The 57,671-nt window shown below is 50.1% G+C and carries 52 protein-coding genes, 1 tRNA gene and 1 other RNA gene (2 of these 54 cut by a window edge); 34 read left to right on the top strand and 20 right to left on the bottom strand.

What is annotated here, in order from left to right; translation table 11 throughout:
- A protein-coding gene (gene dsdX / locus IX31_RS17455; RefSeq protein ID WP_034460648.1) for a D-serine transporter DsdX crosses the window boundary here: on the bottom strand, positions 1–553 show its 5' portion. 785 nt of this gene lie to the left of the window's left edge; 553 of the gene's 1,338 nt are visible here — the first part of the coding sequence; the start codon lies at positions 551–553; the stop codon falls past the left edge of the window.
- 225 nt (positions 554–778) lie between these two features.
- Here dsdX and dsdC point away from each other — a divergent pair, with 225 nt between their 5' ends.
- Positions 779–1,702, top strand: coding sequence for a DNA-binding transcriptional regulator DsdC (dsdC, locus tag IX31_RS17450; protein ID WP_034460646.1), 924 nt, complete (start codon positions 779–781; stop codon positions 1,700–1,702).
- Positions 1,703–1,747: 45 nt separating this feature from the next.
- Here dsdC and emrD read toward each other — a convergent pair whose 3' ends face one another.
- From emrD to IX31_RS17440, 3 genes are all read right to left on the bottom strand, one after another.
- Complete coding sequence (gene emrD / locus IX31_RS17445; protein ID WP_034460644.1) at positions 1,748–2,932, bottom strand: multidrug efflux MFS transporter EmrD; 1,185 nt, start codon at positions 2,930–2,932, stop codon at positions 1,748–1,750.
- A gap of 248 nt (positions 2,933–3,180) precedes the next feature.
- Entirely contained in the window at positions 3,181–3,270 is a 90-nt protein-coding gene (locus IX31_RS23280) for a type I toxin-antitoxin system toxin TisB (protein WP_122974051.1), read from the bottom strand.
- Positions 3,261–3,455, bottom strand: a complete 195-nt coding sequence (locus IX31_RS17440; protein ID WP_034460642.1) for a hypothetical protein — start codon at positions 3,453–3,455, stop codon at positions 3,261–3,263. The genes IX31_RS23280 and IX31_RS17440 overlap by 10 nt, the downstream gene beginning before the upstream one ends.
- A 256-nt stretch (positions 3,456–3,711) precedes the next feature.
- On the opposite strand from IX31_RS17440, the gene IX31_RS17435 reads away from it, so the two are divergent.
- Positions 3,712–4,557 (top strand): aminoglycoside phosphotransferase family protein, encoded by an 846-nt coding sequence (locus IX31_RS17435; protein WP_051880748.1) that lies wholly within the window; start codon positions 3,712–3,714, stop codon positions 4,555–4,557.
- Positions 4,558–4,578: 21 nt separating this feature from the next.
- Here IX31_RS17435 and IX31_RS17430 read toward each other — a convergent pair whose 3' ends face one another.
- Complete coding sequence (locus IX31_RS17430) at positions 4,579–4,881, bottom strand: hypothetical protein (RefSeq protein ID WP_034460641.1); 303 nt, start codon at positions 4,879–4,881, stop codon at positions 4,579–4,581.
- Between the two features lie 198 nt (positions 4,882–5,079).
- On the opposite strand from IX31_RS17430, the gene IX31_RS17425 reads away from it, so the two are divergent.
- Complete coding sequence (locus IX31_RS17425; RefSeq protein ID WP_034460639.1) at positions 5,080–5,697, top strand: DUF5666 domain-containing protein; 618 nt, start codon at positions 5,080–5,082, stop codon at positions 5,695–5,697.
- A 68-nt stretch (positions 5,698–5,765) separates the two neighbouring features.
- Here the strand turns inward: IX31_RS17425 and IX31_RS17420 are convergent, their stop codons facing one another.
- Positions 5,766–6,428 carry an OmpA family lipoprotein gene (locus IX31_RS17420; RefSeq protein ID WP_034460637.1) on the bottom strand — a complete coding sequence of 221 codons (663 nt, stop codon included), beginning with the start codon at positions 6,426–6,428 and terminating at the stop codon, positions 5,766–5,768.
- A gap of 166 nt (positions 6,429–6,594) precedes the next feature.
- Between IX31_RS17420 and IX31_RS17415 the strand changes: the two genes are divergently transcribed.
- Complete coding sequence (locus tag IX31_RS17415; RefSeq protein ID WP_034460635.1) at positions 6,595–8,925, top strand: molybdopterin guanine dinucleotide-containing S/N-oxide reductase; 2,331 nt, start codon at positions 6,595–6,597, stop codon at positions 8,923–8,925.
- Here the strand turns inward: IX31_RS17415 and IX31_RS17410 are convergent.
- Together IX31_RS17410 and tag are read right to left on the bottom strand one after the other, a co-directional pair.
- Positions 8,894–9,334, bottom strand: coding sequence for an N-acetyltransferase (locus tag IX31_RS17410; RefSeq protein ID WP_034460633.1), 441 nt, complete (start codon positions 9,332–9,334; stop codon positions 8,894–8,896). The two genes, IX31_RS17415 and IX31_RS17410, sit on opposite strands and share 32 nt — an antisense overlap.
- Complete coding sequence (tag, locus tag IX31_RS17405) at positions 9,331–9,894, bottom strand: DNA-3-methyladenine glycosylase I (protein WP_034460631.1); 564 nt, start codon at positions 9,892–9,894, stop codon at positions 9,331–9,333. Before tag ends, IX31_RS17410 begins: the two co-directional genes overlap by 4 nt.
- A 271-nt stretch (positions 9,895–10,165) precedes the next feature.
- Here tag and IX31_RS17400 point away from each other — a divergent pair, with 271 nt between their 5' ends.
- Positions 10,166–10,879 (top strand): autotransporter domain-containing protein, encoded by a 714-nt coding sequence (locus tag IX31_RS17400; RefSeq protein WP_074388679.1) that lies wholly within the window; start codon positions 10,166–10,168, stop codon positions 10,877–10,879.
- A gap of 238 nt (positions 10,880–11,117) precedes the next feature.
- Positions 11,118–12,320, top strand: coding sequence for an L-lactate MFS transporter (locus IX31_RS17395; RefSeq protein ID WP_034460627.1), 1,203 nt, complete (start codon positions 11,118–11,120; stop codon positions 12,318–12,320).
- Here IX31_RS17395 and IX31_RS17390 read toward each other — a convergent pair.
- Complete coding sequence (locus IX31_RS17390; protein WP_034460625.1) at positions 12,311–12,895, bottom strand: HD domain-containing protein; 585 nt, start codon at positions 12,893–12,895, stop codon at positions 12,311–12,313. The genes IX31_RS17395 and IX31_RS17390 overlap by 10 nt on opposite strands.
- Positions 12,896–13,164: 269 nt before the next feature.
- On the opposite strand from IX31_RS17390, the gene eptB reads away from it, so the two are divergent.
- The 8 genes from eptB to dppF all read left to right on the top strand — a co-directional run bounded on the left by eptB (position 13,165) and on the right by dppF (position 21,579).
- Positions 13,165–14,850 (top strand): kdo(2)-lipid A phosphoethanolamine 7''-transferase, encoded by a 1,686-nt coding sequence (eptB, locus tag IX31_RS17385; protein WP_034460624.1) that lies wholly within the window; start codon positions 13,165–13,167, stop codon positions 14,848–14,850.
- Positions 14,851–14,950: 100 nt separating this feature from the next.
- Positions 14,951–15,027: transfer RNA gene (locus tag IX31_RS17380), tRNA-Pro, on the top strand.
- Between the two features lie 35 nt (positions 15,028–15,062).
- A non-coding RNA gene (locus tag IX31_RS22510) (RtT sRNA) lies at positions 15,063–15,176 on the top strand.
- Positions 15,177–15,930: 754 nt separating this feature from the next.
- Complete coding sequence (gene dppA, locus IX31_RS17375; protein ID WP_034460622.1) at positions 15,931–17,538, top strand: dipeptide ABC transporter periplasmic-binding protein DppA; 1,608 nt, start codon at positions 15,931–15,933, stop codon at positions 17,536–17,538.
- A 113-nt stretch (positions 17,539–17,651) separates the two neighbouring features.
- Positions 17,652–18,671: a dipeptide ABC transporter permease DppB gene (gene dppB, locus IX31_RS17370; RefSeq protein ID WP_034460620.1), complete on the top strand. Its 1,020-nt coding sequence runs from the start codon at positions 17,652–17,654 to the stop codon at positions 18,669–18,671.
- A gap of 9 nt (positions 18,672–18,680) precedes the next feature.
- Positions 18,681–19,583 (top strand): dipeptide ABC transporter permease DppC, encoded by a 903-nt coding sequence (gene dppC / locus IX31_RS17365; RefSeq protein ID WP_034460618.1) that lies wholly within the window; start codon positions 18,681–18,683, stop codon positions 19,581–19,583.
- Positions 19,584–19,594: 11 nt separating this feature from the next.
- A complete protein-coding gene (gene dppD / locus IX31_RS17360) occupies positions 19,595–20,578 on the top strand; it encodes a dipeptide ABC transporter ATP-binding protein (protein ID WP_034460617.1) in 984 nt (327 codons plus the stop codon).
- Positions 20,575–21,579 carry a dipeptide ABC transporter ATP-binding subunit DppF gene (gene dppF, locus IX31_RS17355; protein WP_034460616.1) on the top strand — a complete coding sequence of 335 codons (1,005 nt, stop codon included), beginning with the start codon at positions 20,575–20,577 and terminating at the stop codon, positions 21,577–21,579. Before dppD ends, dppF begins: the two co-directional genes overlap by 4 nt.
- A gap of 151 nt (positions 21,580–21,730) precedes the next feature.
- On the opposite strand, the gene IX31_RS17350 is transcribed toward dppF, so the two are convergent.
- The gene (locus IX31_RS17350; protein ID WP_034460615.1) at positions 21,731–22,594 is read right to left on the bottom strand and encodes a DUF2971 domain-containing protein; all 864 of its coding nucleotides are present in this window, start codon (positions 22,592–22,594) and stop codon (positions 21,731–21,733) included.
- A gap of 63 nt (positions 22,595–22,657) precedes the next feature.
- Positions 22,658–22,849: a toxin-antitoxin system HicB family antitoxin gene (locus tag IX31_RS17345; protein ID WP_034460613.1), complete on the bottom strand. Its 192-nt coding sequence runs from the start codon at positions 22,847–22,849 to the stop codon at positions 22,658–22,660.
- A gap of 136 nt (positions 22,850–22,985) precedes the next feature.
- Here IX31_RS17345 and IX31_RS17340 point away from each other — a divergent pair, with 136 nt between their 5' ends.
- A complete protein-coding gene (locus IX31_RS17340) occupies positions 22,986–23,495 on the top strand; it encodes a hypothetical protein (RefSeq protein WP_034460611.1) in 510 nt (169 codons plus the stop codon).
- Positions 23,496–23,631: 136 nt separating this feature from the next.
- On the opposite strand, the gene IX31_RS17335 is transcribed toward IX31_RS17340, so the two are convergent.
- The gene (locus IX31_RS17335; RefSeq protein WP_157837383.1) at positions 23,632–23,787 is read right to left on the bottom strand and encodes an AbrB/MazE/SpoVT family DNA-binding domain-containing protein; all 156 of its coding nucleotides are present in this window, start codon (positions 23,785–23,787) and stop codon (positions 23,632–23,634) included.
- 185 nt (positions 23,788–23,972) lie between these two features.
- Between IX31_RS17335 and IX31_RS17330 the strand changes: the two genes are divergently transcribed.
- Positions 23,973–24,716, top strand: coding sequence for a Fic family protein (locus tag IX31_RS17330; RefSeq protein ID WP_241767203.1), 744 nt, complete (start codon positions 23,973–23,975; stop codon positions 24,714–24,716).
- A gap of 20 nt (positions 24,717–24,736) precedes the next feature.
- On the opposite strand, the gene IX31_RS17325 is transcribed toward IX31_RS17330, so the two are convergent.
- On the bottom strand, positions 24,737–26,452 hold the full coding sequence (locus tag IX31_RS17325) for a thiamine pyrophosphate-dependent enzyme (RefSeq protein WP_051880747.1): 1,716 nt from the start codon (positions 26,450–26,452) through the stop codon (positions 24,737–24,739).
- Positions 26,453–26,983: 531 nt separating this feature from the next.
- Here IX31_RS17325 and bcsO point away from each other — a divergent pair.
- From bcsO to IX31_RS17275, 10 genes are all read left to right on the top strand, one after another.
- Complete coding sequence (gene bcsO, locus IX31_RS22080; RefSeq protein WP_051880746.1) at positions 26,984–27,574, top strand: cellulose biosynthesis protein BcsO; 591 nt, start codon at positions 26,984–26,986, stop codon at positions 27,572–27,574.
- Positions 27,565–28,368: a cellulose biosynthesis protein BcsQ gene (gene bcsQ / locus IX31_RS17315; protein ID WP_034460607.1), complete on the top strand. Its 804-nt coding sequence runs from the start codon at positions 27,565–27,567 to the stop codon at positions 28,366–28,368. Before bcsO ends, bcsQ begins: the two co-directional genes overlap by 10 nt.
- Before the next feature lie 19 nt (positions 28,369–28,387).
- A complete protein-coding gene (bcsA, locus tag IX31_RS17310; protein ID WP_051880745.1) occupies positions 28,388–30,508 on the top strand; it encodes a UDP-forming cellulose synthase catalytic subunit in 2,121 nt (706 codons plus the stop codon).
- Positions 30,505–32,901 (top strand): cellulose biosynthesis cyclic di-GMP-binding regulatory protein BcsB, encoded by a 2,397-nt coding sequence (gene bcsB, locus IX31_RS17305; protein ID WP_034460606.1) that lies wholly within the window; start codon positions 30,505–30,507, stop codon positions 32,899–32,901. The genes bcsA and bcsB overlap by 4 nt, the downstream gene beginning before the upstream one ends.
- Positions 32,902–32,912: 11 nt before the next feature.
- Positions 32,913–36,758 (top strand): cellulose biosynthesis protein BcsC, encoded by a 3,846-nt coding sequence (locus IX31_RS17300; RefSeq protein WP_034460605.1) that lies wholly within the window; start codon positions 32,913–32,915, stop codon positions 36,756–36,758.
- A 2-nt stretch (positions 36,759–36,760) separates the two neighbouring features.
- A complete protein-coding gene (bcsD, locus tag IX31_RS17295; protein ID WP_034460604.1) occupies positions 36,761–37,228 on the top strand; it encodes a cellulose biosynthesis protein BcsD in 468 nt (155 codons plus the stop codon).
- Between the two features lie 9 nt (positions 37,229–37,237).
- Entirely contained in the window at positions 37,238–38,233 is a 996-nt protein-coding gene (locus IX31_RS17290) for a family 8 glycosyl hydrolase (protein ID WP_034460603.1), read from the top strand.
- 168 nt (positions 38,234–38,401) lie between these two features.
- A complete protein-coding gene (gene hmsP / locus IX31_RS17285) occupies positions 38,402–40,393 on the top strand; it encodes a biofilm formation regulator HmsP (RefSeq protein WP_034460602.1) in 1,992 nt (663 codons plus the stop codon).
- A gap of 167 nt (positions 40,394–40,560) precedes the next feature.
- Positions 40,561–41,847: a dicarboxylate/amino acid:cation symporter gene (locus IX31_RS17280; RefSeq protein ID WP_034460600.1), complete on the top strand. Its 1,287-nt coding sequence runs from the start codon at positions 40,561–40,563 to the stop codon at positions 41,845–41,847.
- 216 nt (positions 41,848–42,063) lie between these two features.
- Complete coding sequence (locus IX31_RS17275; RefSeq protein ID WP_034460599.1) at positions 42,064–43,551, top strand: M16 family metallopeptidase; 1,488 nt, start codon at positions 42,064–42,066, stop codon at positions 43,549–43,551.
- An 87-nt stretch (positions 43,552–43,638) separates the two neighbouring features.
- Here the strand turns inward: IX31_RS17275 and kdgK are convergent, their stop codons facing one another.
- Positions 43,639–44,571 carry a 2-dehydro-3-deoxygluconokinase gene (gene kdgK, locus IX31_RS17270; RefSeq protein WP_034460598.1) on the bottom strand — a complete coding sequence of 311 codons (933 nt, stop codon included), beginning with the start codon at positions 44,569–44,571 and terminating at the stop codon, positions 43,639–43,641.
- Between the two features lie 232 nt (positions 44,572–44,803).
- On the opposite strand from kdgK, the gene pdeH reads away from it, so the two are divergent.
- From pdeH to IX31_RS17250, 4 genes are all read left to right on the top strand, one after another.
- Positions 44,804–45,577, top strand: coding sequence for a cyclic-guanylate-specific phosphodiesterase (pdeH, locus tag IX31_RS17265; RefSeq protein WP_034460597.1), 774 nt, complete (start codon positions 44,804–44,806; stop codon positions 45,575–45,577).
- Between the two features lie 65 nt (positions 45,578–45,642).
- Complete coding sequence (locus IX31_RS17260) at positions 45,643–47,709, top strand: AsmA family protein (RefSeq protein ID WP_034460596.1); 2,067 nt, start codon at positions 45,643–45,645, stop codon at positions 47,707–47,709.
- Between the two features lie 91 nt (positions 47,710–47,800).
- Entirely contained in the window at positions 47,801–48,028 is a 228-nt protein-coding gene (locus tag IX31_RS17255) for a type II toxin-antitoxin system CcdA family antitoxin (protein WP_241767202.1), read from the top strand.
- Between the two features lie 2 nt (positions 48,029–48,030).
- Entirely contained in the window at positions 48,031–48,339 is a 309-nt protein-coding gene (locus IX31_RS17250) for a CcdB family protein (protein WP_034460595.1), read from the top strand.
- A gap of 33 nt (positions 48,340–48,372) precedes the next feature.
- Here the strand turns inward: IX31_RS17250 and IX31_RS17245 are convergent, their stop codons facing one another.
- The 3 genes from IX31_RS17245 to IX31_RS17235 form a co-directional block, all read right to left on the bottom strand.
- The gene (locus IX31_RS17245) at positions 48,373–49,698 is read right to left on the bottom strand and encodes an MFS transporter (protein ID WP_034460593.1); all 1,326 of its coding nucleotides are present in this window, start codon (positions 49,696–49,698) and stop codon (positions 48,373–48,375) included.
- Between the two features lie 329 nt (positions 49,699–50,027).
- On the bottom strand, positions 50,028–51,038 hold the full coding sequence (gene yhjD, locus IX31_RS17240) for an inner membrane protein YhjD (RefSeq protein ID WP_034460592.1): 1,011 nt from the start codon (positions 51,036–51,038) through the stop codon (positions 50,028–50,030).
- A gap of 54 nt (positions 51,039–51,092) precedes the next feature.
- The gene (locus IX31_RS17235) at positions 51,093–51,992 is read right to left on the bottom strand and encodes a LysR family transcriptional regulator (RefSeq protein WP_034460591.1); all 900 of its coding nucleotides are present in this window, start codon (positions 51,990–51,992) and stop codon (positions 51,093–51,095) included.
- A 119-nt stretch (positions 51,993–52,111) separates the two neighbouring features.
- On the opposite strand from IX31_RS17235, the gene IX31_RS17230 reads away from it, so the two are divergent.
- Both IX31_RS17230 and IX31_RS17225 read left to right on the top strand, forming a co-directional pair.
- Positions 52,112–52,870, top strand: coding sequence for an SDR family NAD(P)-dependent oxidoreductase (locus IX31_RS17230; RefSeq protein WP_034460590.1), 759 nt, complete (start codon positions 52,112–52,114; stop codon positions 52,868–52,870).
- Between the two features lie 175 nt (positions 52,871–53,045).
- Positions 53,046–53,291 carry a YdgH/BhsA/McbA family protein gene (locus IX31_RS17225; protein ID WP_034460589.1) on the top strand — a complete coding sequence of 82 codons (246 nt, stop codon included), beginning with the start codon at positions 53,046–53,048 and terminating at the stop codon, positions 53,289–53,291.
- A 40-nt stretch (positions 53,292–53,331) separates the two neighbouring features.
- Here the strand turns inward: IX31_RS17225 and IX31_RS17220 are convergent, their stop codons facing one another.
- The 3 genes from IX31_RS17220 to IX31_RS22505 all read right to left on the bottom strand — a co-directional run bounded on the left by IX31_RS17220 (position 53,332) and on the right by IX31_RS22505 (position 54,455).
- On the bottom strand, positions 53,332–53,859 hold the full coding sequence (locus IX31_RS17220) for a GNAT family N-acetyltransferase (protein WP_034460588.1): 528 nt from the start codon (positions 53,857–53,859) through the stop codon (positions 53,332–53,334).
- Positions 53,860–53,864: 5 nt separating this feature from the next.
- Complete coding sequence (locus tag IX31_RS17215) at positions 53,865–54,194, bottom strand: DHCW motif cupin fold protein (RefSeq protein WP_034460587.1); 330 nt, start codon at positions 54,192–54,194, stop codon at positions 53,865–53,867.
- An 87-nt stretch (positions 54,195–54,281) separates the two neighbouring features.
- The gene (locus tag IX31_RS22505) at positions 54,282–54,455 is read right to left on the bottom strand and encodes a DUF1127 domain-containing protein (RefSeq protein ID WP_072009474.1); all 174 of its coding nucleotides are present in this window, start codon (positions 54,453–54,455) and stop codon (positions 54,282–54,284) included.
- A gap of 177 nt (positions 54,456–54,632) precedes the next feature.
- Between IX31_RS22505 and IX31_RS17210 the strand changes: the two genes are divergently transcribed.
- A complete protein-coding gene (locus IX31_RS17210) occupies positions 54,633–56,051 on the top strand; it encodes an aminotransferase-like domain-containing protein (RefSeq protein WP_034460586.1) in 1,419 nt (472 codons plus the stop codon).
- Positions 56,052–56,163: 112 nt separating this feature from the next.
- A protein-coding gene (locus tag IX31_RS17205) for an STY4199 family HEPN domain-containing protein (protein WP_034460585.1) crosses the window boundary here: on the top strand, positions 56,164–57,671 show its 5' portion. 130 nt of this gene lie beyond the right edge of the window; only the first 1,508 of its 1,638 coding nucleotides appear in the window; the start codon lies at positions 56,164–56,166; its stop codon lies off the right edge, out of view.

The raw sequence follows: 57,671 nt of genomic DNA, 5'->3' as shown, positions 1-57,671 counted from the left end.
CCAGTAAACCATACACAATCACCGTACCGACATCCGCGCCCAGTTTGTTGGTCACAAACATCGCTGCTGGGTGCGGCGGAACGACGCAATGCACAGCCATCAACGCAGTACACAATGGAATAGCCAGTTTCAGCAAAGAGGTGTTGGTCTTTTTGGCAATAGAAAATGCCAGTGGGATCAGTAGCACAACGCCTACTTCGACGAACAGCGTGATGCCGCAAATTAAGCCGACTAACACCATAATCACGTCTGCTGATAACCACCGGCAACGCTGCAACGCCAGGCCAATTCGTTCCGCGCCGCCTGAAACTTCCATCATCTTGCCCAGAATTGTGCCAAGGCCGATGACTGCCGCGAGAAAGCCCAATGTGCTTCCGATGCCGTTTTCTATGGCGTTCACCATATCCAGCGGGCTCATACTCATCATGGTGCCGACAAAAAAACTGGCCAGCAACAAAGCGAGGAAAGGGTGAAACTTAAATTTTACGATGGTAAAGACGATTAAAATTATGCTGCTTAGCAGCGTTCCCACAACCCAAATCTGAGATTCCATACCCACCTCACTCTGCGATTTATCTGCCGCTATTGGATAAAAATTGCTCCTGGCTGACAAACGATATAAATGGCATCTAAGATGAGCCAGATTGATGCAAAAGAGTGATTCAGGTCGAAATCAGGGGTGTTAATTTGATTTTGGTTCGATTTTTCACATCTTAAAACGACGTTTTCGAGGGCGTATTTTACAATACCACCATGATTTATCTCTCAGGAACGCGCTATGGACCCGATTCGCGAAGTCAGAAACCGCCTGCTTAACGGTTGGCAGCTATCAAAACTCTACACATTTGAAGTTGCGGCACGTCATCAATCCTTCGCGCTGGCGGCGGCAGAGCTTTCGCTAAGTTCGAGTGCGGTTAGCCACCGGATTAATCAACTTGAGCAAGAGTTGGGGATTCAGCTGTTTGTGCGTTCACACCGTAAAGTTGAGTTAACGCATGAGGGAAAACGGGTTTTTTGGGCGCTGAAATCATCGCTGGATACGTTAAATCAGGAGATCCTGGATATCAAAAACCAGGAGCTGTCTGGCCTGCTGACTATTTATTCGCGCCCTTCCATTGCGCAATGCTGGCTGGTGCCGATTTTAGGCGATTTTACGCGGCGCTACCCTTCCATTTCACTGACCATTCTCACTGGCAACGACAATGTGAACTTGCAACGCGCTGGAGTAGACCTGGCGCTTTATTTTGATGATGCGCCTTCATCGCAGCTAACTCATCATTTTCTGATGGATGAAGACATCTTGCCGGTTTGCAGCCCGGAATACGCGCAACGATTCGAATTGCATAATAAACCCGAGTTCCTACGAAACTGCACGCTGCTGCATGACCGTCAGGCGTGGAGTAACGATTCGGGTACGGACGAATGGCATAGCTGGGCGCAACATTTTTCCATCGATTTGCCTTCATCTTCAGGCATTGGATTTGATCGTTCAGACCTGGCTGTTATTGCCGCCGTAAACCAGATAGGTGTGGCAATGGGGCGCAAAAGGCTGGTGCAAAAGCGCCTGGATCGTGGCGAATTAGTTGCCCCATTTGGTGATATGACGTTGAAATGCCACCAACATTATTACGCAACAACGCTCCCTGGGCGGCAGTGGCCAAAAATTGAAGCGTTTATACACTGGCTGCAATCACAAGTTTGATATCAAACGAGCTAACACGCTGGGTGACGTAAAGGTGAGCGGAAATTACACAGCCTCACCATGTCGCTGAAACTTATGCGACAAAGGAAGCCAGCAGAACAAAATCATCACACCCATTGCCGTCATCAGCATTCCAAGGCTGAATTGCCCGGTTTGTGGCAGCAACGCAGAAAACCACGCCATCGCTCCTGAACCAATATTTTGCAGCCCACCAACCAGCGCGCCCGCGGTGCCTGCGAGAAATGGGAATGGCTCCATTGCGCCGCTGGTCGCCAATGGGAATAACATCCCTGCACCGAAGAAGAACAGCGCGGCTGGTACCAGTAATGTCCAGATATTCATTATTCCAAGCCAGCCTGGAATCCACATCAAAATGCCGGCAAACAGGCAGCTCAATACGGCTTGCCACATTAATGAAGAGAAGCGCGCATTCTCCCGGCCAGCATACCAGGAGCCAAAGAAGGCTGCCGGGATAGGGAGAATAAACAGAATACTCACCACTACACCATTGAGCCCAAGAACGCCGCCCATCAATACACCGGAACAGGCTTCAAATACGGCTACACCTGCCAACCCACCGACCAGCATCAGCAGATAACAATTAAATGAACCACTACCCAGCAAGGCTTTATAGCTTGCAACCAGTCGTTGAGGTTTAGCCTGAACAGGGCGAGTTTCAGGTAACCAGCGCAACATGCAGAAGGCGACAATGGTGCAAAGCACTAGCAAGAAGCCATAGCAAGCACGCCAGCCCCATACGGAATCAAGCATCCCGCCGATGACCGGAGCCAATAGCGGGCTGACCAGAATCCCCATATTCAGCAGACTGTTGGCAGAACGAAGTGACGCACCTTCGTAAAGGTCACGCGGCATGGTTCGTGCCATCACACCTGCAACGCCTGTCCCCATTCCCTGCAACGCACTGGCAATCACCAGAGCCGTTAAATTAGTTGTGAACAGAGCCCAAATTGTGGCGAGGATGAAAATACTCATACCGGTGAGAATGACCGGGCGGCGGCCGATGCGGTCTGAGATCGGCCCGTAGACAAGTTGTGACACGCCATAGGTCAGCAAATAGGCCGCCATTACTTGCTGAATTGCACCGCTGCGCACGCCGAAGTCGTGAGCCATATCGGGAATTGAGGGGATATAAATGGTTTGCGTCATTTGCCCGACAGCAACCAGCAGAATCAACATCATCAGCAGGTGAATATTGGCTAACTTTTTCATTTTCTCAGGTGTAATTTGGGGTTCAGATGCCAATCATCAGTTTATAAAACTGATTACGCCAAAAAATCGAGAGGAATCTACCACACATAGACGATGAAACCCTATGGCCTGACACCTTTTGAATGAGAGATAAATTGTCAGCATGTAAAGCCTTAACGGCAATTTATGTTGCCAGCGAAACGGCAACAGAGGTTTATAAAAAGGAGGCGGTTTCCCGCCTCCTTTTGGTGCGACTTGAAGACGATGAATTACTTGAAGTATTTCATGGCGACTTCAAGTAGTTGCAGCAACGCAACCATGAGTTTCAGAAACAAAATAGCCAGTTCCATCAAGCCCATACGCTTTCTCCTGTCGCCAGGAGCACTGTCAGCCGACGAGCCTTTCCGCTGCCTGTAGTCTGCTGAATTTGTTGACGTTGTACGATGTGCCCCTCTGAGGTTAAGGCACTGACGGCACCACCCGTTTCAGCCAGGACTTCATTTGCGCGGCGGTTTGCGGCCTCAGAGCACAACGCTTTCAACACACACAGTATATCCATTTTACTGTATAAATAAACAGTAAAAAAATGAAAATGCGAACAGTATCGCAAGTCACTGATTTATGCGTTGCTCACAATATCAGCAAGTATTTGCGCCACTGCGGCTTTCGTCGTATATTTGGGGAGTTGATGTTGTGCGATGTGCAAAGCAGTAAAAGCACTAAGCAGCAAAAACAAAAAACCTCGCCTCACCAGCGGGGTTTTTTGTTTTTGACTTCACTAGCGTCTACTCTGGTTGTTCATGCATAAATCCACTCTGGAACTTCAAATCGAAACGCTAAAGCCCTGGATTAAAAAATGGAATTTGTCTTCTGAAGGTGAGCAAATCATCACGCATACCAGCCATTTGCAGCCTGTGCGCGATTGCCACGGCAAAGCATTAATGCTGAAAGTTGCACTCAGTGAAGATGAACGGCGAGGCGCTAAGCTAATGAACTGCTGGAATGGTCAAGGGGCAGCTCCAGTGCTGGCTTGCGAATCTAACGCGTTGTTAATGCAGAGAGCTTGCGGAAATCGCTCTTTGCTTGAGATGGCAAAAAACAACGAAGATGAACAGGCGAGCCAGATAATCTGCCAGGTTGTAGAAACACTTCATTCATCCTCAGTGGTATTGCCTGGCGAGTTAGTGCCATTGAGCCGCTGGTTTGCTTCTCTTCTTAATTCGACGCAGAGCAATCCTATTTACGGCCTCTGCCGCGAAGTCGCAATCGATCTGTTGTCATCTGCGCATAGCGAAGTCGCGCTGCACGGCGATATTCATCACAACAACATTCTGGATTTTGGTGAGCAAGGCTGGTTGGCAATCGATCCGAAAGGGCTCGTCGGTGAGCGAGGCTACGATTATGCGAACCTGTTTTGTAACCCTGATCTACCCGCAGCGGGCCGTCGAGCACGTTTTCAACGACAGCTTAAAGTTGTTACGCAGGCTACGGGTATGGGCAAAACGCGGTTGCTACAGTGGATAATGGCCTATGCGGGTTTGTCCGCATCATGGTTTATTGAAGATGGCGACACAACGAGTGCCGAAAAAGTCATCGCTTTTGCCTGGTTTGCAGCGAAGGAGTTGGATATGGCAGTGCGTGATTAACTCGCGCTGCCCTCAACCTTCTTAGTTAAAGAAGCCGCCGGGAACCGACTGTCCGAAACCATCGCCACTATCAGTGCTGTTATCCTGCCGTCCTCGTGCTTCCAGCCGGTCTGCACGCATTTTCTCGCTTATTTCTCTGCGCTGTTCAGTGGTTAAATTTTCACGTCCATAATATTGATCCGGATATTGCGAACGCATTATTAATGCCTCGTTAGTCTCTGCCGGGCTAATAGTTTTATGCCCGTCATAGCCTGAAGTGTCAGTCGATGAACAGCCAATAACCGCGAGTGGGATGAGCACTATCAGAGCAAATTTGTAAGCCATATTTCTTCCTGAACCAGCACGATGGATAGCGTATTCACGCAGCGTATCATGGATAGTTTAGCTGCGACTGCCTGCCGCCACACGATTTAGAGAAATGTTTAAACACACTCTTTCAAACGACTTTCCTCACCGGTTTTCATTTGCGAATTACCCTTAATAAGCGTGCTAATGATTCATAAACTGAATACTGGAGAGAAAATGACTAAGCACTGTTTTTCCGCTTTTCTGCTCAGCGCATTGTTGCTGAGTGCTGGTTCTATGGCGACGGAAGGTGAAAATGTTATCAGACCGGTGCGTGGCATTATCGATGCTGTGAATGGTAATACGCTCAAAATCACCACGCGGCAGGGGGAGAAGCTCGATGTCGCACTCACCGATCAAACCAAAGTGAATAGCATAAGCCAGGCAAAAGTGAGTGATATCAAACCTGATAGTTTTATTGGCACAGCGGCGGTGCAGCAGGCTGATGGCACTCTGAAAGCGTTAGAAGTACATGTATTCGCACCGAGCTTACGAGGATCGGGTGAAGGGTTTAACCCTTTTGAATCTGCTGACGGAAATGTAAATACCATGACCAACGGTACGGTCGGAAAACTGGTTAATAGTCATGGTCGCACGATGACGGTGAAGGTTAAGGATCAGGAAAAAACAGTCATTGTTCCGGATGACGTTCCGGTCGTGCTGATTACCCCTGGGGATAAATCACTATTGAAACCCGGTACTAAAGTCGTTTTACACGGCACGAAAGATGATAAAGGTCAGTTGGTTGCCCGCGGGATTTCCGCCGGTAAAGATGGGCTGACGCCGCCGATGTAAATGCAGCGCTTTTTATCAAACTTCGCCCTGGCAAATTACCCAGGGCGAGATATAGCTAAATCCAATGATTAAGACAGCGGGCTCAGCGTAATTTCTACGCGGCGGTTCTGCGCCTTACCTTCAGCAGTGCTGTTGCTGGCGATTGGATTCGCCGGACCTGCACCTGTGGTACGCACACGGTTTGCTGCCACGCCTTGCGTGATCAGCGCGCTACCTACGCCATCTGCACGCTGCTGGGAAAGCTTCATATTCAGTTCCTGGCTGCCGGTGCTGTCAGTGTAACCCACGATGTTAACCGCAGTTTTTGGATATTCTTTCAATACCATTGCCACGCCGGTCAGGGTATTTGCACCAGCCGGTTTCAGTGTTGCGCTGCTGCTGTCGAAGGTGACATTGTTTGGCATGTTAAGCACGATGTTATCGCCACTACGCGTCACACTCACGCCCGTTCCCTGCATTTTCTCGCGCAGTTTCGCTTCCTGCACATCCATGTAATAACCGACACCACCGCCTAATGCGGCACCCGCAGCGGCACCAATCAGAGCACCTTTGCCGCGATCTTTTTTCGATGAGGAGAGTGCACCCACGCCTGCGCCTACCAGCGAGCCAATACCGGCTCCAATGCCTGATTTCCCTGCTTCACGTTCGCCGGTATAAGGGTTGGTCGTACAACCAGAAACTGCTAACGTGCCGCAAACAATGGCGGCAATCATCATGACGCGTTTTTTCATCTCATTTCCTTTGTGAATTTAATAACTCAACCGCGACTTCAGCGGCGGTTGATTATGCCGTGTGAATGTGTAGAAATTTCTATAGAGTCGTCTGAATTTGTAAACAAAATATTGAGTGGCCATCAGGCCGCCACCTGCACAACACCTGCAAAAAGGGGAGCCCGAATTGGCTAATGCATTCTCACCAAACAAGAAAATTCTAACTGCCGCACATTGGGGCCCGATGATCGTTGAAACTGACGGAGAGCGAGTCCTCGCTTCCAGAGGGGCATTGGATACCGGGCATGAGAATTCATTGCAAAGCGCAGTTCCGGACCAGGTACACAGTAAAGCCCGTGTGCAGTATCCCATGGCCAGGAAAGGTTTTCTTGCCTCACCCGAGGCACCACAAGGTGTGCGAGGTGCAGATGAGTATGTGCGAATCAGCTGGGATGAAGCGTTCTTGTTGATTCACCAGCAGCACCAACGCATTCGCACGACTTATGGTGCAGCGTCTATTTTCGCGGGTTCCTATGGCTGGCGTTCCAATGGCGTACTCCATAAAGCGTCTACGTTATTGCAACGTTATATGAATCTGGCGGGCGGCTATACCGGGCACTTGGGGGATTATTCCACCGGCGCGGCACAAGTCATTATGCCGTATGTGGTTGGCTCAAATGAGGTTTATCAGCAGCAAACCAGCTGGCCACTGGTGCTGGAGCACAGCGATGTGGTGGTGCTGTGGAGCGCCAACCCATTGAACACGCTAAAGATTGCCTGGAACGCCAGCGACGAACAGGGTGTGAAGTTTTTTGAGCAACTGAAAAACAGCGGTAAAACCGTGATCGCCATTGATCCGATGCGATCGGAAACGGTGGATTTCTTTGGTGAAAATGCCCAGTGGATTGCTCCAGATATGGGAACTGATGTCGCGCTGATGTTGGGTATCGCGCATACGCTGGTTAAACACGGCTGGCACGACACAGAATTCCTGGCGCGCTGTACTCATGGGTACGAAAAGTTTGCCGCTTATTTGACGGGTGAGACCGACGGCCAGCCGAAAAATGCCGAATGGGCGGCGAAAATTTGTGGTGTGCCGGTGCAAACCATTGAGTATCTGGCACAGGTGTTTAGCCGCAATCGCACCATGCTGATGTCAGGCTGGGGGATGCAGCGCCAGCAGTATGGCGAGCAAAAGCACTGGATGTTGATTACGCTTGCAGCGATGTTGGGGCAAATTGGTACGCCGGGCGGTGGTTTTGGTTTGTCTTATCACTTTGCGAACGGTGGCAACCCGACGCGGCGCGCAGCGGTGCTCGGTTCAATGCAGGGAACGGTGGCAAACGGTACTGATGCTGTCGAAAAAATCCCAGTGGCGCGCATTGTTGAGGCGCTGGAAAACCCAGGCGGTGAGTATCAGCACAATGGGCAGCAAAAAATATTCCCGGATATTCGCATGCTCTGGTGGGCAGGCGGCGGTAATTTTACCCACCATCAAGATACCAATCGTCTGATCAAAGCCTGGCAGAAACCGGAACTGGTGGTTATTTCCGAGTGCTTCTGGACGGCGGCCGCAAAACACGCAGATATTGTGTTGCCGATCACCACATCGTTTGAGCGCAATGATTTAACGATGACCGGTGATTACAGCAACCAGCATTTAGTGCCGATGAAGCAGGTTGTCTCCCCACAGGGTGAGGCGCGCAATGATTTCGACGTTTTTGCACAACTCAGTGCCTTGTGGGAAGAGGGCGGCGAAGCCCGTTTCACGGAAGGGAAAACCGAGCTGCAATGGCTGGAGGCGTTCTATGAAATCGCCCGTAAGCGCGGGGAAGCACAGCAAATAGAATTGCCTGATTTTCATCAGTTCTGGGAAGCTAACCAGCTGATTGAAATGCCAGAAAGTGAGAAGAGCGCCGCTTTTATTCGTTTTGCTGATTTCCGCCATGACCCGCAGGCTAACCCATTAAAAACTCCAAGCGGAAAAATCGAAATATATTCCGAACGTATTGCCAGTTTTGGTTATGCTGATTGTCCCCCACATCCGACCTGGATTGCGCCAGACGAATGGCAAGGCAATGCGCAGTCCGGCCAGCTTCAACTGCTCTCATCTCATCCGGCACACCGCCTGCATAGTCAACTCAACTACGCGGCATTGCGTGACAAATACGCCATTGCCGGACGTGAGCCGTTAACTCTGCATCCAAAAGATGCGGCTGAACGCGGCATTGCGGATGGTGATTTAGTGCGTGTCTGGAATGCCCGTGGGCAGGTGCTGGTGGGGGCACTGGTAACAGAAGGCATTAAGCCCGGGGTGGTCTGTATTCACCAGGGGGCATGGCCGGATTTAGACGATGAAAAGCTGTGTAAAAACGGTGCGGTGAATGTGCTAACGCTCGATATTCCGACTTCGCGACTGGCAAATGGCTGTGCTGCAAACTCGTCGCTGGTGTGGGCCGAAAAGTATCTCGGCCCGGTACCGGAAGTTACAGCATTTGCTCCGCCTGCCAGCTCATAATCCAGGTCGGGTGGTGCGTTTCGTTTTGCCAGGCACTTTCTTCAATGCGAAAGCCCTGGTGATGGTAGAAATGTACTGCCCGATGATTCTTCTGGTAAACCTCAAGGCTCAGTGAGGGATAAAGCGCTTTGACGTGCTCCATCAACGCTTGCCCAATTCCTTTGCCAATAAAAGGTTCGCTAACAAACAGTGCACCAATAAATAGCGAATCCAGCACGCTAATAAATCCCACCATTTTGTCCTGGTGCAGATAAACCCAGGTCGCAGATTGCGGAATATAAACATTCCGTACGATGGACTCACTTTCGTGCCAGTAATTTTCGCTAATAAATGGATGAGCGTGAATAGTGCTGGCAAGCCAGATTTCAATCAACTCATCCATTTCAGCAGGCTGTAGGCGGCGAATCATTTGAGGTTATCTGGATGGCAGAAGCAAGTGGTGACGTGGTCATTGACCAGCCCACAGGCCTGCATAAATGAGTAGCAAATGGTTGACCCCACAAACTTAAAGCCGCGTTTTTTCAGCGCTTTTGATAGCGCGTCAGAAGCGGGGGTCGTTGTGGGAATTTCTGCAAGCGTTGCCGCCTGTGTAATCTGCGCCTGATTATTGACAAACGACCAGACAAACTCAGGGAATTTCTCGCCGTTGGCTTCCATCGCCAGATACGCTTTCGCGTTATTAATAATGGCTTCTATCTTCCCGCGGTGGCGGATTATACCGGCATCCTGCACCAGTTCGTCGACATCTTCCGGTTGCAGTAAAGCCACGGCCTGAGGATCGAAGTTTTTAAAGCAGCGACGATAGTTTTCGCGTTTTTTCAGCACGGTTATCCACGACAAACCAGCCTGTTGTCCTTCAAGGCAGATCATCTCGAAAAGGTGCTGTCCATCAGTTACCGGCACGCCCCATTCTTTATCGTGATACTCCATGTAAAGCGGATCCTGGGATACCCATCCACAACGCAGCATACGTTTCTCCTTTGATGAAATTTCTCATGCCAACTTGACGTGCCAGATAAAGAGACAATAGTTAATTCAGGGCTATCCCCCATCATATTTCAAGTGGTCTCTTTGCTGGCTGCGTTTACTCACCCGAAGCGCTTACTTTTGTAAGCCCATCGGGACTCGCTCTCTTGCCGCCTCGACGCACCTTGAATTATTTAGGGGGTATCCGCAACGCAGGCCCGCCAAAAAGACAAAAAAATATCGCCGGATTTGGCTCTTTTCTGGAGTCGTTTTGATGATTATAAATATACGCAGTGGTCACCGTGTCACTCTCACCACGGTGCTGGCTTTGTGTTGTCTGCCCTATGCTACGAATGTATTTGCCTGGCAAGAAGAATATGTCGCCGAAGAAACTTCGGGCGAAGCGCAGGATCGTTACACTTGGGACAGTAATCGCCAACCAAGCTACAACGATATTCTCGCAGAAAGGATCAAATCTTCTTTTACCTCCCAAAACCAGGAGGGGCTGATGCTCGTTTCTGGTAACGATAATATTAGCGCTGATACCTCACGTTTGGGCATCGGCTGGAATATCTCTTTGCCCGGCAATATCACAACCGGCCCGACAGCAAAGTACAGTTGGGATGGCACTACACCCGGAATTTATAACGAGTATGGCGACACGGCTGTTGCAGCACGGTTTACCGATCAGCTCTGGCATGCCAGCGTCTCTACTGTGGGCTGGCGTCTGGATTCGTCGGTCGGTTATCTGCGCCCGTGGGCACAGGTTAGCTACAACCATCAATATGGTGAGAATCTCTGGAAAGCGCAGTCAGGATTGCGAACAAATGCCGTGACGGGTCAGGATTCGAGCTGGATGGATGTAACAGTAGGTGCTGATATGCCAATTGGTAAAAATATGGCCGCGTTTGCTTCAATGTCGCAAGCTGAAGGATTAACGACGGGCGAGGCATATATTTATAATGTTGGTGTTAGCGCGCGTTTTTGATCATTAAAGTAACTTTGAATTTATATATTTAACATTTAATTATCAGTGTTTACGCGCCTTATATTGATAGTAATTACTAACTTTATTAATTTTCGAATCAACGTCCAGGTCATTCATTCCCTCTCAGGTGCATTTCATTACGGCCTGAATGCACTTCATGCCTTTTTCTCCTGGAATAAAATGCACTTCGTTACTCTTGGCAGCAGAAGATTTCTCTTAAATTTTGCGGACATCTGCCATGAATAATTCTACCTACAACCGTACTCGCTGGTTAACTCTGATCGGCACCATCATTACCCAGTTTGCACTGGGTTCTGTTTATACCTGGAGTTTGTTCAATAGCGCGTTGTCGCAAAAACTGGATGAGCCAATCAGCCAGGTAGCATTCTCCTTCGGTTTACTCAGCCTTGGCCTTGCGATTTCTTCCTCTGTTGCGGGTAAATTGCAGGAACGTTTTGGTGTACGCAAAGTAACGATGGCGGCAGGTGTACTGCTGGGTGTTGGTTTCTTCCTTACCGCTCACTCCAACAATCTGCTGATGCTATGGTTGAGCGCAGGCGTGCTGGTGGGGCTGGCCGATGGTGCAGGTTACCTGTTAACGCTCTCCAACTGCGTGAAATGGTTCCCGGAGCGTAAAGGTCTGATTTCCGCATTTGCCATTGGCTCTTACGGCCTTGGCAGCCTGGGTTTCAAATATATCGATACCCATTTACTGGCAACTTATGGCCTTGAAAGTACCTTTATGATTTGGGGTGCTCTGGCGATGGCAATGATTCTGTTCGGTTCAATGCTGATGAAAGATGCGCCATTGCAGGAAGTTAAAACAGTAAATGGTGTGGCTGAAAAAGATTACACCCTTGCTGAATCCATGCGTAAGCCACAGTACTGGATGCTGGCTGTTATGTTCCTTACTGCCTGCATGAGTGGTTTGTATGTTATCGGCGTAGCAAAAGATATCGCACAGGGCATGGTGCATTTAACTGCTGAGACTGCGGCAAATGCAGTAACCGTTATTGCAATTGCTAACCTGAGTGGCCGCCTGGTGCTGGGTATTCTGTCCGATAAGATTGCACGTATCCGCGTTATCACTATCGGCCAGGTTATTTCTTTAGTTGGCATGGCTGCCCTGCTGTTCGCTCCACTTAATGAAGTGACTTTCTTTGCAGCGATTGCCTGTGTAGCGTTTAACTTCGGCGGCACCATCACTGTTTACCCATCACTGGTGAGCGAGTTCTTTGGTCTGAATAACCTGACTAAAAACTACGGTGTGATTTACCTGGGCTTCGGTATTGGCAGCATTTGTGGTTCGATTATCGCTTCCATCTTCGGCGGCTTCTACGTGACCTTCTGCGTCATCTTTGCTCTGCTGATTTTATCTCTGGCGATTTCCACCACCATCCGCACTCCAGCGCGCGAAGTTTATCAAGAGTCTCACGCCTGATAGCGAGCCATTAATGCCGCAAACCATGCCGCCGGGACGTTATACGGCGGCATCATTAATTGTGAAATCCCCTGTTCTATAATGCCTTCCGCTTGCGCTTTTAAGATCTCATTTCCTCGTTGTAACCCCGCCAACTGAATGCGTTTTTCTATCAGATAGACCCGAGCAAAGTGTGGGTCATAGCGCAAAATTTCACGCGTGTTATCGATGATGTCTGCCAGTTTGATGGTTTGCGCCTCATGGCTTGCGTTAGAGGTATGCAGGAAATGAGCACGTTTACGATGAATGCGGTTGGTGCCGGGGAGTTGTTCAGGGTTAGTGACCATTGCCACCAACGTCGCCACATCCGGGCCAAAGTGCTCCTGAATGTCGATAAGCGTGGTATCGGTGTCCTCAACAGTGTCGTGCAACCAGGCCGCCGCGAGCACTTCCTCAATGGGGGACACGCTCCTGACTATCTCCACCACGGCTGCTGGATGGACAATATATGGCTCAAGCGTATATTTGCGCCGCTGATCGCAAGCCGCATGAGCCTTCGTTGCATATCGGCGCGCACGTTCTTCTAAAGACAGCATAACTACCTCTCTGCATCACCAATATTGCCTGATATGTTTTATCACCGACCTGCACTGAGCCAGCATGAGATATGTAAACAACCGTGTGGATCACCAATTTTGCCGATACTTTTTACTCTCCCTATGTTCTACTAATCCGCGCCAAAAATTGGCTAAGAATCATCCTGATTCGGACTCTATTTTTTATTGCTCAGAATTTTCCTCGCTACGGGAAGTCTGAGTGATGTTTATAACATCTCTTTTTTGCATTATTTTTTCGGACAACCTGCATGAATTACATTAAATCGATGACCCAGCAGAAACTCTGTTTTCTGTTAGCGGTATACATCGGCATATTTTTGAACCTCTCGGTTTTTTATAATCGTTTCATGGGTTTTGCTCAGGACTTTAGCCGCCTGAAAGCTTTCTCCATGGTTGCTGAGGTTGTGGCTTGCGTACTGGTCACTTTCTTTTTATTCCGCGTGCTATCCCTTTTTGGTCGTACCGTCTGGCGAATCCTCGCGACATTAATCGTGTTGTGTTCCGTCGGTGCCAGCTATTACATGACGTTGCTTAACGTCGTGATTGGCTACGGTATTATCGCCTCGGTGATGACCACCGATATCGACCTCTCGAAAGAAATTGTCGGCTATCAATTTGTATTATGGATGGTTTTGGTCAGTGCTATTCCGTTAGTACTTATCTGGGGAAGCAAAACACGCGATACCTTGCTCAATCAATTAAAAACCCCAGGTCAGCGCATCAAAAATGTGGCCATTGTGCTGCTGGCTGGACTCATGGTCTGGGCACCGCTGCGTTTACTCGATAAGCAACAAAATCGTACAGAGAAGCGCTCAACGGTAGATATGCCAAGCTACGGCGGCGTGGTGGCTAACTCTTATCTGCCATCAAACTGGGTCTCTGCTTTGGGTCTTTTTGCCTGGGCTCAGGCTGATGAGTCTAACGACAATAGTTCGTTGCTCAACCCAGCGAAGAAATTTACTTATGTCGCGCCAAAAGAGCTCGATGATACTTATGTTGTGTTTGTGATTGGCGAAACCACTCGCTGGGATCACATGGGTATTCTGGGTTATGACCGCGACACCACGCCAAAACTTGCCCAGGAGAAAAACCTGGTCGCGTTCAGAGGTGAATCTTGCGATACCGCAACTAAGCTTTCGCTGCGTTGTATGTTCGTGCGTGAAGGCGGTGCGGAAGAGAATCCGCAGCGTACTTTGAAAGAGCAGAACGTTTTTGCGGTACTTAAACAGCTTGGTTTCAGCTCAAACCTTTTTGCGATGCAAAGTGAAGTCTGGTTCTACGGCAACACCATGGCAGATAACTTCTCTTACCGTGAGCAGATCGCAGCTGAGCCGCGTAACCGCGGTAAGCAAGTCGATGATATGTTGCTGGTCGAAGAGATGAAACGTTCTGTGGATGAGCATCCTAACGGCAAGCATTTGATTGTGTTGCACACCAAAGGCTCGCACTTCTCTTACGTGCAACGCTACCCACGCAGCTACGCGAAATGGACTCCAGAGTGCGTCAGCATTGATAAAGAGTGCAGCAAAGAGCAGCTGATTAACGCTTTTGATAACTCCGTGCTGTATACCGACAGTGTGCTTGAACAAGTGATTTCTGAACTACGTGATAAGCGTGCGATTATTTTCTATGCCTCTGACCACGGTGAGTCGATTGACGAACACAAACACCTGCACGGCACGCCACGTAAAATGGCTCCACCTGAGCAGTTCCGTGTACCGTTGCTGGTTTGGGCATCAGATAAATATCTGGAAAACCCCGATCGCGCACGTGAGTTTGCACATATGCAGGAACAGGCAAAAATGAAGGTGCCACATCGCCATGTTGAGCTGTATGACACCATCATGGGTTGCCTGGGTTACACGTCTCCAGACGGTGGTATCAACCAGAACAACAACTGGTGCCATGTGCCGGAAAAGAAAGCCGCACAGTAACTTTTTAGCCACATGTGCTGGAATTTAAAGCAAACAGATAGGATTTTCAGTTTCAGGGATTGACGGGTAAAACGGTGCGCAGTAAGATGCGCTCCGCATTCGGCGAGTAGCGCAGCTTGGTAGCGCAACTGGTTTGGGACCAGTGGGTCGGAGGTTCGAATCCTCTCTCGCCGACCAAATTTAGAAAAGACCAACCTTCGGGTTGGTCTTTTTGCATCTGTAGTTTACAGAGGATGAGAACCTCCGAAGGAGGTTTGAGCCGAGCGCAGCGAGACAACGTTGCTTTAGCAACGGCCCGCAGGGGAATAATCCTCTCTCGCCGACCAAATTCAAGAAAACCCAACCGCAAGGTTGGGTTTTTTTACGTCTGTACTTTGAATACGTAGGTCGGATAAGCGCAGCGCCATCCGACAAACAGGCGAAAGAATGGATGACGCTATCGCTTTTCGACCTTACAACTCTCGTAATCTTGCAAAAACATCTGCTTCATCGTCCAACAACTGCCTTTATATGATTTTGTGACATATTCCATCGTATTTTGTTATGGAAAATCGTGGATTAATGCCCCGTTGCTTATGTTTCATACCAGCATGATTCACTCCAGGAGATATAGATCACAAAACTTATCGTTCAGATAATCAGCATCTGGCAAGAAATTTTACAGAATTAGTACAACTGATTACGACTCCCGCTCGTCTTTTAATCAGTGGAATATTCTAGGTACATGGCAGTAGCATAAATTTCCCTGCTGGAAACAGAGCTTCAGGCTTTTTTTAAACTTTGTTCGCTGATTCTCACCTCGGTTGTAAATCCCCGTTACCTATATTGACGTTTAACTCATCTGTTGACAGATTGTAGGGCGTGAGGGGCAAATTATGGACAGTCCGCACTACCACACAGCTAGCCTGACGAAAGGAACACCTGGCCTCACCACCGCCTCCGGGCACACCGAACAGACCGCACTCAAATAACAAAGGTCTACGGATAAAAACAACACGACACATGTCCCGATAGATTTCTTATTAAGCCTATAAAGCCGTTATAAGAATCAATAAGGGAACATCACAACGGAGCAGAAGAATGAGTCTTTCCTTGAAGAAGTCAGGGATGCTGAAGTTTGGTCTGAGCCTGGTGGCATTGACCGTAGCAGCTAGCGTTCAGGCAAAAACCCTGGTTTATTGCTCAGAAGGTTCCCCAGAAGGTTTTAACCCGCAGTTGTTCACCTCTGGTACAACTTACGATGCCAGTTCAGTGCCAATCTATAACCGCCTTGTTGAGTTCAAAACTGGCACTACTGAAATCATCCCAGGCCTTGCTGAGAAATGGGACGTCAGTGCAGACGGTAAAACCTATACTTTCCACCTTCGTTCAGGTGTGAAGTGGCAGGACAACAAAGATTTCAAACCAACACGCGATCTGAATGCCGATGACGTCGTGTTCTCCTTCGATCGTCAGAAAAATGCTAACAACCCGTACCACAAAGTTTCTGGCGGCAGCTACGAATACTTCGAAGGCATGGGTTTATCTGACCTGATCAGCGAAATTAAGAAAGTGGACGACAATACCGTTCAGTTCGTGCTGACTCGTCCAGAATCACCATTCCTGGCTGACCTTGCGATGGACTTCGCCTCTATTCTGTCCAAAGAATATGCTGACAACATGATGAAAGCCGGCACGCCGGAAAAAACTGACCTGAACCCAATCGGTACTGGTCCGTTCCAGCTGCTGCAATACCAGAAAGATTCTCGCATTCTGTACAAAGCGTTCCCGGGCTACTGGGGCACCAAGCCACAGATCGATCGTCTGGTCTTCTCCATCACACCTGATGCGTCTGTTCGTTACGCGAAACTTCAGAAAAATGAGTGCCAGGTTATGCCGTATCCAAACCCGGCTGACATCGCTCGTATGAAACAAGACAAGAGCATCAACCTGATGGAACAGGCTGGCCTGAACGTGGGTTACCTGTCCTTCAATACCGAGAAGAAACCGTTTGATGACGTGAAAGTGCGTCAGGCGCTGACTTATGCGGTGAACAAAGAAGCGATCATCAAAGCGGTTTATCAAGGCGCAGGCACTGCGGCTAAAAACCTGATCCCACCAACTATGTGGGGCTACAACGATGACGTGAAGGATTACACCTACGATCCTGAAAAAGCGAAAGCGCTGCTGAAAGAGTCTGGCCACGCTGATGGCTTCACCGTTGACCTGTGGGCAATGCCAGTACAGCGTCCGTACAACCCGAACGCTCGCCGTATGGCTGAGATGATTCAGGCTGACTGGGCGAAAGTCGGTGTGACCGCCAAAATCGTAACCTACGAGTGGGGCGAGTACCTCAAACGCGCTAAAGCTGGTGAACACCAGGCTGTGATGATGGGCTGGACCGGCGACAATGGGGATCCGGATAACTTCTTCGCCACTCTGTTCAGCTGTGCTGCGGCAAAAGACGGTTCTAACTACTCTCGCTGGTGCTACAAGCCGTTTGAAGACCTGATTCAACCTGCGCGTGCCACAGACGATCACAACAAGCGTATCGAACTGTACAAACAAGCTCAGGTAGTGATGCATGACCAGGCTCCGGCGCTGATCGTTGCTCACTCCACGGTATACGAGCCAGTGCGCAAAGAAGTGAAAGGTTATGTGGTTGACCCATTGGGCAAACACCACTTTGAGAACGTGTCTGTCGAATAATAAATAACAGTAGCGTGCTTTATTCCCTCTCCCAATCGGGAGAGGGTGAAAGATTTGTGAGCAATACAGACTGAAGGCTGCAAGGCTTTCAGTCACTACAGAGAATCCGGGTTATGTTGCAGTTCATCCTCCGACGTCTGGGGCTAGTTATCCCCACTTTTATCGGTATTACCCTTCTTACCTTCGCTTTCGTGCACATGATTCCCGGTGACCCGGTGATGATTATGGCCGGTGAGCGCGGTATCTCTCCTGAACGTCATGCTCAGTTGTTGGCTGAACTTGGCCTCGACAAGCCTATGTGGCAGCAATACGTCCATTATATTTGGGGAGTAATGCATGGCGATCTGGGCATTTCGTTAAAAAGTCGTCTTCCTGTGTGGGACGAGTTCGTACCGCGTTTTAAAGCGACCATGGAACTCGGTGTCTGCGCGATGCTGTTTGCCGTTGCCGTGGGTATTCCGGTTGGCGTGCTTGCTGCGGTTAAACGTGGTTCCGTCTTTGACCACACCTCTGTGGGCCTTGCGCTGACAGGCTACTCAATGCCTATTTTCTGGTGGGGTATGATGTTAATCATGCTGGTTTCCGTTTACTGGAACCTCACCCCAGTATCAGGGCGCGTCAGCGATACGGTATTCCTCGACGACACCTTGCCCCTCACCGGTTTTATGCTGATAGACACCGCCATATGGGGTGAGCCGGGCGACTTCATCGATGCAGTGATGCATATGATATTGCCAGCGGTGGTGCTCGGTACTATCCCGCTGGCGGTTATCGTGCGTATGACTCGCTCGTCAATGCTGGAAGTGCTCGGTGAAGACTACATCCGTACCGCTCGCGCTAAAGGCCTGACGCGCATGCGCGTTATCGTGGTTCATGCGCTGCGCAACGCCATGCTGCCAGTTGTGACCGTTATCGGCCTGCAGGTCGGTACGTTGCTGGCAGGTGCAATCCTGACGGAAACCATCTTCTCCTGGCCGGGTCTTGGCCGCTGGCTGATTGATGCATTGCAACGTCGTGACTACCCGGTAGTGCAGGGCGGCGTATTGTTGGTTGCGACGATGATTATCCTCGTGAACCTGATCGTCGACTTACTGTACGGCGTGGTGAACCCGCGTATACGCCATAAGAAATAAGGGGCCATCATGACGCAATTAACTGAAAACAAAGTGGTAGCGGCGCCAGTTCCAATGACGCCATTCCAGGAGTTCTGGCACTACTTTAAACGTAACAAAGGGGCGGTCATCGGTCTGGTGTATGTCACCGTGATGATTCTGATCGCCATCTTCGCTAACGTGCTCGCGCCACACGGCCCGGCAGAACAGTTCCGTGATTCACTGCTACACCCGCCGGTCTGGCAGGATGGTGGCAGTTGGCAGTTCCTGCTCGGAACAGACGACGTAGGCCGCGATATCATGGCTCGCCTGATGTACGGCGCGCGTTTGTCGCTGCTGGTAGGTTGCCTGGTGGTGGTGCTGTCGCTGATTATGGGCGTAGTGCTCGGTCTGGTGGCAGGTTACTTCGGCGGTATTATCGATAACATCATTATGCGTATTGTCGACATCATGCTGGCACTGCCAAGCCTGCTGTTGGCGCTGGTGTTGGTGGCAATTTTCGGCCCATCGATAGTTAACGCTTCGCTTGCCTTAACCTTTGTTGCACTGCCGCACTATGTGCGATTGACGCGCGGAGCGGTGCTGGTGGAAGTGAACCGCGATTACGTAACCGCTTCGCGCGTTGCGGGTGCAGGTTCCATGCGCCAGATGTTCATCAATATTCTGCCAAACTGTCTCGCACCGCTTATCGTGCAGGCCTCACTTGGTTTCTCTAACGCCATTCTCGATATGGCCGCTCTTGGCTTCCTCGGCATGGGTGCGCAGCCGCCAACACCAGAGTGGGGCACTATGCTCTCCGACGTGTTGCAGTTCGCACAAAGTGCCTGGTGGGTGGTCACCTTCCCTGGTCTGGCAATCCTGCTGACGGTGCTGGCATTTAACCTGATGGGTGACGGGCTGCGTGATGCGCTCGATCCTAAACTCAAGCAGTAAAGGGCTACGTAATGGCGTTATTGAATGTAAATAAATTATCGGTGCATTTCGGCGACGAAAAGACACCGTTCCGTGCCGTAGACCGCGTGAGTTACAGCGTAAATCAGGGCGAAGTTGTCGGTATCGTTGGGGAATCAGGTTCCGGTAAATCGGTTAGCTCGCTGGCGATTATGGGGCTGATTGATTACCCAGGCCGCGTCATGGCGGAAAAACTGGAATTTAACGGCCAGGATCTGCAAAAGATTTCTGAGAAAGAACGTCGTAATCTGGTCGGTGCCGAAGTGGCGATGATCTTCCAGGACCCGATGACCAGCCTCAACCCTTGCTACACAGTCGGTTTCCAGATTATGGAAGCGATTAAGGTGCACCAGGGTGGCAACAAAAGTACGCGTCGTCAGCGTGCTATCGATCTGTTGAACCTGGTCGGTATTCCCGATGCGGCTTCGCGTCTGGACGTCTACCCGCACCAGCTTTCCGGCGGTATGAGCCAGCGCGTCATGATTGCGATGGCGATTGCCTGCCGTCCTAAGCTATTGATTGCCGACGAACCGACCACCGCACTGGACGTGACTATCCAGGCGCAAATCATCGAACTGTTACTGGAACTGCAGCAAAAAGAGAACATGGCGTTGATTCTTATCACCCATGACCTCGCGTTGGTGGCTGAAGCGGCACACAAAATCATCGTGATGTATGCAGGGCAAGTGGTGGAAACGGGCAACTCGCACGATATTTTCCGTGCACCGCGCCACCCGTACACTCAGGCGTTGCTGCGTGCACTGCCTGAATTTGCACAGGACAAAGCGCGCCTGGCCTCGCTGCCGGGCGTGGTTCCGGGTAAGTATGACCGCCCGAACGGCTGCCTGCTCAACCCACGCTGCCCGTATGCGACCGACAAATGTCGCAGCGAAGAACCAGAACTGAATATGGTGGATAACGGGCGTCAGTCCAAATGCCACTTCCCACTCGATGATGCCGGGAGGCCAACGCTATGAGTACCGATAAGGCCACTGCGCAACCTCTGTTGCAGGCCATCGACCTGAAAAAACACTATCCGGTGAAGAAAGGCATTTTCGGCCAGGAACGCCTGGTGAAAGCGCTGGACGGTGTATCGTTTGAGCTGGAACGCGGTAAAACGCTGGCGGTAGTGGGCGAATCTGGTTGTGGTAAATCCACGCTGGGCCGCCTGCTGACGATGATTGAAATCCCGACCGGTGGCGAGCTTTACTACCAGGGCCAGGATCTGCTTAAGCCTGACGAAACAGCCGAAAAGCTGCGTCGCCAGAAAATCCAGATAGTCTTCCAGAACCCGTATGGCTCTCTGAACCCGCGTAAGAAAGTGGGGCAAATTCTTGAAGAGCCACTGCAAATCAACACCAACCTGAGCAAAGCCGAACGCCGTGAAAAAGCGCTGGCGATGATGGCGAAAGTTGGCCTGAAAACCGAACATTACGACCGCTATCCGCACATGTTCTCCGGCGGCCAGCGTCAGCGTATTGCTATTGCCCGTGGCTTGATGCTTGACCCGGACGTAGTGATTGCGGATGAACCCGTTTCGGCACTCGACGTTTCCGTGCGTGCACAGGTGCTGAACCTGATGATGGATTTGCAGCAGGAAATGGGGCTGTCGTATGTGTTTATCTCCCACGACCTGTCCGTGGTAGAGCACATTGCCGACGAAGTGATGGTGATGTATCTGGGGCGCTGTGTAGAGAAAGGGACGAAAGATCAGATCTTCTCGAACCCGCGCCATCCGTACACCCAGGCTCTACTTTCTGCGACACCGCGCCTGAATCCGGACGACCGTCGCGAACGTATTAAACTCACCGGCGAGCTACCAAGCCCGCTGAACCCACCTCCGGGCTGCGCCTTCAACGCCCGCTGTCGCCGTCGTTTCGGGCCGTGCACGCAGTTGCAGCCGCAATTAAAAGAGTACGGCGGCCAGCTGGTGGCGTGTTTCGCTGTTGATCAGGATGAGAATGTAGAGATTCGGTAGTTCAGGACGCCCCCACCCTAATCCTCTCCCTTGGGAGAGGATCGATCTAGTCCAGGTTTTCTTCCGAGCTACGCAAAGGATAGAGGGGTATTCTTTTCTCCCTTGCCCCTTTGGGGAGAGGACTGGGGTGAGGGGAAGTTATCGAGGATGATTATTCATTAATCCATTTCCCTATTTCAATGCTGAAACTTGATTTATGAAACCGTACTCCATGTATTTTTGCATCAGGATAGTTCTTACGGACAATGTCTACCAATAGTTTTTGTTGTTCGGGCGGCATTCTATCCCCAATATAAATGGAATCTATTGACTCGGCAGAGTAGTTAACATAGCCATTTTTGTTGGTTAAGAATCTAATTTCGCACTCATAGCCCCAACTGTCATGTTTTGTATGTAATGCACCTGCAAACCCTTTTGAATTACCATCAAAAAAATCTAAGAAGAAGACTTTATGCATTTCTTTTTCATATCGAACAAAGGCATAATCGATATTCTTTTCTTTATTTAACTCTTTGATAGATTTATGTAATTCTTGCCCATTATATTTTATACAGAAACCTTTTAGGCCATCAGCGTAATGTGACCACATTAAAGAATTTGCAACATGACTTCTCTCATCTCCCGGTATATCACTTGATAAGCAATACGTTGCCATTTTTAAGAATTCATCTCTATAATCTTCTTCCTGCTCCTGTAGTAAATTATCCATGAATTCTTTAAATTTTGGCTGGCCTGACTCATAGAGTTTTTCTATAAAATCATTAGCTCCCGTTTCACTTAGCAACTCTTTAGTATTAATATCTCGCATATTTTTCTTTAATAGAATATTCGCGATAGGTTTAAACAACATTCTAAAATCATCGTCTGTTTCTGGACGAGTCACACTGAAACATCCTTCAAAAGGATCATTTAAAGAAGAAATAGATGAGAACCAAGCTTTTTTATTTGAAAGAGCTGACAATGAATTAATGTTCATCGTGTGAAATTTATATAACCATGTAAATGGAACAGACATTAATTATCTCCTTTCGCCTAAGACATTTTTTCCATTGTAGAATGAGTTTGAAAAAAGATGATTTTAACCCTTTGGCTCAATCCCTTTCTGCTTCAAAGCCTCGCGTGCCAGGTTTTTAAACCAGTTCGCCAGGCTTATTCCTTGCTCTGCGGCCTCGACGTCCAACTGCTCCCGTAACGCGGGATCGATACGCATTTTGAAGTGTGGGGATTTTCCGCTGCCTTTTGGTTTTTTATCACGACTGATGATTGACATGGGGCCCCATATTGTTAGTATGTAAATATTATAGGGGGGCACATTATCATGACCTACCTGTAATAAACAACGCCCCGGAGTGCTGGAACACTGCCGAGGCGTCTAACCACAACGTTAACTGTTAAGGAGTAACGCTATGGCTAACGCCGATAGTAACACATTCGCTCGTCCTGAAATCGAGCCTGCCGTCACCACATTGTTAAAAACCCCGCTCGCTATCTCTATGGATCTGTTCCAGATTCTCGACTGCTGCCAGCAGTACGCCGATGCGCTTATCGAAAACTACGACAACACCGAACGCATGGCGCTATGTGGCCGTTTGTTCGCCGGGCTGGAAATGTTGAAGAGCAGCCTGATCGCACCTTTACCTGAACACTTAATCCAGCGCCTGACCGTTAATGTGGCAGAACCTGACAACTACCGCTGCCCGCTTTCAACGGATTCTGAAACCCTGCGGGAATACTGCTCGGCGCTAACCCTGGTGCTTTTACAGCGCCAGCAGCCGCTGGAGCAAGAAGATCACATCACCGGATTATTGTTCGAATTGATCAATGTTCTGGCTGAAGATTTAAAAGCGCCGCGCTTTATTCGTACTGATGCGGGGTTGGTGATGATTAGTGGCGGTGCGAAAGCGGAAATTCACTGATTCTCGTAGGGCGGGTAAGCGCAGCGCCACCCGCCGAAAATGTTTGATGGCGCTAGCGCTTATCAAACCTACAAATGATAAAACCCGCCGATAAAGCGGGTATTTTCAATACCGATAAAACCACAAACTTTTCAGGCTATTCTCTGGATGACATAAAATCGGCAGTCACGAGATCTTCATTAAACCAGTTATCCCAATCTGTAGCGGCGGCGATGACGTCAATCGTAAGATCGCAAGCTTGCGGATCGACTGGTTTAAGGCTCTCTGTCAGTGTCTCGTCTTGATCTTTCATGCATTTAATTATGCTTTCCCTTTTCATTACGCATCATCCTGACTTTGTTTTTGTGTGGTAAAGCTGGGCAAAACGGCTTGATATGTCAATGGGATAATCTTTTCGGGAGCTTTAACATGATACATTTTTGTATCACCAGCCCCGCTGTTGTAAATTACAGGCCGAGACACACAAAGGAGTTACCCTTGATCACACAGAATTCCACACCGCTTGGATTCACCTGGAATGCCAGTTTATTACCAACAGTAAATCCGGGCAGCACGCGTCGGGCGTTGGCGATTTATCAGCAGCAACTGGCCTCTTTTGTGTGGGATGCAGCCAAACTCGAGAATAATCCTTTTACTTTCGTCGAAGTGCAGACGCTTCTGGACGGCGTGACCGTTGGAGGACACAAGCTGTCCGACGCCGAGCAGGTGACGAACCTTGCTGACAGTAGCAAAAAACTGGTGGAACTAGTCAAGACGGATCGCTTTGATCTGGATAAGTCTACAATCCTCCTTCTGCACGCCATCATTGCCCGTAATGAAGCTCTGGAATGGGGGGTATTCAGAGGCGAAGGCGAAGAAACGACGTATTCTCCTTATGTTGCGCTTGGCGAAAAAGGTGAACACCGCCCATTACCCACACTCCCCGGAGCCCCCGAACTCAACCGTGTCTATTCCAAAGGTGTGGAATTCATCAAAACACTACCGCCGTTTGAAGGGGCGCTTGTCATGTTCCTCTTTGGCGCGCTGCGACAGTTCTTTTTTGACGGCAACAAGCGCACCAGCCGTCATATGATGAATGGCTGGCTCATGAAACATGGCTACGACCCAATCAGCGTACCCGCCGCAAGAGCGCAGGAATTTAACGACAAAATGGTCAACTTCTATGTCAGCAAGGAAGGTTCCGACATGCTGGCGTTTCTCAATAGCTGCCGCCGAACCTGATTACCCCCCAATCCCCGCCCTTAAAGATTATTTGCCCGAGGGTTATGCCCAAGTATCTGCATCGCATCTGCCGGGACTTCAATCAGCAGCGAAGGGGCGTCTGAGCGCGTGGAGCGATTCAAAAGCGCCTCTAGATTGCTGAGGTCCGGTGCCAGTTTTTCGGCTTCCCATCCGCAGGCTCTGGCAATGGCGCAGTAATCCAGCGGGAAGACAGGGGCGTGATAGTGCGATTCCGGGGTATCGGGAATAATTCCCGGCAGCCCCTGGCTGACGATTGAAAAACTGGCGTTATTCAGCAGGAATATAATCAGGCCCAGATTGCGGGCTTCGCCAAGAGAGCCGGAAAACAAACGGAAGCAGCCGTCCCCTGTGAAGACAAATACCGGGCTTTCGGGGGCTGCGATCTTTGCGCCGATGGCCAGGCCAAATGCGCCACCCATCGCGGAGCCGCGATACAACGAGAAAAAATCTATCTGATTGCTGGGGCGTTGTGTGACGTACTGACGGTCTTTATAGGCCAGGCAAACATCATCAAACCCTATCGCTTCTTCAGGCCAGATTTTATCAAGATGTTGATAAAGTTCGGCCATATCTACATAGTCGTCGCGCGGAGTGGCAAAAGGGCGATGATTAAGATTTTTCGGCGCAGGTTTGGCGTGGATGGACGCAAAAGCATCTGTTTCTGCAGTCGAAATTAATGTGCTCACCAATTCATCGAGCTGGCCAAAAACATGGGAATACTTTCCACGAGCCAGGTGGTGGAAGCTGTGTTCAATTTGCCCGTATGCATCAGCTATATGGCTAAGATAAAAAGTGTGTGATGCGTTAAATGGTTGAAGATTAACAGTATATTCATCCGGGCAGGCGCCTAAGACTAATAAAACATCTTCATCGCCCAGCGCGTTGAATAGCGCTGTTGCTTCGTCATTGCCGCCAAAAGAAATATATCCGTAGCCATACGCGTTGTTGCGCTCTACCGCGTTGGCTCCATTAATGCTCCAGATTGTCGCCGCATGTAGTGCGGTTCCTAACTGTGTGGTTAATGTTTTCGCATCGGCATATCTCGCCATTTCCTCGCCGACTAACACAACCAGCCGCTTGCCTTTTACTGCGTCGCGAAACTCGGTAACAAAATTCTGAATGTCATTTTTGCCATATTCGGGCAATGCATAAGAGCGAACAGCGGGGAGATGTACGGGTGTCTTCAACGCTTCGTGTAACAGGACGAGCACGACAGGCTTTGCGTTTAGCAACTGGTGGTGAGCAGCAAGAAGTTGCCTGGCCAACGTTGATGGATCGTCCAGCACAAAAACGCCTTCCGGCAGCTCGTTGCGTAACTGCGCCACCACATTACTGCCGTGCGCCGAGGTGTCTTGTAAGGGGCTGAAACCGAGAGTATTCAGGCCGGACAAAGGTACGATAAACACGGCTGGAATATCATGGAGTTTGGCATCGCTTAGCCCGCAGGCCAGCAGTTTTGTTGCGGCTCCCGTGGTCGCTACTGCCGCCGCCATTCGGCCAGTCGAAAGAAAGTGACCGAGAGGGACAAAACCTGCGCTGTATTCTCCTAATGACATAAATCCGGGAGCGTCAGAGGATTGCGGATCATACGGTGGAATATGTTTAAGAAAATGAACCACTCCGCCGCCGGTTACACCGCAATAAAGTGTGATCCCCCATTCAGTAAGCGTATTAATGATTATCTGGTAACCGGTTTGTAAGCCTTTGCTGGTCATTTTTTCACCGTACAACGTGGAAAACGGTAGCTAAACCGTAGCCAATGCGGGGGGAATGACAAATAGGTTTTTGAGATGTCGAACTAAAACCACACAAAATTAAATATTAATATGTATTTCAGTGATGAATATATTAGATGAGCGCTGGCTATTGATGTTAATTTTTCACGCGAAATAATAGAAGCCAACAAATGCGATTTATGCAAGTGAACTCACAAACAAAAGCTGCTACCTTTTAACGGTTAGTATTAAATAGCGCTTAATTACAAATCTAATCATCTTCATGCTTAGATAGATATTAATAAGAAAAAAAGGTGGAGAAATGACCTCCTGAGCCTATATATTGGCTTGAAATGCCATCGATTTATCAAAAAAAGAATAATAAAATAAGTAATGATAACGTATGGCAATTAATAACGATTTATGAAGTCAATAAGCCATAATCATTAACTAAAAAACCTTTTTAATAGTATTGGTATAAGCTTTGAATAACTATCTCATCGAAACGTCTTATAAATCATGAGTGTCGCAATGAAAAACTATGATGACTTGCAGCGATTCAAGGATAAGACCCGCACAGGCGCTATCGAATTCAAGGATATGTCGGCGCAAAACCAACAGTCAGAAGCCAGTAACTGGACAATAATCAAACAGCTAATGAATACTGGCGATGATGATTCTGTACTTGCTCAAGCCGGGAGTATTACTGTTCCTGCACCGCAAGCGGTGAAGGCTGATGAATTTGATGTGAGCCACTTCAGGCCGCTTACGGCACAACCTATCAGCAACACTGCATCACAAGGCTCGATTCTCAATAGCCTGAATAGTGCATTGCCTGAAGCAAAGTCTGCGATTTCACAGTCCGAGCCTGGTAAACCGACCACTACCACATTATTTGAACAGCTGGCACCCGTGGTTGCAGCACCTGAACCGGTTATAGAACCCATCAAAGAAATCGTGAAACCTGCCGCTGTTTCAGCGCCGCAGGCCCCTGCACCGGTAAAAACAGAGCCCGTGCGTTTTGACAAACTGTTCGCAGCCAAAGGGAATACGGCGCGGAATCATCCCGCCAAAGACTTACCGCTGCAACCGTTGCTGGAGATGATTGCGTCATGCCGTTAGTGTGTGTTTGCTCGCCAAAAGGCGGAGTAGGGAAAACCACGGTTACCGCCAATCTGGCGTATGCGTTGGCTCGTGCGGGTAGCAAAGTATTAGCCATTGATTTTGATGTGCAGAACGCGCTGCGCCTGCATTTTGGCGTGCCTTTGTCTGATGGTCGGGGTTATGTCGCTAAAGCCATTGAATCGGCAGACTGGAGCCAGTCGGTTCTGACGGCAGGCAGCAATATGTTTGTGCTGCCATATGGTGATGTCACTGAAGATCAGAGACTTGAGTTTGAACAGCGTCTGACTAACGATAGCCACTTCCTGTTACGCGGGTTAAGTACTTTGCTTAACTATCCAGGCCTTGTGATTATTGCTGACTTCCCTCCAGGACCGAATCCTGCGCTGAAAGCCGTATCGCATCTTGCCGACTTGCATCTGGTCACGATGCTTGCGGATACCGCTTCACTTTCTTTATTGCCACATATTGAAAATCACCGCTTGATTGGCGAGCCGCTCAACAATAAAGCAGGATATTATTTTGTCCTTAACCAAAGTGATAACCGCCGCCATATAAGCCGCGATGTAACTGCATTTATGCAGCAACGTCTTGGCGATCGCCTGCTTGGTGTTATTAACCGCGATGAAAGTGTGGCTGAAGCTAACGCTTCCCAGCAATCAATATTCGATTTCAGCCCGGCTTCCGCTGCGGCTTTTGATATTGAGCTTATTAGTAAACGCGTTGCCGCTCTTCTCGGTATAAAAATTGGTGATGGCGCGGTTCACACCGCTTTAAGAACGTCAAATTTCTGACAATCATTCAGGATGTCCTATGAAAAAGGTCCTGTTCTATTTACTGCTATTGGTGTTAGCACCTATAGCTGTGCTTATCATCATTACGCCTATGGACAGCCAGAAGCAGTTTATCTTTGGCTTTATCAGTCTCGCGATAATGTTTGTATTAGGCTTCAGCAAAAAGCACAGCGTGTCGATAATCATGATGCTGGTCTCGGTCTTGATGTCCACGCGTTATATTTATTTTCGTGCCACGCAAACGCTGCACTTTAATTCTGAAATAGAAGCCATTCTCGGAATAGGGCTATTTTTAGCTGAACTGTTTATCTGGGTCATTTTATTACTGAGCTATCTGCAAACTTCTTTCCCGTTAAAAAGGGGAATTGTGCCGTTGCCGGATGATACGTCGACCTGGCCGACTGTGGATGTTTATATTCCCAGCTACAACGAAAGCCTCGATGTGGTGCGTGATACCGTACTGGCCGCGCAATGTATCGACTACCCACGCGATAAGATCAAAATCTATCTGCTCGATGACGGTAAGCGGCGTGAATTTGCAGTTTTTGCCGCTGATGTTGGCGTGGGTTACATCACGCGAAACGACAACTCGCATGCCAAAGCCGGTAACCTCAACCACGCTATGAAGCTGACCAAAGGCGAGCTGATTTGCGTCTTTGACTGCGACCACGTAGCTACGCGTATTTTCCTGCAAGCGACGGTTGGTGCATTCCTGAAAGATCCAAAACTGGCACTGTTACAGACGCCACACTACTTCTATTCACCCGATCCGTTTGAACGCAACTTATCAGGTGGACGTAATATCCCTAACGAAGGCTCGCTGTTCTACGGCCCAATTCAGCAAGGGAACGATAACTGGAACGCGACATTCTTCTGCGGCTCTTGCGCCGTTATCCGTCGCACCGCGCTTGAAGAGATTGGTGGGTTTGCGGTGGAAACCGTAACTGAAGATGCCCACACCGCGCTGAAGATGCAGCGCCTTGGCTGGAAATCTGCATTCCTCGATATTCCGCTGGCAGCAGGGCTTGCGACTGAGCGCCTGGTACTACATGTGATTCAGCGAACCCGCTGGGCGCGCGGTATGACGCAAATATTCCGTATGGATAATCCGCTGTTTGGCCGTGGCCTGACGTGGCAACAGCGCTGCTGTTATCTCAGTGCGATGCTCTACTTTCAGTTCGCTTTGCCGCGTGTGGCGTTCCTGACCGCACCACTGGCGTATTTGTTGTTTAACCTGAACATCATTCACTCCTCCGCAAGCCTGATTTTTGCTTATGCGTTGCCGCATTTGCTGCTAACCATCTACCTGAACTCGAGAATGAACGGGCGCTACCGCTACAGCTTCTGGGGTGAGATTTACGACCTGGTGCTGGCGTTCCACCTGATTTTGCCAACGGTTATCACGATGATTTTCCCGAAACGCGGCAAGTTCAACGTGACGGACAAAGGTGCGCTGCTGAACGTGGGTTACTTTGATTTCAGCGTGGTGCGGCTGCACGTGATTATCGCAGTGTTGCTGACGGTGGCGGTGATCGCCGGGATAGTGCGCGCCTGCGCCCATGACTACTTTGGTGTCGATCCGAACGTTATTGCGCTCAACGTCGGTTGGGGCTTGTACAGTCTGGTGTTCCTGCTGGCGGCAATTGCCGTAGCTCGCGAAACGCGCCAGACGCGTAAAACTATCCGTATTGATGTCGAAGTACCTGTCGTTATTCACTATGCCAGCGGCATTTCTTCACGCAGCAATACGCTCGATTTATCAATGGGCGGCTGCCGAATTGCGGTGCCAGATGACCGACATCTTACTGATGAAATCGAAGAGATCGAACTGCAACTGAAATCCGGCTCCATCAGTATTCCTGTTCAAATGATTGCCCACGACGAACAGGCTATTCGCTTGCAGTTTGAAGAGATCCCACTGGACCGCCGCCGTGAGCTGGTGCGTGTTGTGTTGGCCCGTGCTGATGCGTGGATTAACCCGCCAAAGCCGCAGGACAACCCGTTCCGTTCCCTGCTAATCATTATTCGTTGTGTATTTGACCTGTTCTGGCTGACGTGGAAATCACGCCGCGAAAATCGCCGTTTACGTCAGGAAGAAGCAAGACGTATGGAAGCTGCCGGCGAGGACAACGTTGCATGAAACGGATGACCTATACAGTTTGTCAGTTGTTGCTCGTATTTAGCGTACTGACTTCGCCTGTTATGGCCGAAGAGCCGACGACGGTGGAGTCGTTGCTGCCGGTAGATTTACCGGCTCCGGGGCAAGAAGCCGTGGAGTCGCAAGATTCTGTGCCAGCTTCAGAAACGGTGCCTGTCCCCGATCCTGTTCAAGCTCCGACTCCAACTCCAACTCCGGCTCCTGCGGCGGCACCATCGGTCTTTGTTCCGGGGAGTGTCAGCAGCATTACTATGGCGCAAATGGGCCAACCGCGAGGTATTACGCTGAGCGGCGGCCAGTTGCAGGCGGGTATTGATTTCACGTTGCCATCGGATCAGGTCATTACCAACGCGCAATTGGCGCTGAACCTGAAAGTGTCTCCGGCAATGGCGGCAAGAAATACTACATTGCAGTTGATGATGAATGGTCAGCCGCTAGGGACTGTTCCGCTGGGTTCTGCCGATAGCGATGTCTCCAGCTACCAGTTGGAAATCCCGGCAGCGATGGTGGTGTCGAGTAACAACATCAGCTTCAAAATTAATGATGGCGATGCCTTACTGTGCTTGCGCGACCTGTCTGAAAAATACCAGGTCACCATCATGCCGAATACGCGCCTGGATCTGGAAGGGCAGCAGCTCAATATTGGCGCAGACCTCAGCCATTTCCCGCGCCCGTTCTTTGACGCGATGCAAATGACCCCGGCTTCTGTGACGTTCGCCTTCCCGGCAAAAACATTACCGGAGCAAGTCAGTGCTGCGGCATTAGTCGCTTCCTGGTTGGGGATTGAGGCGGATTATCGTGGCATCTCCTTTAACGCATTGCGCGACACATTGCCGGAGAAGAACGGCATTCTGTTTGGCAAATCGGGTGAGCAAATTGGCGGCCTGACGCTGCCAGAAACGCAAAAACCGATGCTGCAAATTATCGATAACCCAGGCAACCCGGTTTATAAACTGCTGCTGGTAGTGGGTAATTCAGACCAACAATTACGTGCAGCGGCATGGCGTTTAACTCAGGGTAAATTCCTTGGGCAAACCGCAAGCACCCTGGTTGAAAACCAGACAATCCCGGTTAGCAAAGCGTATGACGCACCGCGCTGGATACCGACCGATCGCCCGGTGCGCTTGACCGAACTGATGCGCAAAGACCAAAGCCTGACGGCAACGGGTATCTGGCATGAGCCGTTAAGTGTTGCCTTCCGTGCCGCGCCGGATCTGTTCTTGTGGGATGGTGAAACTATTCCCGTGAAGATTGGCTACCGCTTCCCGACGGAGTCCTGGATTGATGAAGATCGCTCTTATCTTTCGCTGACCTTTAACGGCACCTTCCTGCATAACCTGCCGGTAAACAAACAAGGTGCGCTGGAAACGCTGTGGCGGAAAGTGGGCGGCGATGCGCGCCAGGAAGATTACAACCTGGCGCTGGAGCCTTACCTGATTTACGGCGACAACCAGTTGTCGTTGTACTTCAACATCCAGACCAAAGAAACGGCACCGTGTAGCGTACTGCTCAACAACAACATCAAGAGCCGTATCGATGAAAATTCATCGATTGATTTGAGCAAAACTCGCCACTTCTCGCTGTTGCCAAATCTCTCTTACTTCGTGGGTGCATCATTCCCGTTCTCACGCTTTGCTGACTTCGCGCATACCGTGTTGCTGCTGCCAGAAAACCCAGGTGAGGCTGAAATCAGCACACTCCTGAATATGGCGGCACGTTCAGGCAATGCGACCGGAACGTCGCTTAACAATAACGTCGTGATGTTCGGGGTACCGACAGCCGGTGGCAACCTGCAACGCCTCGAAGAAAGCCACGTGCTTGCGGTTTCTACCATCAACAAAAATACCTTTAACCGGACGCTGCTGGCTCAGTCACCGTTTACCAGCAACGAACACTCATTCGGTGTGCGGGAACGTTCAATCTGGCAAAAAGTACAGAGCTGGCTTGAAGGCGACTGGGGTTCGACCGGTATTGCCGCCGACCGTTACTTCTCTTCTAACGAGGCATGGCGCGGGTTTGTCAGCTTCCGCTCGCAATGGAACCCAAACCGCGTGGTGGTGATGGCGATTGGCAGCACAGACGAGCAGCTTTCACGTCTTCAGACCGACTTAGCCTCGGCACGCATTAACGCCGGAATTCGTGGTGATGCCTCAATCATTACCGATGAAAACGGGGTGCGGAGCTTCCGCGTTGGCCAGCAGTTCCCAAGCGGCCAAATGCCCTGGTACATGATGGTGGTCTGGTATGCCAACCAGCATTCTGCACTGCTGGCCATTTTAGGTTTGTTGTTCGCCACAGTGATTGGCTTGAGCTTGTATGCCTTACTGAAAAAACGCGCGCATAAACGTCTTAATCCTCAGGATGATGGTAAGTAAAGGTGGTGCTCATGAATCATAAAAACAAAACCGCCCGTCGCTTGTTAACTCTGTGCTTCTTTGGCGGCCTGACGTTCGGCGCCCAGGCTGCGGAAAACAACCCGGCGTTAAAAGCGCTGTTTGACCAGGCTAATTACTGGCATGAAAAGTCGCATGACGAGCTGGCAAAAGAAGCGCTGCAAAAAGTGCTGATGGTTGATGCCAATAACACGCAGGCGATGTACCTGATGGCATTGTGGGCGCAGCAGGCCGGGGATATCAAAGGTGCTGCCCAGTGGCGCGAACGCCTCGCGGCGGTGTCACCGCAAGATAACAATTTGCAGGCACTCGATAACGCGAAACAAATTCAGCAAATCCCACGTGGGCAGCTGGATTTAGCGCGTCAGCAGGCGCGAAGCGGCAACATTCCCGCGGCTCTGGCCACCTGGCACAGTTTGTTTAATGGCGATCAGCCGCCGCCAAGCCTCGCACCAGAATATTATCTGACGATGGCGGGTGATAAATCACTCTATCCGCAAGCTCTGGCTGGGTTGCGCCAGTTTGTCGCGCAAAACCCGCAGGATAACGGCGGGAAAATTGCGCTGGGTAAAGTGCTGACCTATCAGGAAGGCACACGCCGTGAAGGGATAGATCTGCTGCAAAATATGGCGAGCGGCAGCTCAGACGCAGATAAATCGCTGCGCCAGGCCTTGTTGTGGCTTGGCCCAACGGCGAGTGATGAAACCTATTATCAAACCTTCCTGCAACGCCATCCAAAAGATATGGCGGTACAAGACCACTACCGTAAAAGCATTGGTGGTACAGCGAAAGGTGAAGGCTTTACCGCACTCAATAGCGGCAATACTGATGCGGCAAAAAACCAGTTTGAACAAGTGCTGCAAACTAACCCGCAAGATGCCGATGCGCTTGCCGGGATGGGTTATGTCGCACAACGCAAAGGTGATTACACTGCTGCATCAGAATACTTAAACCGTGCGGCAAGCCTCGGTGGCGACCAGTCGGATGAGCGCAAACAGCAGGCTGAGGACGCGGCGTTTTACGGGCAGTTGGCGAGTGCTCAGGCGGCATTCAAACAGGGTAATGTCAGCCAGGCGCTGGCACTCAGCGCACCTCTGGCGCAGCAAAGCGGTGAACGTGGCACAGCGGCAAAATTATTCCGCGCCGATGTGCAGCGCCACAATAAAGATTACGCCGCCGCAGAGCAGACATTGCGCGGTATTTTGAGCGAGCAGCCAAATAATGGCTCAGCCCGTGAAAACCTTTACTACGTGCTGCGTGAGCAGAATAAAACCGCTGAAGCGCAGGCCATGTTGCAAACCTTGCCTGCAAGTTTACAAGCGAAGTTGCAGCCGCGAGTTTCCGGTGGCAACCCTACTGACCCGGTGCGACGCCAGGCACAGCAGGCGGCGGCAAATGGCGATCCACAACGTGCCATCGCCATTTTGCAGCAGGGGGTTGCACGCTACCCGTCTGACCCATGGTTGCGCCTTGATTTAGCACGCCAGCTACAAAAACAGGGCAACAGCGCGGAAGCCAGCAACGTGATGGCGCCCTCTTTCCGGCCGAATGCTTCCAACGCTGAACTCTATGCAGGCGCTTTGTTTGCCAGCGAAAACAACGCCTGGCAGCAATCACAGACTTTGTTGTCGCGCATTCCGGCTTCTAGCCAGACAAGCGAGATGCGCGCACTTGCGTCGCGTGTGAACTACAACCTGCAAATGACTGTGGCGGAACGTTATCTGGCCCAGGGTGATAACGTCGCTGCGGCTAATACCTTAAAAGCACTGGCTACGCGTCCACCGCAAAGCCCGGCTGATGCTGGCAAGCTGGCAAAAATGCTGGCGCAAACGGGTGATGTCAGTACCGCCGTGGCGATTGTGCGCGGCAACATGAGCCGGGGTGTGCAGGGCAATGCGGGCGATTATGGCGACCAGATTGCCGTGCTTAATCAGGCGGGGCTTGGGCGTGAAGCGCAGGCGTTTCTTGCCAGCCCTGAATTGCAGTCGCGTAGCACGCCGACTCAGCTTGCCAGCGTTCGCAATGGCTACGTGATCAATGAAGCTGACCAGCTTCGGACTCAAGGCAATTACGCGGCAGCGTACGACAAATTGATCCGCGCCATGCAGAGTGACCCGCAAAATACCGACCTGATGTTTGCAATGGCGCGTTTGTATCAGTCCGGCAAAATGAATAAAGAAGCCGGGGTGGTTTACGACTACCTGATGACCCGTGACACGCCTGATCAAGATGCGCGAGCGGGTGCTATTGATGTCGCGCTTGCCAGTAAAGATGTGGATAAAGCGAAGCAGCTAGCAGCTGGTTTGCATAACGATGAAACACCGGATCGCTTGCTGTTGCTGGCGCGTGTGGCGGAAGCTGATGGTAACCACCAACAGGCGATGAGCTATTTACGTACTGCGCGTGGGAAGCTGCTTGGTCTGCAAGGGGTCGGTGATGGCACGGCTCCGACATTAGGTGGCCTGGCGTTGGCGGATAACCCGTTTACCCCGAAAACTTCTGTCGCCCCGCAAACGGCTTCAAATTCACTGTATGGCGAAGCGATGCCGTGGCAAGTCGCTCAACTGGCACGTAATCCGCAAACTGCATATCCAGGCACTACGCGTACCGATCTGCCTGTAGAAACAGCTCAGGCAGGCACGTTGCGTCAGGTGGATAACATGATGGAGCAGTTAACCGACAAAACGGCCACATGGGCACGAGGTGCGGTATCTGTACGTGGTCGTGATGGCGAAAGTGGCCTGAGCAAACTCACCGAGATAAAGGCTCCGCTACAGTGGTCAACGGTGCCATTTGGCGATTCGCGTTTAGATCTTAACGTTACGCCAATTAGTCTGAATGCCGGTAGCTCGTCAGATGAATCCAGCCGTCGTTTTGGTACGGGAGCATTAATTCAAGGGGAAGTTGCCCAGGATTTGTATAACTCCTCAACTACCACGCCGCCGGAACTGCCAAATATCGACAAGATCAAGGTGCCTTCACAAGGCTCGCAAAGCACTGCGGGTGTAGAAGTCGCTATGGCGTTAACGGGTGAGCAGTACAAACTTGATGTCGGCTCAACACCGTTAGGTCAGGATTTGAATACCGTTGTTGGTGGCGTGCAGTGGTCACCACAACTGACTGATTACCTGAAATTGATTTTGACCGGCGAACGCCGTGCGGTAGTCGACAGCTTGCTTTCTTATGTCGGTGTGGAAGATAAATACAGCGGCAAAAAATGGGGCCAGGTCACCAAAAACGGCGGTAGCGCGCAGTTGAGCTATGACGATGGTGATGCCGGTTTCTACGCAGGTGTCGGGTTGTATAACTACATCGGTGAAAACGTACCGAGCAATGACAACTTCACCGGAAATGCGGGAGTTTATATTCGTCCATATCGTGCTGATGACCGCGAGCTGAAAACCGGTATCAGTATGACTTACATGGACTTCTCTAAAAACCTTAGCTACTTCAGTTATGGGCAAGGCGGCTACTTTAGCCCGCAGGATTATATTAGCGTCTCCTTCCCGGTGGATTACACCCAGAAATTTGATAACTGGAATATGTCTGTTGGTGCGTCGCTGGGTTATCAGTCTTACAGCCAGGACGAAAGCCCATATTTCCCGACTGACTCAGCCATGCAATCACAGCTGGAAGATTACGTCTCCAGAGGTTTTGCCAAAGAGGCGTGGTACAGCGGTAGTAGTGAAAACGGTATGGGTTATAACTTGCGTGCCGCAGCCGACTACAAAGTTAATAAAGATATGACGATTGGTGGCCAGGTCGGCTATGACACCTTTGGTGATTACAACGAAAGTACCGCGCAACTCTACTTCCGTTACCTGCTGGGGAATAATTAATCATGAATGACGCGCAGCTTTTGCAGTATTTTCAAAATCAGCAGACCGAATCGGGCTGGTTTTCTCTGCTCCACATCATGATAGACAGTATGGTGGCGAATGCAGGTGAAGCAGAAAGCCGCCAATTTCTGATACAAATGGGTGATGCGTTGGCTGGACGCCACCCGTTAGCATTAGCGCGAACTGTGGGTGAGCTCGAAACGCAGATAAATGTTCAGCTCGCTCGTTTCAACTGGGGCTATATTGATATCGAAGCCAGCGAAACGGCGATGTTGATTCGTCACATGGCTTTACCTGTTCCTGCGGATGAAGCGCAACAGGCCTCCTGGAATAGCGCGTTTAGCGCGGTTCTGGAAGGCGTATACGCCCGTTGGTTACGCGATCAGGGTGGAAAACCGCATGTGTCGCTGTGGCGTGAATCTTCTGGGTCAGCAACAGTGGTACACTTTCGATATCAAAATAGTCGATGAGGTGCTTCGATGTGGCAGCGATGCAAGACACTGATAGTGGCAGTGTTTGCCTTGATCTTTAGTCAGCAAGCTCTGGCTGATAATGCATGGGATAGCTACAAATCACGGTTTTTAATGCCTGATGGTCGCATCATCGACACTGGCAATAAAAGCGTTAGCCACACCGAAGGTCAGGGCTTTGCCATGATGATGGCGGTGGTCAACGATGATCAAGTCAGTTTCGATAAGATGTGGAACTGGACGCGAAAAACCCTGAAAAACCCTGAAAATGGTCTGTTCTACTGGAGATATAACCCGGTCGAGGCACAACCGATCACCGATAAAAATAACGCCACCGATGGCGATACTTTTATCGCATGGGCGTTGCTTAAGGCGGGGACAAAATGGCAAAACCAGGATTATCTCAACCAATCAGATGCGATTACCAAGGCACTGATTGCACATAACGTTGTCCGTTTTGCGGGTTACCAGGTGATGCTGCCCGGAGCCAAAGGCTTTAATCTCAACAGCTACGTGAACCTTAACCCTTCCTATTTTATTCTTCCGGCCTGGCAGGACTTTGCTAACCGCAGCCATTTAATGGTGTGGAAAGATTTGATTAGCGACGGGCAGGAGTTGTTGGGAAAAATGCACTTTGGTAATCCACAACTCCCTTCTGACTGGGTTTCACTCTATTCTGATGGCCGCACCGTTCCGGCAAAACAGTGGCCTGCGCGCTTTAGCTACGATGCGATTCGTGTTCCACTTTACGTATCATGGTTTAACCGTAGCAGCCCGGAGCTTCAGGTTTACAAAAACTGGTGGGGACGCTTTGCGCGTGATAAAACGCCTGCCTGGGTGAATGTGACAACTGGCGATCCCGCGCCATATATGATGAACGGTGGGTTATTGGCGGTGCGCGATTTAGTGCTCCAGTCGGCAAGTGTTGAGCAGCCGCAAATTATGGCTCAGGACGATTATTATTCCGCGAGCTTGAAGATGCTGGTGTCACTGTCGGTGAGGTGATTTTTGATAGTGCGTAGTACCCTCACCCGAACCCTCTCCATCAGGAGAGGGTACATCCTGAAGATTTCCCTGATTAGCCAGCCTCAACACCTAAACATCACTACAATGCAGTATACTCAGCCTGCTTAAGAATATGCCTATACGGCACGGTAATTGCGGAGAGTAAGTTTGCGAGTCAGTCGTTCATTAACGATTAAACAAATGGCAATGGTGTCAGCCGTTTCCATATTGTTTATTTTTATTTTTATCGTGGTACAGCTTTTCCACTTTGTGCAGCAAAGCCGCTACGACACTGCAAGCCAGATGGAGAAAATCGCCCATTCGGTGCGTATTCCGCTGTCTGCAGCAATCCTTAAAGCAGATATTCCTCAAGCTGAATTCATTCTTAATCAAATACAACCCTCCGGGATTATCAGCCGGGCAGATGTTGTTTTACCGAATCAGTTCCAGGCGTTACGCCAGAGCTTTGCACCAGAACGCCCGATTCCGATGTGGATTGCTCGTCTGTTTGAGCTCCCCGTGCAAATTTCGTTACCACTGTATTCACTCGAACGCCCGGCAAATCCGCAGCCGTTGGCTTATCTGGTGTTGCAGGCGGATTCCTGGCGGATGTACAAATTCATCATCAGTACGATTTCCACGTTGCTGACCACATATTTGCTACTGGCGCTGATTCTCTCGGTTGCCATCAGCTGGTCGATTAACCGTTTAATTGTGCACCCGATCCGCAAAATCGCTCGTGAGCTCGACAGCTTAAGTCCGCAAGAAGCGGCGAGTCATCAGCTCAAACTGCCGCATCTTCATCATGATGATGAGATTGGGATGCTGGTGCGCAGTTATAACCGCAATCAACAAATGTCGCTGCGCTTGCATGAAGAAATGAGCGCTGTGAGCACCCGAAACACAATCACAGAACTGCCAAATAAAGCCCTGTTCCTGGCGTTGCTGGAACAACTCACGGCGAGTGGCAAGAACAGCACACTGATCGTGATTGCCAGTGAAACCTTGCAGGATGCAGCTGGCGTGTTAAATGAAGAGCAGCGCGAAATGCTGTTGCTGACGCTGGTCGAAAAAATTAAAAGTGTTCTCTCACCGAATATGGTTCTGGCACAGCTTAGTGGCAATGACTTCGGCATTATTGCGCATGGTGTTCAGGACGCCTGGCAGGCGATGGCGCTGGCAAAGCAAATCCTCACGGTGCTCAACGAAAAATTACCGATTCAATCGATATCTCTTAAGCCTACGGCCAGCATCGGTATTGCGATGTATCACAGCGGCCTGGCAGCAGAGCAGTTGTATCGTCGCGCGGTATCGGCGGCATTTTCTGCCCGTCGCCACGGCAAAAACCAGATTCAATTCTTTGACCCTGAACAGATGGAACTGGCTCAACGCCATCTGACTCAGGAGCACGATTTAATGAACGCTTTAGAGAATCAACAGTTTGCGATCTGGCTGCAACCACAGGTCAATATGCATACCCGCGAAGTTGTGAGCGCGGAGGTTTTGCTGCGTATGCAACAGCCAGATGGGAGCTGGGCGTTACCTGACGATTTGATTGCGCGTATTGAAGATTGTGGCCTGATGTTCACTATCGGCAACTGGGTTCTTGAAGAAGCTTGCCGCGTCCTGGCAGGTTGGCAGAGCCAGGGCATCACGATGTCGTTGTGTGTGAATGTTTCTGCACATCAGTTGCTGCACGAAGAAATGGGCTCGTCGCTGTTAGAGTTATTGACGCGTTACCGCATTCAGCCGGGCATGCTGATTCTGGAAGTAACGGAAAGTCACCATATCGACGACCCGAAAAAAGCGATTAGCATTTTGCGACCTCTGCGTAAAGCCGGAGTGCGTATCGCACTGGATGACTTTGGGATGGGCTATGCCAGCCTACGCCATTTGCACTATTTGAAAGCGCTACCGGTAGATATCCTGAAACTCGACAAGAGCTTTATCGATGGCTTGCCGGAAGACAGTGCGATGGCTGGCGTGATTATCGGTATGGCGAAAACCCTTGGGCTGAAACTGGTAGCCGAAGGGATTGAGAACCAGGCTCAGTGTGACTGGCTATTAAACGAAGGTGTGACTCTTGCACAGGGGTATCTCTTCTCCAGGGCCATGACACTTAAAGAGTTTGATGCGCAGTACCTATCTACCGCTCACTAGTAAACTATTTGTTGTAAATGTTACCAGGCTGGCGCGAGTCAGTTCAATTATTTAACAATTATGTTTACAAATTAGCGCTATATCACTTCTGGGTGTTTTTGAGGGTGTTATTTTTGATGCCGCAAACCGAAAGGTTTTGTGGAATCTCTACCTCTCAAGGACACCCTATGAAACTCTCTCTCTTCAAAAGCCTCTACTTCCAGGTGCTCACAGCAATAGCCATCGGTATTTTGCTCGGGCACTTTTACCCGGAATTAGGCGCACAGATGAAACCGCTCGGCGATGCATTTGTTAAATTGATTAAAATGATTATCGCCCCGGTTATCTTCTGTACGGTTGTGACGGGTATTGCCGGTATGGAAAGCATGAAAGCTGTGGGCCGTACTGGTGCGGTGGCGCTGCTTTACTTCGAAGTGGTCAGTACCATCGCGCTGATTATCGGCCTGATCGTGGTAAACGTGTTACAGCCAGGTGCTGGCATGAACGTTGACCCGGCAACTCTCGATGCTAAAGCGGTAGCAATCTATGCCGAGCAGGCGCAACAACAGGGTGTCGTGGCGTTCTTGCTGGATGTCATTCCAGGTAGCGTTATCGGTGCATTTGCGAGCGGCAATATCCTGCAAGTGCTGCTGTTTGCCGTGTTGTTTGGTTTTGCGCTGCATCGTCTGGGCCACAAAGGCCAACTGATTTTCAACGTCATTGAAAGCTTCTCGCAGGTCATCTTTGGTATCATCAATATGATCATGCGTCTTGCGCCAATTGGTGCTTTCGGGGCCATGGCTTTTACCATCGGTAAATATGGCGTGGGCTCGTTGGTGCAGCTAGGTCAACTGATTATCTGCTTCTACATCACCTGTATTCTGTTCGTTGTGCTGGTGTTAGGGTCGATTGCCCGCGTGACAGGTTTCAGCATCTTCAAATTTATCCGTTACATCAAAGAAGAGCTGCTGATTGTTCTGGGTACATCTTCGTCTGAATCTGCGTTGCCAAGAATGCTCGATAAAATGGAGAAACTCGGCTGTCGCAAATCGGTAGTGGGGCTGGTGATTCCAACCGGTTACTCGTTTAACCTTGATGGTACCTCTATTTATCTGACGATGGCGGCGGTGTTTATCGCGCAGGCAACCAACAGTCACATGGATATCTTCCATCAAATCACGCTGCTGGTAGTGCTACTGCTCTCCTCCAAAGGTGCGGCGGGTGTAACCGGAAGCGGCTTCATTGTGTTGGCTGCGACGATTTCCGCTGTCGGGCATCTGCCGATAGCAGGACTTGCGCTGATTCTGGGGATTGACCGCTTTATGTCGGAAGCCCGCGCGCTGACAAACCTTGTCGGTAACGGTGTTGCGACGGTTGTAGTGGCGAAGTGGGTGAAGCAACTGGATGAGAAACAGTTGAAAGAAACTCTTGATAATCCACAATCTGCAAAAAAAGTGAGCGAAGTCTCGTCTTAACCCCCTCAATTGCCCACAGCGACTTGCCCTCGCTGTGGGCTGCTGCGCATAATTGACCCCTGAGCCATTTTCTTTGGCGTTTTTTTTAATTTTAAAGTGACGTTTCCGTGAAGATGCGGTCAAACGGAGTGGTGAAATGCCATTTGTGGTGGCTTTGTTGCGTAATACTATGTCGCCATTACACTTTTTAATCAGGATTGTTTTCCAGGGGTTCACATGCAGGGCACCAAAATTCGACTCTTAGCTGGCGGATTGCTGTTGGTCGCCGCCGGCAGTAATGTGCAGGCAGAAGCTCTACAGCCCGACCCAGCCTGGCAGCAAGGGACGCTGGCCAACGGTTTTCAATGGCAAGTCCTGGCCACACCTCAGCGTCCTAGCGATCGTATTGAAATTCGTCTGTTGGTTAATACTGGTTCATTGACTGAAACCACCCAACAGAGCGGCTATAGCCACTTTTTACCTCGTCTGGCGCTGACACAAAGCGGCAGCTTGCAGCCGTTACAGGCTCGTTCTCTATGGCAGCAAAGTGTGGACCCAACGCGTCCTCTGCCCCCGGTTATCGTGTCTTATGACTTCACGCTGTTTAATCTCAGCCTGCCAAATAACCGCAATGATTTACTCAAAGAAGCCTTAACCTATCTTTCAGACAGCAGTGGCAGAATGGCAATTACCCCTGAAACGGTAAATGTCGCGCTCCAAACTCAAGATATGGTTTCCACCTGGCCGATGAACACTAAAGACAACTGGTGGCGCTATCGTTTGCAAGGTTCCTCGCTGTTGGGCCATGACCCGGCAGAAGATCTCAAGCAGCCAGTTGATAACGAACAACTGAAGGCGTTCTACCAGAAATGGTATACCCCGGATGCGATGACACTGATTGTGGTAGGTAATGTCGATAGCCGCAGCGTTGCCGATCAAATCAACAAAACCTTTGGCACTCTGACTGGCAAGCGTGCAACACCTGCACCGGTTGCTACCCTTTCTCCGCTTAAACGCACGGCAGTAAGTCTGATGACCGATAGCGTGCGCCAGGACAGGCTCTCACTGATGTGGGACAACTCCTGGCAGCCTATTCGTGAGTCTTCTGCGCTGTTGCATTATTGGCGTGCAGATCTCGCACGTGAGGCGCTGTTCTGGCATGTTCAGCAGAATCTCAGCAAGCAGAATATCCAGGAACTGAATTTGAGTTTCGATTGTCGCGTACTTTATCAGCGTGCGCAGTGCGGCATTAATCTGGAATCGCCAAATTCAAAACTGAACGCTAACTTGATGGCTGTCGGCAAAGAGTTGGTTAACGTGCGTGATAAAGGGCTATCTCAGGAAGAATTTGATGCGTTAATTGCGCAGAAAAAAGCTGAACTTGCCAAGCTGTTTGCGACTTACGCGCGTACAGATACCGATGTATTGATTAGCCAGCGTATGCGTTCACTGCAAAACCAGGTTGTGGATATTGCCCCGGAGCAGTATCAGAAACTTCGTCAGGACTTCCTGAGCAATCTGACACTGAGCATGCTGAACCAGGATTTGCGCCAGCAGTTGTCTCAGGACATGGCTCTGGTGTTGTTGCAACCCCAGGGTGAGCCTGAATACAACATGAAGGATCTGCAAGCGACTTGGGATAAAGTGATGGTTCCAGCTAAGGCGTTTCCGTTAACGGATGAACCAAAGCAGGATACGACTTCAGATATTCCTCCAGCTCAGTGACCGTAAAAAAGGCCTTAAGAACAATGTTCTTAAGGCCTAAATCATTCGAGATACAGCCAATCTGCAACTCGAATTATGACGGTATTATTACTTCGGCATCGCTTCTTTAGGAATGATCGCGCCGCGATACTGAATCACGGTGCTTGCGGTCAAATGCCCGCGTTTTGCCGCTTCTTCTGCACTGCCACCGGTCAAACGTACTGCCAGATAGCCCGCGCTGAAAGAGTCACCAGCTGCCGTCGTATCGATCACTTTTTCTTTCGGTAGTTTCACCGCAGGAACTTCTAACGTTGATTCACCCTGAATCGCCACCAGGCAAGAGTCAGCGCCACGCTTGATAACCACTTCACGCACGCCAGCTGCCTGAGTACGGTGAATCACTTCTTCAACGGGTTTCTCGCCCCACAACAAATCTTCGTCATCCAGCGTCAGGAACGCGATGTCAGTACAGGCCAGCATTTGCTGATAGACCTGTTGTGTCTCTTCACGGCTTGCCCACAGGCGCGGACGGTAGTTGTTATCGAAGATAACCTTGCAACCGTTAGCACGGCACTCAGTCAGCAGAGCCATCAGTTTTTCACGGCTCGCCGCGTTGAGGATAGCCAGACTGATACCGCTCAGATACAGGTAGTCGAACTGTGCCAGTTCAGCGCAAATAGCCTGAGCTTGATCGCTCTCCAGCCAGAAACGGGCTGCGGCTTCGTTGCGCCAGTAGTAGAAGGTACGCTCGCCAGTGGAGTCGGTTTCGATGTAATACAGACCCGGCAAGCGGTGTTCCAGGCGCTGTGTCAGTTCGGTGTGAACATTTTCTTGCTGCCATGCGTCGAGCATTTGTTGGCTGAAATTATCTTCACCCAGAGCTGTAACGTAATGGACTTCAAGATCGGCTGCGTCAACCTGACGTGCGATATAAACGGAGGTGTTTAGGGTGTCGCCACCAAAGCCGCGGCTAACTTCCGCACCTTTTTGCGACAGTTCAATCATACATTCACCGATAACGGCGATTTTGCGCGTTGGCATAGCAGTAAACCTGAATTAATGAAATTGCCACTAGTTTGATGGTCGGTTAAAAACGAGTCAAACAATTTAAAACGATGTTTCGGAAAACTTTGAGCTAAGGCAGTTTATTGACGATGTTAGATAACTCCCACTGAATGAGGTTGTACTGAAAGCGAACATAAAGTTCTCATGCGCCACGCCGATAACTTCTCGATGAGCCATCTGAGTTATCAAGGTAAACAGGACGTACATGATGAAGTTTAAGCAGATCACTCACCGGCTTAATACGCTTGAGGCGAGTGTCGAAAGTTTGCAGGAGCGGCGGTTCTGGTTGCAGTGCCAGCGGCAGTACACCTTCCAGCCGATTTATAAAATCGACGGCAACTTAATGGCAATCGAGTTGCTAACGGTGGTGACACACCCGGATGAACCGGAAATTCGCATTCCACCCGATCGTTACTTCACATCTGTCTCTTTCCGTACGCGACTGATGGTTATCGAAGAGCAACTTAGTCTGCTGGCTGAATGGGAGTCCGTTTTCCTCGGCTATAAAATCTTAGCCTCGGTAAATGTCGATGGCCCGACATTGATGGCGATGAAACAGCACCAACCGATTCTTGCGCGCATCAATAAAATGCCATGGGTACGCTTTGAACTGGTTGAACATATCACCCAACCACAGGCTATTACGCTTGCTGGAATGCACGAATTTGGGCCGTTATGGCTTGATGATTTCGGGACTGGAGTCGCTAATTTTTCGGCGTTAAGTGAGATGCGCTACGACTACATCAAAGTCGCGCGTGACTTATTCATCATGCTGCGCACCAGCGATGAAGGTCGCAATTTATTCACCATGTTACTGCAATTGATGAACCGTTATTGCGAGGGTGTCATCGTCGAAGGCGTCGAAACGGAAGATGAATGGCGCGATGTTCAAAACTCACCTGCGTTTGCGGCACAAGGCTATTTTCTCTCACGCCCCATTCCTTTTGAACAGTTAGAAAATGTGCTAACTCGCCTCTCCTGATGCTGTTTTGGCGCCACTAAACTATCTTTAGTGAAAGTGAGCCACATCAGGAAAGGGTGAAAGGCATGACAAAAACTGGAAAAATCGTTAGTGGAGTCGTCGGGGTTTTATTGTTGTTGGTTGTGGTGGCAATCATTGTGATTGCGACGTTTGACTGGAATCGGCTCAAACCGACCATCAACCAAAAAGTCTCGACAGAATTGAACAGACCATTCGCCATTCGTGGCGATTTAGGTGTGGTTTGGGAACGCAACAAAGAAGAGACAGGCTGGCGCAGTTGGGTGCCCTGGCCGCATGTTCATGCCGAAGATATTATTCTCGGTAACCCGCCTGATATTCCTGAAATCACGATGGTGCATCTACCGCGTGTTGACGCCACCCTGGCACCACTCGCGCTGCTGACGAAAACGGTCTACATCCCATGGATTAAGCTGGTGCAACCGGATGCGCGGCTGATTCGCCTGTCAGAAAAAAACAATAACTGGACCTTTAAACTTGCCAGCGATGGGACAAAAGATCCCAATCAGCCGCCGTCTGCCTGGTCATTCAGAATGGACAATATTCTGTTCGATAAAGGCCGCATCGCCGTTAACGATAAACTCACCAAAGCCGAGATAGAAATCCTCGTCGACCCACTCGGCAAACCATTGCCGTTTAGTGAAGTCGAAGGGAAGAAACCCACGGGCAAAGATGCCGCAAAAGCCGGAGATTATGTGTTTGGCCTGAAAGTGAGTGGCCGTTATAACGGCGCGCCGCTCGAAGGTAACGGCAAAATCGGCGGCATGTTAGCGCTACGCAGCGAAGGTGAAACCGCCTTCCCGGTGCAGGCGGATGTCCATTCCGGTAATTCCCGTGTGGCGTTTATCGGTACCATTAACGACCCAATGAAAATGGGTGGCGTCGATTTACAGCTTAAATTCTCCGGTGATTCGCTGGGCAATCTTTATGATTTAACCGGCGTATTGTTGCCAGATACGCCACCGTTTGAAACAGATGGGCACCTGCTGGCAAAAATCGATACTGAAAAAGGTTCGGTATTCCGCTACCAGAACTTTAACGGGCGTATCGGCGACAGCGACATTCACGGCTCGCTCACCTATTCGCAAGGCAAACCGCGCCCGAAACTGGAGGGGGATCTCGAATCTAAACAGCTCCGTCTGGCCGACTTAGGCCCGCTGATTGGCGTGGACTCTGGCAAAGGTGCACAAAAGAGCAAACAGTCTGAGCAAGCCAAAGGCGAGAAAACCGTTCAGCCGAGCGACAAAGTTTTGCCGTATGACCGTTTTGAAACCGACAAGTGGGATGTGATGGATGCCGATGTGCGCTTTAAAGGCGGCCGTATCGAACACAGCGGCACGTTGCCACTGAGTAACTTATCCACGCACGTGATTTTGAAAAACGCTGACCTGCGGCTCCAGCCGCTGAAATTTGGCATGGCGAACGGCACCATCAGCGCCAATATCCACCTGGAAGGCGACAAAAAGCCGATGCAGGGAAGAGCAGATATTCAGGCGCGGCGTTTACAACTCAAACAGTTGATGCCGAAAGTGGAGTCAATGCAAAAAACGCTCGGTGAGCTAAACGGTGATGCGGAATTACGGGGCCGTGGTAACTCTATTGCTGAGTTGCTGGGCAGCAGCGACGGTAACCTGAAATTGTTGATGAATGATGGGTTAATCAGCCGCAACCTGATGGAAATCGTTGGCCTGAATGTGGGGAACTATATTGTTGGGCAAATCTTTGGTGATGACGAAGTGCGGATTAACTGTGCGGCGGCAAACCTTGATTTACGCGGCGGTGTGGCGACTCCACGAATATTCGCCTTCGATACTGAAAACGCGCTGATAAACGTCACAGGTACCACCAACTTTGCCAGCGAACGGCTCGATTTAACCATCGATCCTGAAAGCAAAGGGATTCGCATCATCACACTGCGTTCGCCGCTGTATGTGCGCGGTACCTTTAAGAACCCGGATGCTGGTGTGAAAGCGGGGCCACTCATTGCGCGTGGTGCGGTAGCCGCAGCCCTGGCAACGCTGGTGACGCCAGCCGCAGCGCTGTTGGCACTGATTTCACCGTCCGAAGGGGGCCAGAACCAGTGCCAGAATATTTTGGGACAGATGAAGAAGTGATGTTGCTTAAATAACAACCCGCTTATATATTGCATAAAGCACGTGTTGAAAACACGTGCTTTATGCAAGGGGAAACACAATGAGTGTCGCAATGAAAAGTCCGAAGCGTACCGTGAGTGTGACTATAGACGACGAGCTTTATGTTCGCGCTCGTGCTCATGGTCTTAATTTGTCACAACGCCTGAGCGTGGTTATTGCCCAGGACCTTGAGGAAATCGAACGTCAGCAGTGGAAGCAGCGCAACCGTGAGGGGCTTATTGAGCTTAATCGCATCATGGAACAGTGTGGAAACTTCGCGGATGAACATCGGAAGTTCTGACTATGCAATATTACTTTTACCGCAATGGTAGTAATAATAAAAAGTACCCTTATCTAATTGATGTACAAAGTGATCTTATCGACCTGCTGACTACTCGTATCGTTATTCCTTTAGTGCATGCCTCGCAGGCACAAACCCGGTTACCAGAAAGAATTTGTCCCATCGTTGAGGTTGAAGGGGAAGAATTCATCGTGATGACGCATGAAATGGCAAGTGTGGATGCCAGCGTTCTACGAGAAGAAGTGGGTAACGCGATGGCCTGGAGGACGGAGATTAAAGCGGCGATAGATTTTGTTTTTGATGGATTTTAAATAACAGCGCGGTTTCCACCGCGCTGTTTTACGTTAAAGAGACAAATGACGTGTCTCTTTCGATACCAGCAACGCAACCAGCGTAATCGCTGACATCGCTGCAAGATACAGCCCGACGTAGAACAACCCGTAATTTGCCTGCAGCCAGGTCGCGATATACGGTGCCACGGATGCGCCCAGAATCGATGCCACATTATAAGAGAACGATGCCCCGGTATAACGCACTTCGGTCGGGAACAGCTCTGGCAACAGCGCGCCCATTGGGCCGAAGGTTAAACCCATCAGACTCAGACCAATCAGCAGGAATACCATAACCAGTGTCGGGTTACCTGAACCTAAAAGCGGTTGGAACACGGCCAGGGCAAAGATAATCATCAGGCTGGTGATAACAATCATGCACTTACGGCGGCCAAATTTATCAGCCAGATAACCGGCAATCGGCACCATCACACCAAAACCAATTACCGCCATCATCAGCATCCACAACACATCGTTGCGTGAGAAGCCAAGGCCAACAGGCACGGCGGCGGTGCTGAACGTCATGGAGTAGACCGTCATAATGTAGAACAGCGTGTAAGTTGCCAGCATGATAAACGTGCCAATAATCGTCGCTTTCAGGTGCTTGCTCAGCAAAGTGCCGAGCGGCACTTTTACCTGTTTGCCCGCTTTGGCGATTTTGGCGAATACCGGGGTTTCATGCAAAGACACGCGCACATACAGGCCGATAATCACCAGCACCGCTGAAAGAATAAAGGGTACGCGCCAGCCCCAGCTCATGAACTGTTCGTCAGTCAATAACCAGGAAAGCAGCAGGAAGGTGCCGTTGGCAAAAAAGAAGCCAATTGGCGCGCCTAACTGTGGGAACGAACCGTACAGCGCACGTTTGCGCGGTGGTGCGTTCTCGGTCGCCAGCAATGCCGCGCCGCCCCATTCGCCGCCCAGACCCAAACCTTGCCCGAAGCGCGCCAGCGCTAACAGCATGGGAGCCAGCACCCCGATAGTTTCGTAGCTCGGCAGCAGGCCAATCACCACGGTGGAAACACCCATTGTCAGAAGTGATGCCACCAGTGTCACCTTGCGGCCTACACGGTCGCCAAAGTGTCCAAAGAGTGCAGAACCAATTGGGCGTGCAACAAAGGCGATGGCGAACGTGGCCAGCGACTGTAGCGTTGCAGCGGTTGGGTCACCCTGCGGGAAGAAGATGTGCGGGAAAACAATGACCGCCGCAGTGGCGTAAATATAGAAATCAAAGAATTCGATGGCGGTGCCGACAAGCGAGGCAACGACAACTTTTCCGCGTGAGTTGACGGGTGTTGCGTCAGTTTCGGTATTGATTGAATCAGCGATGGTGGCTTGCATAGATTTTTCTTATTTATAGCGAACGAAAGCCATATTACGCATAGCAAAAGGCGCATTTCAACGCACGGTTGCCTGCGTCGCTGTGCGATTAACGAGCAATAAGAGGATAATTTTTAGTCCAGAAAATAAATATCTATGTCGTGCTTCTCATATTTGAAAAATCAGATAATAAAACTGCTTTTAGGTTAAATAAAAGTTACAGGCTGGATTTATGTGCTGTGATTGTGGATTGAGAATACGGTAGGGCGGATAAACGCAGCGCCATCTGCCGCTGTCAGGTGAGATGGCGGATGGCGCTAAAGCTTATCCGCCCTACACTTTTGAGAAGATTATTTATCTGTTTTACCCGGCATTCTCGGGTCATCTTTGTATTGTGCGGTGGCAATCCACGCGGCACAAAACAGCGTCAGGCGGGCGAAGAAATAGAAAAATGCCATAAGTCCTAAAACGGAGCCAAATGCCGCGCCAGATGGCGAACTGACAAGTTTTGGCAGGCTGTAGGTCATGATGATTTTGATAACTTCAAAGCCAATCGCCGCAATGAACGTCCCACGGATCAGCGCTTTTTTGCGCGGGCGGTGGCGCGGCAGACGCCAGAAAATCCAGAAGAATAGCAGGTAGTTAGCAAAAATAGAGATCGCCAACCCGACCAAATGCCAGGCGGGTTTTAACCATTCGATACCGTCGAGATGTAAAAGAGTTATCAGGAATGCCTGGGCTGAACCGGCAACCGACGTGATAGACAGCGTTACAATCAGCGCTACCAACAAACCAATCAGCGACACTAAATCACGCAGATACTTTACCCAGAACTTCTCCTGATCCTGCGGGTTGCGCTCCCATTTATCTCGTGACTGAACACGTACCGCCTCACGCAAGTTCCCCATCCAGTTAATACCGGAATAGAGTGCAATCAGCAGACCGACCAGGCCAACGGTTGTACGCTGTTGCACCGCTGTATTGATAGTGTTCTTCAGCGTGGCGGCAAGTGTTGGTTCGCTAACGTTGGTGAGGATTTTTTCGAAAATCTCCTCGAGCAGTGTGGGGTGTGAGGCGAGGATATAACCGGCGGCGGCAAACGCCACCATCAAAATCGGGATCAGTGACAAGAACGAAAAATAGGTGATGGCTGCGCCAAACTGATTTCCCATGCGGTCGTTAAACCGTTCAGCCGCCCGTATCAGGTGCGCAATAATGGGATTACGTTCGACGCGCTCGACGGTGTTATTCACACTATCGATGGTTTTATTGACCTTCTCGTTACTGGTTTTGATTTTGACTATCGGTTCATAGTCGAGCGTTTCTGTTGGGCGTTTTTCGGTGTTATCCGGCACTGTCATCAGGTTCTTTTCCCTATAGGTGTGGCAGGAGCTTAAAAAAATTATAGCCTGGTGCTAGTCCACGTACCCTTTAACTAGCCCCGTCAGCCACTCCATAAACAGATGAACCCGGCGCGAAAGGTTGCGGCGATGTGGATACAGCAGGGAAACCGGCATCGGTTCGGCGCGATATTGCGGCAGGATCTCAACCAGTTTTTTACTCTTTAGTAACTCTTTAACGCCGATACGAGGCACCTGGATAATACCAAGGCCCGCAAGGCATGCCGCCTGATACGTTTCGGTGCTATTTACTGTTATCACGCCACCCGTTTTTATCCAGCGCGTGTTTTTATCTTCCAGGATTTCAAACCCTTGTGGGCGGTTGCCGAGATTGAGTGCGTAATGCACTACAGCGTGAGAAGCGAGATCGTCAAGATTCTCCGGATAACCGAAGCGCGCCAGATAATCGGGGCTGGCACAGTTAATTAAAGTCAGTTTCCCTAGCGGTCGCGCCACCAGTCCTGAATCTTTAAGCTGCCCAACACGTATAACGCAATCGAATCCTTCGCGTACTACATCGACCATGCGATCGCTGCTACTTAATTCCAGCTCAATACCTGGATATTGCTGCAAGAAAGCGGGCAGTTTGGGAATAACTAAATTTTTAGCCACGCCGACCGGCATATCCACGCGCAAACGCCCGCTGACACTTTTGGGATCGTGTAAAAAAAGCCCATCTAATTCGTCCAGGTTTGCGAGTAAATCCCGGCAGCGTTCGTAATAGACCATTCCATCCTGGGTGAGTTGTACCCGACGCGTGGTGCGATGCAATAGCCTTGTTCCCAGCCCCCCCTCCAGCGCCTGAATCTGACGCGATACGCTACCTTTAGGTAGGCCCAGAGAATCGGCTGCGCGAGTAAAACTCTCCAGTTCAGCCACTCTAATGAATAGCTGCATTGCTTGTATTTTATCCACTATTTTTCCTTATTGTTGTTGTGGGTGAAACAGTGATTCGCAATTGGCACTCTTTATTGATTTTGTAGCAGCTAATAAGCTTTATCTCAATCACCTGTCAGTCATCAAAGGGGCAAATCATGAGTCAAACAATCGCATTAGTGACCGGCGGTAGCCGTGGATTAGGTAAAAACGCAGCATTGAAGCTGGCAGCGCGTGGCGTGAATATTATTCTGACCTACAACAGCAAGCAGCAAGAGGCGCTAAATGTTGTTCGTGAAATTGAGCTAATTGGCGTAAAAGCCGTGGCAATTCAATTGAATGTCGCAGAAAGTGCAGAGTTCTCCACCTTTGCGAAAGAAGTAAAGCAACAACTACATGACGTATGGCAGCGTGATTCGTTTGATTATTTATTGAACAATGCTGGAACAGGTCTGGATGCGCTGTTCGAAAAAACAACAGAGCAACAGTTTGACGATTTAATGAACATCCATTTGAAGGGGCCATTCTTCCTGACTCAGCACTTGCTGCCATTGATTAAAAACGGTGGGCGTATCCTGAACGTCTCTACTGGCCTGACGCGTTTTGCGCTACCAGGCAAAGCGGCTTATGCCGCTATGAAAGGGGCGATGGAAGTGCTGACGAAGTACCAGGCCAAAGAGTTGGGCGCGCGAGGGATCTCGGTGAACATTATCGCGCCGGGCGCGATTGCGACTGATTTCGGCGGTGGCGTAGTGCGTGATAACGAACAGGTGGCGAAAGCCATTGCGGCACAAACCGCTTTAGGGCGTGTCGGGCAGCCGGATGACATTGGTGATGCAATTGCTGTGCTGCTCAGTGATGAAAGCCGCTGGATGAATGCGCAGCGCATTGAAGTTTCCGGTGGGATGTTCTTATAAGAAAGGGTATATGCGAGGGTGAAATTTACTTCACCCTCCGTCGTTAAATGTTTGTCAAAAATATTGAATGATATGAGCGAATCATTCCACTATCACCATTTATGCTACGGCACTATTCTTATCACATCGAAAGCGAACAAGCTTTCTCACTTAAACAAGCTCAAGGATATACATCATGAAAAGCATCAAATATTTTGCCGTAGTTATGACCATGGCTGCTTCATTCTCAAGTTTCGCTGCAACCACTCAATCGGTTGAAAGCCAAAAAATCGGTACAGTTTCAGTGAGCGGTGCTGCGAATATCGATAGCCTACAGGCACAACTGCAAGCAAAAGCTGAGCAGGCTGGTGCCAAATCAATCCGCATCATTTCTGCTGGTGGCGATAACAAAGTGTTTGGTGTTGCCGAGATGTATAACTAAGAATTCACGCTGTATGGGCCGCCGTTGTGCGGCCCGTGTTTTATCTGAACTCGCTGCGTAACAAACCAAATATCCAGTCATCCTGCCAGGTTCCAGCAAGAAAATAGTTTTCTCGCAGTACCCCTTCCGACTGAAAACCGGCTTTCTCCAGGACTTTTTTCGAACCGATATTCCCGACAGTTACTGTTGCTGTCAGTTTGCGGATCGCGCATTTCTCAAAGGCAAATTTGCACACGGCATGAAGCGATTCATAACCGTAGCCTTGCGCATGAAATACCGGATCGAGAATAAAGCCCACTTCTGCCATGTCCTCATCACCACGCACAAACCCAGTAAAACCAATAGGTGTGCCGTTATGTTTGTCGCGCATAACCAGGCAAAGCCAGTGCCGACTTTGTGTTTCCCAGCGAACAAGGCGGGAATTAAAAATCTGGCGAACTTCAGCCTCTCGTCGTTCATCGGAAACATAACGCATCACGTCTGGATCTTGCTGTAAGCGCAAAAAGAACGGCCATTCTTGTTCGGTAATTTGGGTTAAGTGCAGCCTTGAAGTCACAAGTGGGAACATGGTTTTTAATCCACGATAAAGAGAGTTGCGCCAATAGCGGTGGAGGAACGATGCGGTTCAGCATTATCGGCGACCTGATAACTCATTCCCGGCTTTAACGTAAATATGCGCCCATCTTCCAGCTCAGTTTGTAATTCCCCAGCCAGACAAAACAGGATGTGCCCTTTCTGGCACCAGTGGTCTGCGAGATATCCGGCGCTGTATTCCACCATCCGAACACGGATTTCCCCGAATTGTTGAGTGCGCCAGAACGCTTTGCCGGTGATGCCCGGATGTTCTGTGGCGCTGAGTGTCGCCCAGTCGGTGGTATTAAACGGCAGGTCGTTAATACGCATTCTTATCCCTTATTATTTTTTTGCAGGTCCTTTAATAGATATCAGCAAAAAAATAACGGCGCCATAGTTATGCGCCGTTATGAAGGGTTACTTCCAGCGGGATAAATCATCACATGTCAGCCCAATATCTCGTAATTGTTCCTTGTTCAATCCTTGCAACGTGCGTGCTGTCTGATGATTTAGCCATCTCTGGCGCAAATAACGGTAAATCATCACAAAGCCATAAAACGGTTTGTGCGGACGGTTCTCTTCATAGCCCATGATCTTGCTCCTCATCGTGTTGACGAGGTCTATCATGCGCCGTCATACAGATTGCAGGCAGACTCAAAAATAACTTTTATTTAACATACAGACGCGCTAAAACAAGATCTGAATGGTGGTTTTGCCATAATTCTGTACTGCTTTTTCTGTCTGTATGGTGAATTAAGAGGATACAGCATGACGCGTTACCAACACCTTGCCACTTTGCTGGCAGAACGCATTGAACAAGGCTTGTATCGCAGTGGTGAACGCCTGCCTTCGGTGCGTAACCTGAGTAGTGAACACGGCGTCAGTATCAGCACCGTACAGCAGGCCTATCATATTCTTGAAGACCGCCAGCTTATCTCCCCGCAGCCGCGCTCTGGCTACTTTGTGACACCGCAAAAATCTCAGCCTCCAGTGCCCGCCCTGACACGCCCGGCGCAGCGCCCGGTCGAAATTACCCAATGGGATGCGGTGCTTGAACAGTTAACCGGAAGAGAAGATAGCGGAAGCATCGCTTTTGGCAGTGGTTTTCCGGATGTCACCCAGGCAACGATTAAACCGCTGTGGCGTGAAATGAGCCGCATTGTGCAGCATCAGGAGCCCGAAATTTTGGGTTATGACTGCATTAACGGTAAGCAGGTGCTGCGCGAACAAATTGCCCGTTTGATGCTCGACAGCGGCTGTGTTGTTACACCAGACGATATTGTGGTGACCACCGGTTGCCATGAAGCGTTGTCGATTGCGATTCGTGCCGTGTGTGAGGCAGGAGATATAGTGGCGGTTGAATCGCCATGCTTCCACGGCACCATGCAAATGCTGCGCGCATTCGGGATTAAAGTGGTTGAAATACCAACGGATTCTGAAACGGGCATCAGTGTGGAAGCATTAGAACTGGCGCTCGAACAGTGGCCGATTAAAGCGGTTATTCTGGTTCCTACCTGTAATAACCCGCTCGGTTTTATCATGCCAGATGCACGGAAAAAAGCGGTGCTGAACCTCGCTCAACGCTTTGATATCGCCATTATTGAAGACGATGTGTATGGCGAACTGGCGTATGAATACCCGCGCCCGATGACGATTAAATCGCTGGATGTTGATGGGCGAGTGCTGTTGTGCAGCTCATTTTCAAAAACGCTGGCACCGGGACTGCGCGTGGGTTGGATTGTGCCGGGGCGCTATTTCGACCGCGCCATGCATATGAAGTACATCGTGACCGGCAGCAGTACCACTTTTACGCAAATGGCGGTCGCGGAGTTTGTGCGTAACGGCCATTACCATCGCCACCTGCGGCGCATGCGTCAGCACTATCAGCGCAACCTGGATGTATTCACCTGCTGGGTGCGCCACTATTTCCCATGTGGAATCTGTGTTTCTCGGCCACAGGGCGGTTTTCTGATGTGGATTGAGTTGCCTGAGCATATTGATATCGTGCCGATCAGCGAAACGCTGCGTCAGCACAATATCCGCATTGCGGTGGGGTCTTTGCTTTCTGCTTCCGGAAAATATCGCAACTGTATGCGCCTGAATTATGCGCTGCCGTTCAATGCCGAGACTGAAACCGCACTGCGTAATATGGGCGAGGTCATCGGCCATATTTTTGAAAATGGTTAATTTTCCTACTCTTTTACAGCCATAGACTGTTACCCACCTGAGATAAAATTGTGCGTCATGGCGTTGTGTACCCATGCCAGGCGTACATGCTTTTTTAATTGAAAGGAAGATCATGACCAGCGCTGCACAGTTGCTGATGCGGGAAAAGTTCGAGACATGCCTGAGTGTGATTCGCCAGGCGTCATTGCAAATCCTGCCACTTCTCACCATCAAAGCCAGTGAAGGCAAGGATCCGCAATGGTTTTTTCAACAGCTTGAGCAAGCCCGCCTGGCGCTGGGAAGTTGGATGGCGGTGGCAAAACGATTAAATCTTAATGATGCTGAGATTTCACATTTCACGCTGTTGCTAAGGCATCTACAGCAACTGGTGCCGCAGTATGAAAGCGGCCAGGAAGTCAGCCACAACCAACTCATTGCGGCATTGCGCTTTGTGAGTTATCTCGAGCTTGTGCGTGCAAAGCAGCCTTTGCTTGGCTACTCCACAGAAATCGAAAATAATGATAATACTCAGCAATATAAAGCGACACGCCAGATGCGCGCGTTGGAGTTGATGCTTAAAGGTCTGGTTGATCAAAGCTATGCCAGCCAATCACAGTTGGTACATAAGCTGAAAAAGCAGTTTGGTGCTGATTGTGTCCGTCGTTGGTTGAAAAATGGCGAACGTGGCGATGTGCTAAGTGGTATGCGCTTTAGCGAGTTGGCCTTGATGGTGGTCGATAAAAAAGAGTACGCGAACCATTACGCCGGGCTATTTCAGCACTCTTCGCACCTGAGCTTACTGATTGATCAGCGCAAGACACTGCAAACGTTTCTCAATGATGTGCGTGAAATTCGCAATGATCTGGTTCAACAGCAACCCCTCACTTCCGTACAACTCACCTTGCTCGACAGTTACTATCAGGAAAGTAGCGACACCATTCAGCGCGCATTCGATGAGGGACGAACGAAGGTGAACCCGGCGATGCTTCTGGCAGCCGATGATTCACAATTACAAGCCTGGCTTATGCAGGCACAGAAAAAATACCAGGCAACCGGACGCGATACCGAAGAGGTGCGCGACGCTATCGAACGGCCTGAGTTGCGTAATACCAAAAGAAAGCAGGACTCCGGCGAAACGTTATTGATGCTGATGTGGTGCGTGGCGGGAGTGGCAGTGATTAGCGCCGCCATCTTTGGTATGTACTTTCTGAGTGATGTCACCAATAAACCTGCCGCTGCGAAAAATACGCCAGTCAAAGTCACCATGATCGATTCTCTCCCGGAAACCGAAAGCGCGCGCGAAAAGCTGGCGGATATCGGAATCACATGGGATGAAGGCAACTTACGCTCGGCAATCGAACGCGGCGATACCACGGTGGTAAGGCTGTTTATGCAAGGGGGAATGAACTGGAAAGTCTATTTCACTGAAACTGCATTAGCGGGCGATTACCGCGACGCGCTCAATACGTTGCTGCAGTACCGTTCGCAGATGGATGAAGACCGACCATGCCGACGCATGATCAGAACCATGAGTCAGGCGATGCATGACGGGCAAAGTCTGACCTCACTGCGCAAACAGTTTTTGAAAACCTTTTGCAGCGCGCCGGATGCTATCAAGCGGCAAAAAGAGGAGTTGGAAAG

Source organism: Buttiauxella noackiae (genome assembly GCF_000737905.1).
GTDB lineage: Bacteria > Pseudomonadota > Gammaproteobacteria > Enterobacterales > Enterobacteriaceae > Buttiauxella > Buttiauxella noackiae.
Note: the sequence above shows the minus strand (reverse complement) of the source record. Positions and strands in the feature narration are given on the sequence as shown.

What these genes read in the sequence shown, in the direction of transcription:
- kdgK (WP_034460598.1), bottom strand. Translation starts at nt 44,571, where the DNA reads ATGCCAACGCGCAAAATCGCCGTTATCGGTGAATGTATGATTGAACTG.
- dppC (WP_034460618.1), top strand. Translation starts at nt 18,681, where the DNA reads ATGACGCAATTAACTGAAAACAAAGTGGTAGCGGCGCCAGTTCCAATG.
- IX31_RS17275 (WP_034460599.1), top strand. Translation starts at nt 42,064, where the DNA reads ATGCAGGGCACCAAAATTCGACTCTTAGCTGGCGGATTGCTGTTGGTC.
- IX31_RS17400 (WP_074388679.1), top strand. Translation starts at nt 10,166, where the DNA reads ATGATTATAAATATACGCAGTGGTCACCGTGTCACTCTCACCACGGTG.
- IX31_RS17250 (WP_034460595.1), top strand. Translation starts at nt 48,031, where the DNA reads ATGCAATATTACTTTTACCGCAATGGTAGTAATAATAAAAAGTACCCT.
- bcsB (WP_034460606.1), top strand. Translation starts at nt 30,505, where the DNA reads ATGAAACGGATGACCTATACAGTTTGTCAGTTGTTGCTCGTATTTAGC.
- dppF (WP_034460616.1), top strand. Translation starts at nt 20,575, where the DNA reads ATGAGTACCGATAAGGCCACTGCGCAACCTCTGTTGCAGGCCATCGAC.
- IX31_RS23280 (WP_122974051.1), bottom strand. Translation starts at nt 3,270, where the DNA reads ATGGGCTTGATGGAACTGGCTATTTTGTTTCTGAAACTCATGGTTGCG.
- dppD (WP_034460617.1), top strand. Translation starts at nt 19,595, where the DNA reads ATGGCGTTATTGAATGTAAATAAATTATCGGTGCATTTCGGCGACGAA.
- IX31_RS17340 (WP_034460611.1), top strand. Translation starts at nt 22,986, where the DNA reads ATGGCTAACGCCGATAGTAACACATTCGCTCGTCCTGAAATCGAGCCT.
- IX31_RS17350 (WP_034460615.1), bottom strand. Translation starts at nt 22,594, where the DNA reads ATGTCTGTTCCATTTACATGGTTATATAAATTTCACACGATGAACATT.
- IX31_RS17345 (WP_034460613.1), bottom strand. Translation starts at nt 22,849, where the DNA reads ATGTCAATCATCAGTCGTGATAAAAAACCAAAAGGCAGCGGAAAATCC.
- IX31_RS17410 (WP_034460633.1), bottom strand. Translation starts at nt 9,334, where the DNA reads ATGATTCGCCGCCTACAGCCTGCTGAAATGGATGAGTTGATTGAAATC.
- IX31_RS17430 (WP_034460641.1), bottom strand. Translation starts at nt 4,881, where the DNA reads ATGGCTTACAAATTTGCTCTGATAGTGCTCATCCCACTCGCGGTTATT.
- IX31_RS17260 (WP_034460596.1), top strand. Translation starts at nt 45,643, where the DNA reads ATGACAAAAACTGGAAAAATCGTTAGTGGAGTCGTCGGGGTTTTATTG.
- yhjD (WP_034460592.1), bottom strand. Translation starts at nt 51,038, where the DNA reads ATGACAGTGCCGGATAACACCGAAAAACGCCCAACAGAAACGCTCGAC.
- pdeH (WP_034460597.1), top strand. Translation starts at nt 44,804, where the DNA reads ATGAAGTTTAAGCAGATCACTCACCGGCTTAATACGCTTGAGGCGAGT.
- bcsA (WP_051880745.1), top strand. Translation starts at nt 28,388, where the DNA reads ATGAAAAAGGTCCTGTTCTATTTACTGCTATTGGTGTTAGCACCTATA.
- dppA (WP_034460622.1), top strand. Translation starts at nt 15,931, where the DNA reads ATGAGTCTTTCCTTGAAGAAGTCAGGGATGCTGAAGTTTGGTCTGAGC.
- IX31_RS22505 (WP_072009474.1), bottom strand. Translation starts at nt 54,455, where the DNA reads ATGGGCTATGAAGAGAACCGTCCGCACAAACCGTTTTATGGCTTTGTG.
- IX31_RS17395 (WP_034460627.1), top strand. Translation starts at nt 11,118, where the DNA reads ATGAATAATTCTACCTACAACCGTACTCGCTGGTTAACTCTGATCGGC.
- bcsD (WP_034460604.1), top strand. Translation starts at nt 36,761, where the DNA reads ATGAATGACGCGCAGCTTTTGCAGTATTTTCAAAATCAGCAGACCGAA.
- IX31_RS17255 (WP_241767202.1), top strand. Translation starts at nt 47,801, where the DNA reads ATGAAAAGTCCGAAGCGTACCGTGAGTGTGACTATAGACGACGAGCTT.
- dppB (WP_034460620.1), top strand. Translation starts at nt 17,652, where the DNA reads ATGTTGCAGTTCATCCTCCGACGTCTGGGGCTAGTTATCCCCACTTTT.
- IX31_RS17225 (WP_034460589.1), top strand. Translation starts at nt 53,046, where the DNA reads ATGAAAAGCATCAAATATTTTGCCGTAGTTATGACCATGGCTGCTTCA.
- IX31_RS17335 (WP_157837383.1), bottom strand. Translation starts at nt 23,787, where the DNA reads ATGAAAGATCAAGACGAGACACTGACAGAGAGCCTTAAACCAGTCGAT.
- IX31_RS17435 (WP_051880748.1), top strand. Translation starts at nt 3,712, where the DNA reads ATGCATAAATCCACTCTGGAACTTCAAATCGAAACGCTAAAGCCCTGG.
- IX31_RS17420 (WP_034460637.1), bottom strand. Translation starts at nt 6,428, where the DNA reads ATGAAAAAACGCGTCATGATGATTGCCGCCATTGTTTGCGGCACGTTA.
- IX31_RS17245 (WP_034460593.1), bottom strand. Translation starts at nt 49,698, where the DNA reads ATGCAAGCCACCATCGCTGATTCAATCAATACCGAAACTGACGCAACA.
- IX31_RS17325 (WP_051880747.1), bottom strand. Translation starts at nt 26,452, where the DNA reads ATGACCAGCAAAGGCTTACAAACCGGTTACCAGATAATCATTAATACG.
- IX31_RS17390 (WP_034460625.1), bottom strand. Translation starts at nt 12,895, where the DNA reads ATGCTGTCTTTAGAAGAACGTGCGCGCCGATATGCAACGAAGGCTCAT.
- tag (WP_034460631.1), bottom strand. Translation starts at nt 9,894, where the DNA reads ATGCTGCGTTGTGGATGGGTATCCCAGGATCCGCTTTACATGGAGTAT.
- IX31_RS17215 (WP_034460587.1), bottom strand. Translation starts at nt 54,194, where the DNA reads ATGCGTATTAACGACCTGCCGTTTAATACCACCGACTGGGCGACACTC.
- eptB (WP_034460624.1), top strand. Translation starts at nt 13,165, where the DNA reads ATGAATTACATTAAATCGATGACCCAGCAGAAACTCTGTTTTCTGTTA.
- IX31_RS17220 (WP_034460588.1), bottom strand. Translation starts at nt 53,859, where the DNA reads ATGTTCCCACTTGTGACTTCAAGGCTGCACTTAACCCAAATTACCGAA.
- IX31_RS17210 (WP_034460586.1), top strand. Translation starts at nt 54,633, where the DNA reads ATGACGCGTTACCAACACCTTGCCACTTTGCTGGCAGAACGCATTGAA.
- IX31_RS17280 (WP_034460600.1), top strand. Translation starts at nt 40,561, where the DNA reads ATGAAACTCTCTCTCTTCAAAAGCCTCTACTTCCAGGTGCTCACAGCA.
- IX31_RS17290 (WP_034460603.1), top strand. Translation starts at nt 37,238, where the DNA reads ATGTGGCAGCGATGCAAGACACTGATAGTGGCAGTGTTTGCCTTGATC.
- IX31_RS17425 (WP_034460639.1), top strand. Translation starts at nt 5,080, where the DNA reads ATGACTAAGCACTGTTTTTCCGCTTTTCTGCTCAGCGCATTGTTGCTG.
- bcsO (WP_051880746.1), top strand. Translation starts at nt 26,984, where the DNA reads ATGAAAAACTATGATGACTTGCAGCGATTCAAGGATAAGACCCGCACA.
- dsdC (WP_034460646.1), top strand. Translation starts at nt 779, where the DNA reads ATGGACCCGATTCGCGAAGTCAGAAACCGCCTGCTTAACGGTTGGCAG.
- IX31_RS17300 (WP_034460605.1), top strand. Translation starts at nt 32,913, where the DNA reads ATGAATCATAAAAACAAAACCGCCCGTCGCTTGTTAACTCTGTGCTTC.
- emrD (WP_034460644.1), bottom strand. Translation starts at nt 2,932, where the DNA reads ATGAAAAAGTTAGCCAATATTCACCTGCTGATGATGTTGATTCTGCTG.
- bcsQ (WP_034460607.1), top strand. Translation starts at nt 27,565, where the DNA reads ATGCCGTTAGTGTGTGTTTGCTCGCCAAAAGGCGGAGTAGGGAAAACC.
- IX31_RS17230 (WP_034460590.1), top strand. Translation starts at nt 52,112, where the DNA reads ATGAGTCAAACAATCGCATTAGTGACCGGCGGTAGCCGTGGATTAGGT.